We start from the raw sequence: 57,671 nt of genomic DNA on the forward strand, positions 1-57,671 counted from the left end.
TATCTGTTTGCAAAATTTTTCATTGGACGAAATGAATCATATATTTATCGGTGGAAGAATAGAAGGTGGAAAAACATCATTATTACAAACACTTCTTTTCACTACTACATACCAATACTCTCCAGAAAAGGTTGAGCTATACTTAGTAGACCTTGGTGAAAGACCTACTGGCATATTAGCTCTTGGAGATTTACCTCATGTGAAGAAGAAAGTTACAAATGATATGCAATTAAAAGAAATGTTAGATGAATTGTTAGAGCTAATAAATAATAGAGAAGCAGTAGTACCTTCTATAGATCCAAACGTAACAGTGGAGTTTCCATATAAGAAAATAATCATTGCAATTGATGATATTGATCAAATGTTAACTGTATTATCTATTGATTATGAGGCGAAAAATAAAATGGAACTAATAGTTCAAAATTGTAAGAATAAAGGGATTCATTTTTTAACGGCGGCTACAACATCTAGTGTAAATAACTTTTCTCATGAAAAATGGTTTGCGGAAATTAGAAAGAGAAGTATTGGTTATTTATTAGGAACGACTCACAATAACGATGTGTATTTCTTTAATATGAAACTTCCACATGCTGAAATGGATCAAGAATTATTAAGTGGGGATGGATATTGCATACGTAGAAAGCCAATAAAAATAAAATGTGCATATACACCGTTACATTTACTTCGCACGATGATAGACAAAATTAGTGTGAAATGGTCTGAATTAAAAGTGAAATAATATTAAAATAGGGTTAAATTACTATAAAATAGAATTTTTTTGCAATTTAACTCTTTTAAAATTGTATGAATATAGTTTATAATCTAATTGTTGTATCATTTATGATTTGAAAGGGGAAATTAATACAATGACAGAAATTAAAATTAGACCAGAAGACCTTGAAAGAATTGCTAATAACTTTAATAACGCAGCTGCGGAAGCGCAAAGTCAAGTTAATAGACTTGAAGGCGATATTAAAAGTTTAGATGGTCAATGGGCTGGGTCAACACAAGCGAAATTCAGAGGGGAATTTGAAAATTCTAAACAAAAAATGCAACAATATATTCCTATTTTAGAAGGAATTTCGAGAGACCTAAAACGTATTGCTGAGAAATTCCGTAGTACAGATAACACATACTAAGAATAGAACAATTGCAAAAGACCAGGAGCTATTGTTCCTGGTCTTTTTTTGAAAAATTGTTATACGAGAGTAAGGGGATAAAATGGGATTCCGACCAGAAGTAGGAGAAAAAATTAATCTTAATAAAGATGTTTATCGTTTTGAGAAACACCCAGCTGTAATTGGTATTGAGATGCCCTATGGTCAAGAGGGAAGACAAGGAACAGTTTATCAATTACAACAGGAAAATGGTGTAGAACGAATTGCATTAAAAGTTTTTAAGGAACGCTATCGTGAGGAAAAACATCAACTAGCATTTTTGAAACCACTTTCTTCCTTAGTGGGTCTGAAAGTATGTTCACGCTATATTGTTACTAAAGAAGAACATACATCTGCTATCGAAAAATCAGAAGATCTTGCTAATAGTATTGTAATGCCTTGGATTGAAGGTCCAACTTGGGCTGATATTTTACAAGAACAACGAATGTTATCAAAAGAACAATGTTTCTTTATTGCAGAAGCATTTCTTACAACACTTAAAATGATGGAAGAAAATGAAGTTGCTCATAATGATTTATCGTCTAGCAACGTACTTGTACCTTTCTTAAGTGAAAATGCAATTGAAGGCCAACACAATATAGAACTTGTTGATGTTGAGCAAATGTATGGCCCAGAAACGAAAAGACCTTCATTATTGCCAGCAGGTTCAGCGGGTTACGCACCAAAGTATTTGACAAGTGGAGTATGGCAAAAAGAAGCCGATCGATTTGCTGGGGCTATTTTATTAGGAGAAATATTAAGTTGGTGTAGTGAAGAGGTTCGAAATAAAAAATGGACGGATGCAAGTTACTTTAAAACGGAAGAAATGCAGACAGAATGTGAAAGATATACGTTACTTCAGCAAGTATTACATAATCAATGGAACGGGGAAATTGCAAAATTATTTAAGCAGGCATGGAGTAGTAATTCTTTCGCAGAATGCCCAAGCTTTGCACAGTGGTACGATGTATTTAATAGCGTGAGAGAAAGAATAAAAATTGATGCGGAAAGGCAGTCAGCAGAAGAACACTCTCTTTTTGTATCAAAATGTTTGGAAATTGCAAGATTATTAGAAGAGAGAGGATTTAAACAAGCGGCATTATATGAATATAAAATAATTTTCAATTCACTCAATCCATCAACAGCTCTGCAAAAAGAACTCGCATATATCATTCAAACTATGGAGAGTCAAGAGCCTGAAATAAATAATAAAATGGTCCTACAACATTATTTGGAATTAGCTACTGAATTGGAACGAGAAAACAATGCAGCATTTGCTTGTTTCGTCTATTCACGAATCGTACAATTTCCAAACATTGATCAGGCGTTAAAACAGGAAATTGAAAGCATTATTGAAGAGATAAAAGAAGGCGAAGGAACAGAGTCGCAGCAAGAAGTAGCAGCTACAATTACAGTTCCAAATAGCATTCTACAGAGCCGGAAACAAACGAAAAAACAAGTGGAATATGATATAGATGATGAGATTTTAAATGCAAAAGCATCAAATCAACCACTTACAATAGCGCATGAACAAAGTGAACCATCGGCTTTTTCTACATGGTGGAAAAAGAATAAAAAACGGATTTTGATTATTAGCTCAACTGTAGTTGTTGTAATAGGTGGTTCGACGTTGTTTTATTTCTACACAACAAACGCGAAATATCAAAAGTTTATGGAACAAGCACGACAAGCTTATGATGATAAAAAATATACAAAAGCAGAAGAAGCTGTTGGACAGGCAATTGCTGTGAAGAGTAAAGACGAGGCTTATCTCCAATTAGCAACGATTTACGTTGCTGAAGGAAAAAATAAAATTGCAATCGATTATATTACAAAACTAATAAAAGATAGAGAAATAGATAAAGAAAATAATGAAGCTGCTTATCTATTAGCCTCAGCAAATTTCCGAATTGGGAAATATCAAGAAGCAGTGCAAAATTTTGAACAAGCGCTAGCGAATAATGCAAAGGGAATTGAACCATACAAAAAAGATGCAATGCGAGATTTAGCTGTAAGTCATATGAAAATGAAAGAATTTGAAAAAGCGGAAGATGTTATTGTCAAAATGAGTACGAAAACAAATGAGGATAAGGCAATTGTTTCATATTTAAAAGGTCAACTATCAACCGCAACAGTACAGTTAGACAAAGCAGAATCTTTCTTTAAAGAAGCTATCATGCAAGATTCAAAGAATGCCATATATACAATTGAACTTTCAAATTTATATGTGCTTTGGAATAAAACAAACTTAATTGATAGTGCGAAGAAAGAAATGAATTATCAACAAGCATCTCACATTTTACAAGTAGCAATTCAAAAAGATATGAAAAATATTGAGTTGTTAAATCAACTTGGAATTGTGTATTACGAAGCGGGTCAATTTTATGAAACGCGAGATGGTGCAAAGAGTACTGCTGCATATCAGCAAGCGTTAGAAGCTTACAATAGAGTTGTCAGCAGTGGAACACGCGACATAAATACGCTTGTAAATATAGGGATTTTATACGATAAAGTGGGACAAGGGAATGAAGCAGAGAAGCTTTTCACAGAAGCATACGCACAAAACGATGAAAATCCGCATGTGAATTTTGCATTCGGGATGTTTAAAATTAAACAGAAAAAATACGAGGAAGCAAGTCGTTTCTTAAGAAAAACAGTGCAAGCAAATGAAAATGAATCTGAAGTAAAAGCCGCGCAAGAAAAGCTAACAGAAATGAAAACAAACGGTTGGATTCAATAAAGATAGGAAAAGGGGAAAAGGACATGGAGGAAAACAATAATAACTTAGGGAAAAAAGTCGCTATATCAGTAATGTCGGTAGCATTACTAGGAACATCAGGATATCTTGTGTATGACAAAGGCTTTAAAACAGCAGGAAAAGAACCAGTAAAACTAGCAAGTAATACAGAAGAGAAAAAAGATGATCGTATTACAGGGGGCGATTTACAGTCTATGTTCCCAAATTTAGTCGCTGATCCTGCAAAAAAAGATGAAAAACCCGGCGAAAAACCAACTATTAATTTAGCAGACTTAATTGGAAATAATAAATCACCAATTACACCGGTAACGTATAAACCAGATGAAGTATCGGTGGAAAAGAAAGATCCACAAATCAAATTATCGGATGCACCAACTCCACAAAAACTAGATTTACCAACTAATGTGGTTGGACCTGTGGCGGAACCAAGTAAAAATAATGATAATGCTCAAATACCTACATCTACTGTAGAACCGCCAAAAACTAACACCGAAACAGGAGGAACTGGAACAGGAGGAACTGGAACAGAAGGAACTGGAACAGGAGGAACTGGAACAGAAGGAACTGGAACAGGAGGAACTGGAACAGAAGGAACTGGAACAGAAGGGACTGGAACAGGAGGGACTGGAACAGGAGGGACTGGAACAGGAGGGACTGGAACAGGAGGAACTGAAACAGAAGGGACTGAAACAGGAGGAACTGGAACAGGAGGAACTGGAACAGGAGGAACTGAAACAGAAAAACCAAAACCAGAACCAAAACCAGAACCAGAACAAAAACCGGATCCAACACCAACACACCCAACAATTACAGTATCACCAAAAACGGGTGACATTTTAGTTGAGTGGTACGCTGGAAATGGAAAATATTACTCATCTGTTTTCTTTAATGATTTTTATACGAGTCAAAAAGAACTAGATGAAAATGCATTAAATAATTTAACGAACTACTATAGTAAAAAAGAAGACTGGACGCTCGTTAGCCAATTGAATACACCATCAAAATCAAAATCAATAGCTGAACATAAGTTAGCATTAGATAATGTAGAACAAATTCTTACAAGTGGTGAATATTCAAATGAGAGAGCGCTATTCTATTTACGTAATCAAATGAACGTACTGAATGAATCGGTTACCACTCAAGAAGAGCTACAAAGATATTTAAGTGAAAATAAGAAGGATTATATTAAATCTGTAGCAGAAAAAGTTTATCAAACAGCAACAAAAGAAAAAAGAGAGTGGTCAAATACAGGGGATGTAGCATCTTTAGAACAAGCATTAAGTAAATTTTATTTAGTTACATCAGTATTTGAAAGTGTAGACCCTGCATTAGTAGAAAAAGCGAATCAAGATGTAGAAGAGATTTTCAACAAGTTATTACAAGAAGAATTACAGAACCTTAATATCCAAACATCAGTAGTGCAGTCTACAACTAAAACAAAAGAAAATGCAAGCACGGTAAAAGAAAATACTAGTAGTAATGAAGAAAAAGTAGTTACAGAAGAAAATGAGGCAACAAGTACACTAGCTGAGAAAAACCAAAAAGATGCAAAGACTGAAGGTGCCAAAAATAACGAGAAAACAAGTAATATCGATTCAAGTACTCAAAAAGCACAAGTAAAATCTGAACCATTTAGTCAAGAAATCAATCAAATAGAAACATATTTAAATCCAGCGAATCCACAATATGAAAATGCTTTACTATTAGCAAATCAGTATGTTGATGGGGCAACAGGAGAACAAAAAGAAAAATTAGAGCAGCAATTTAGTGCGGCTGTAGAGGGACTTCGTGGACAAATTAAAGATTCTAATTTCAAAGTCGAAGATGCTATAAATAAAGCGAATTTATTAGCAAATACGGCAAGAGTAGAAAAATCTGTTCAAGATGAATCTCGTAAATTATTAATGCCGCTAATGTTTGAAAGAAAAGCAAACGATGCTGCAAATAATGGGGAATATTATACAGCGGTATTAAATATTGCAAATGCAATTCGTACAAAGCACCCATTGGAACGTTCAAGAGAAGAAATGGTGAATTATGCGAATAAATTATGGACAGATACAGAAAATGAATGGAATAAAATAAATGGAACGACAGGATGGAAAAGTGAAGTAAGTAAAAACTTATTACCATCATACACATTACTTGCACAGTTAAAGGATATTGATAAAACGATTGGCCAAATTAGTGGTATGTATATGATTGATAATGCATCCAAAAAAATGGAGGGAATCCAACTTATTCAATTAGCGAGTGATGAAGAGAATAAAAAAGGACAAACAAACCTTTATAATGCCTTGCATTATTATGGTCAAGCAGCTTCTCGTGGTGTTGTTGACAAAACAGGATTTTCTAATGTTGCTAGTCTTGTAATTAAAGAAGCAAAACAGTTAGAAAAAACGCAATATAAATCAGCGTTAAACAACTATCAAATTTTATATAAAACACCAGGTATCGAAGAATTAGGAATTAAAGATGGGGTAAAAGCGGCAATTGAGTATTTGAGTACATTTGAAGCTGCAAAGGTAAGTGGAAATAAAGATACGATTGAAGATTTAGCTTCAGCAATTGAATTAACTTATCGTTCTATGGAATTAGGATATCCAGAAGCAGATGCAAAAGAATGGATGAATACGGTAGCTCTAAAAATGTTGAATAAAGGTGCAGGATATATGTCCGCAACTGACACGAATAATGCATATAAATGTTTTGAATTTTTAAGTCGTGATAAATATGTAAATGCTATTAATGGAGAAATAACGAAACAAGCAAAAGAGAATGTAGATACAATTAAATCTATGAACGTTAAAAAATAATTTGCTTTAACATTCGCCATCTTACATTGCGTAAGATGGCGAAATTATTTCGCATAAGGAGTGAAGTTCAATGAGTTTACTAGAAATTTGTCCATTAGATGAGGCGTTAGTGGAAGCTTTACAGAATGAAGAAAAAAGAGTTCGTTTTTATGAGATATTACAGAAATCAAATTTGTACGTTGTTGCTTCTGTAGAGGGAGATACAACTGTAGATGAAGAAGGGAATTTGATTTCAACTGATAATACACAATTGCAAATTCATTATTTTGAAATGGAAGAAGGATTAATGTTACCACTGTATTCTGATTTGAAACATTTAGAAATGGTTATTCCAGAAGAATGTCCATATGTCTCTATGAATGCAGTTGAATTATTAAAGACGATAGATTTAGAGGCAAATGTAATATTAAATCCAGGAACAAAATTTCAAAAATTATTTGTAAAGGAAGAAATTGAAGCGATTTGTGATAATAGTATTTTTGATGTTTTTTCTAAAGGGGATAAGTAAAAATTGATGCAGTTCTATTTCTTTTTGGTATAAAATAGAGGAAGGTGGGAGAAGGTTTGGAAATTAAGGTCAAACCTGAACAACTCGAACAAATTGCCAAAAACATATCAGAGATGCAAACACACAGCCAGAACATACAACAAAATCTCACTCAATCTATGTTTAGTATTCAATTGCAATGGCAAGGAGCAACGAGTCAGCATTTTTATGGGGAATATATGAGATCAATGAGACTCATGGAATCTTACATACGTAACTTACAAGTTACAGAAAAAGAATTACGGCGTATCGCTCAAAAGTTTCGTCAAGCAGATGAAGAATATCAAAAGAAACAAAATGAAAAATTGAAAGAAGCCCATAAAAAAGAAAAGAAACATGAAAAATCATGGTGGGAAAAGGGAATAGAAGGAGCAGCTGAATTCATCGGAGTAAATGATGCAATTCGTGCAGTTACTGGTAAAGACCCTATTACAGGAAAAGAATTATCATCAAAAGAAAGACTCATCGCCGCAGGATGGACGCTCCTAAACTTTGTTCCTGTTGGAAAAGTGGCAAGTCTTGCTGGAAAAGGAATAAAGTATGTCGCTTCTAGCTTTGGGAAGACGATTGTAAAAGCAGGAAAAAAACTAGGCGAAGGCGTAACAATGGTAGCCGGAAAAGCTGGAAAAGCAGCTGTCGATGGCATAAAAACAGCCAGCCACAAAGTAAAAGAGGGTGTAAACTTTGTAGCCTCCACAGCAAAAGGATTTGCTGACAAAATCGGAAGCCTATGGAACAAAGGTGCCACAACCGTAAAAACAACTTTCTTGCAGGGGAATGAAAAGATCCAGCACGCAGTAAAAACATTACTGGAATACAAATGGATCCCAGGCGAGGGAAAAGGCTTCGCCATGGCTGGAGTAGGAAAGGTCTCAGGAGGAGGACAGTATTCTCTGAAAGAGGCTTATCAGTATATGGAGAGTAAGGTTGTTAAGGGTACGGGTGATGTTGGTGATAAAGCCAGTGGAGCTAATATAAAGAAATTAGATGATTTTTCAGGCCCTTTAGAAAATGGTCCATATATTAAAAACGGAAAGCCTAGGGGTAGACCACAATTATCTGGGGAAAAGAAACTTGGATTTGAAAAAGATGTTTTCAATAAACAGATAGACCCAGATGGAATTTTACGAGACCCTAACACTAGTGAGACAATTGACTGGAAACCTGGACGACCACGAAAAGGTAAAGTAGATTTTGGGCATACAGAAGGAAATTCGTATAAGAAAATGTTTGAGAAGTATAAACATGGTGAGATTACTCTTGAAGAATTAAAGGAATTTCAGTTTAACCCAGATAATTTCAGATTAGAAACGCCTTCTGCAAATAGGAGTCATAAATATGAGTAGTTAGGAAGAGGATGTAATGAAAATATTAAATATTTTTGATGCGGTTAGAGAAGGAACTTATGAAGATTTTAAACGATTTTATGATGGTGATATTAATCAAATTGATAGTGATTTAGATATCAATTTATTGTGTATGGCAATGATTAATGATAAAAATTCTAGTGAAAAACTTAAGATTATAAAATTTTTGCTAGAAGAGGATATTGATATTAATTACACTACAGCTAAAAATAAAAGGAATGCATTGCATATGTTTTATTTTTGTGTTTTACGTCCAACAATAGAATATGAATTAGAGATAACAAGGTTACTTATTGATAATGAGATTAATATCAATGCTTTAGATAAATATAATGCTATCCCCTTGAAATATGCTATTACGATAAATAAATTGTCTACAAAAGATAATAAAGAGATGTATAAACTACTTATTAGTAGTGGCTCAAAGTATAATTTGAAAGATGAATTTGGAAAATCATGTGTGGATTATGCCAAAGAGTATTCTTGGAGAAATGATTTATTAACTATTATTGAGGAGTGTGAATATGAAAGTTAATAATTCTGACTTTGGAGGTTTTATTGTTTCTAAGAATGTTGTAGCCGGAAAACCAATACGTTATACATTTAGAGAAAAATCAGAAGTTCCTCAATTAAATGGGTGGACTATTTACTCTTTAGAAGATGATGATGAATATGTAAATGATTCTAGTAATTTTCAAGTTTTAGGAGCAAGCTCTATATTAGAAATAGCACCAGTTATGTTAGAAATTTTTGATGCTCCCTATGGAACAGACCTATGTTGGTTGTATAAAGAAGGAGTTCATGTAGGATTTTATGATTTAATAAGTGAAGATGAGAAAGATATTGGTCAAATTGTAAAAGGAAATTGATGCTATTTTGTGAGTTCCATGGGCACTGACAAAAATGCATTTCCAATAAGAAAAGTCAACAGCGACGTTAGGAGAACGTAGTGGTCTGTTGACTTTTTTTATAGTGTTATTTCATGACAAGAGTTATTTATCATCTTTGTTTAAGTTAATGATTTTATTATTTTTACCAACAATTCGTAGATTATTTAATTTGTTTTTACGAACTTCAAGGATAGCTTTTCCCATGTCTCGTTCGATTCGTTGCTTGTAAAGAAATTCTGTAAATGCTCTAAAGCATTCATTCCCGTTTCCAACATGTACTCGAATCAATCAATCTAAATAAAAAAGCTCGTCTTTTCCATCCCTATTTTCTCAATAAAAACCGACATTCGCTTGCAAATCCTCAATAATATTAATATCATCGGTCATACCATTGATATTATAGTTTGTTCGCTTGATATTTTAGGATTCCCAATGTTTAAAGGGAATGATGTTAAGCATACGTTGGAAACAAAAGAAGTAGGGGTAAAAAATACGTAGTTGACTCATATGCACAAAATAAGGGAATAGTATCGAGAAAATTCACTCAACTTAGTGAAGTGCAAGAAAAAACAGCTAAGAGTTATTTAAATGAAATTACAAAAAAATATCCTTCAGTTTCTAAAATATCAAATGGTCCTTTTAATCCTAACGCTCTCAAAGGGGGGCGACTTAAAGGTGAGTTAATATTAGAAGTACCAGTTCAAAATAAACCAATTTCGCAAACGATTCTTGATGAAGCAACAAAAAATAGGATTATTATTAGGGATATTAAAGGGAAGGTGTATAATTGACTATGAAAATATATTATTGTGACGAATGGTCGGAAATTAAAAAGAAGTCTTGGAATATTCTAGATGATCGTGATGCATACACATACCATCAAAAACATGAACCATATACGGCGGTATTAACTGAAGATGAAAACCTTAAGTATATTGTAAATGTTACAAATGAATGGGTTTCGGTGGGATTTTATGATGACTTTATTCGTAAGTATTTAAATTATGATTTTGAAGTTATGAGTGAGAGTAAGATATTTTTAAGAACAGCTACGTATTGGGAATATGATGATGAAACTGATACAGAAGTAAGTAGCTTAATTTGGGGATTCCGAGAAAATGGCTATATAGCAATGGAAAAAAGGGATTTAAAGACCGGCTTAGTCGAGGAGCGTGAGATTAGCGATACCCTTGAAAGAAACTGGGATGTATTTCCTGAATTTGGTCATTATATTCATTTGTGTAGAGAGGAAAGATAATGTTTTTAGGAGCACTCTATAGTGCCAAAGCTATCTATAAGAAAGGTATTATATATCATTAACACATAAGGCAAGCGAACTAAAGATAATTAAAATATTGAATTAGAAAAAAGAAAAATGATATATTTGAAAATAGAGACTCCATGAAGGTAATACCATCATGGAGTACTATTACTATGTGCAATGATAGAATAAAAAAGAAGTACGAGCTTAGGTGCGATGACATTTTACTAGGCGATGAATATAAACACATGGATTGTATATGAAACTAATGAACTCGTATAAACTCGTGAGTTTTAAAATAGTAGTTTTTATGATATACAAAAGGTATCACATTTTTTACTGCAAGATTTACAAATTTATAGTACTTAAAAACATATGAACATAAAGCACTTGATTGTCTATGAGAGACAACAAGTGTTTTTTCATTTTAGGATAGAAAAGAGGAGAGTATAATAAATGATAAGTACATGTATTGTTTCAGCAAATAGTATAAGAAAATAGATTCTAAAGAGCAGCTGAATTCATCGGAGTAAATGATGCAATTCGTGCAGTTACCGGTAAAGACCCTATTACAGGAAAAGAATTATCATCAAAAGAAAGACTCATCGCCGCAGGATGGACGCTCCTAAACTTTGTTCCTGTTGGAAAAGTGGCAAGTCTTGCTGGAAAAGGAATAAAGTATGTCGCTTCTAGCTTTGGGAAGACGATTGTAAAAGCAGGAAAAAAACTAGGCGAAGGCGTAACAATGGTAGCCGGAAAAGCTGGAAAAGCAGCTGTCGATGGCATAAAAACAGCCAGCCACAAAGTAAAAGAGGGTGTAAACTTTGTAGCCTCCACAGCAAAAGGATTTGCCGACAAAATCGGAAATCTATGGAACAAAGGTGCCACAACCGTAAAACAACTTTCTTGCAGGGGAATGAAAAGATCCAGCACGCAGTAAAAACATTAATGGAGTACAAATGGATCCCAGGTGAGGGAAAAGGCTTCGCCATGGCTGGAGTAGGAAATGTCTCAGGAGGAGGACAGTATTCTCTGAAAGAGGCTTATCAGTATATGGCGAGTAAGGTTGTTAAGGGTACGGGTGAAGCTATAGGGAAAATAAATATTCCTTCTATTAGGAATGGAGAGTTCAATAAATGGTTTGACGAGTTATCTTCAAAAGAGTTTAATAAAATGTGGGAGAACCCTAAGTTAAGAAAAAGGATTGAAGATAGAATTCGAAGACCGGGAGGATATCATGAGTGGCATTTGGTGGCAAGAACTCCAAAGTTTAAAGAGTGGGGAATATCAATGAATGATATAAAAGAAATGAGAACTTTAACAAAAGATGTAAAATTTGTTAATCCACCTGGTGTTCATGGTGGCGAAGGTTCTACAGTAGCTCATAATCAAATTCTAAGAATTATAGATACATCAAAAGATTATGAAACCTTTGTAAAAAGATTAAATAATTGGGCAGAAGATAGATTGGAAAGCGGAAAGATGGGATTACCAATTGAATTAAGGAGGTAGTAAAATTATGAATGACCATGTATCAATATGGATTGGGAATTTTGAGAATGAGGAAGAGTTAATGAATTATACAAATATTGAGTATACAGAAGATGGAGACAGTATTTCTTCAACTTTCGAAAAAGACTTTAACTTAGATTATTATGATCGCGATTTAATTGAAAAGAAATGGATTAGTAAATCGACAAACAGTGTGAAGGATTTATTAGATGGATTTTCTTACTCCGATCAATTTTTAGAACAGTTTGATACTATAAGATATAGTGAAGAATTTAATACTGCTATTCTAATTTACAATTTGGAATATGATGCTCAAAAAACAAAAGGTAAATTTAAAAATAGTGATTTGAAGTTTATCGGTGTGGCACAATATACAATTACTGTAGATGATAGATGGTAATTTTTTAACTTTATGAAAGTATATGAGTTAAATTAAGCGTATTAAAAACCTTGAGTGGCTGATTGCCTTTCAAGGTTTTTTTACTTTAGTTTAAATTAAATAAGCTAATATTTGAGTGGGACAATTTGTTAATCCAATAGGTAAACATGGTGATATAGGTTCTACTACAACACATAATGAGTTGTTAAAAATTATTGATAGTTCTTTAGATTATAGTACATTTAAAAGAAGATTAAAAAATTGGGCACATTTTAGATTGAAAGGTGGAATAAATTCATTACCTGAAGGCTTAAGATAAGTGATGTTACTATAATTTATATATAGGGGGATTCATTATGGAAAAACCGGGCGTAATGTCTTTATGGATAGGTAATTTTAGAACTAAGCAAAGTCTAAAAGAATATGTTGAAATTAAGTTTGATGAAGTTGGGGACAGAATTCAATCTAAATTCATGAGAGACTTTAATATTGATTTTATTGATTATAACCAAGATTTATTAGAGAGTATCTTGATAGAGGGCTCCACTACATCGTTGACTACCCTTTTAAGTGGTTCCTCTTACGAAGCGGAAATTTTATCACAATTTGTGGAACATTATGGGGAAGAATTGCCAGAAACCTATGATTCTGTTATTAGATTATATGATTTTGAGTACGATGGAGATATAGATGAAGTTAAATTTAAAAGTGGAAATTTAATTTATATGGGGTCAGTTGTATATGAGGAATGGGATGAATAGTTTGTGATTTAGTGAAGGAAACCAATACAATTAGCTATAGTAACTGCCTAAGTATTTATTACAGGACTTATAGGTTATATACTAGAGTGATAAAGCATGTGGTACTAAAATTGTATACACAGTCAGGTAAGGCATGAGAACGAAAAAGAATAGGCTGTTAAAAAGTAAAGACCTCATGATGGTTGTACCATCATAGAGTGTTATGTGCAATGATAGAATAGAAAATAAAGTACGAGCTTAGGCGAGATGACATTTTACCGGGCGATAAATATAAACACATGGAATGTATATTAAACTAACGAACTCGTACAAACTCGTAAGTTTTAACGTAGTAGTTGTCACGACATATAAAAGGTGTCATACTGTTACTACAAAACTTACAAATTTACGCGACTTAAAAACATATGAACTTAAAGCACTTGATTGTCAATTAAAGGCAACAAGTGCTTTTTTGCGTTTTAGCGTAAAAATTTAAAAGAGCATTATAATTTTATAAGTGCATTAAGTGTTAAATTTTTATTGTTGTTTTATAGATTGTAATGGCTATGTACAGTGTACGACGATAGTAGAGGGAAAAATAAAGGGGTGTGTTATTTTTTGAATTCATCGTAAAGTACGTTTTAACGGATGGACGTTATGCACACGTTATCCGCAAAAAACGGGTAAACGTTACAGGAACTTTAATTGCTGTAACGGGAGAGGAATCAATATGGAAGAGAAAGTAGTTGGTTATGTACGAGTTTCAACAGAAGGACAAGTGCGTGAAGGTTATAGCTTAACGTATCAAGTAGAAGAAATCGAACGGTACTGCGCTGGAAATAAATTACAACTTATTCACATATACGAAGATAAGGGAATTAGCGGAGCGACAGTAGATGAAGATGGATTAACAGTTGAACGTGAAGGTTTACAAGGATTATTGTCAGATATGGCGTATCATCAAGTGAGCAAAGTTATTGTACTCAATACATCTCGGTTATGGCGCTCTGATATGGCAAAAGTGTTAATACAACGAGAGCTAAAGAAATACAAGGTAGATGTGAAAGCAATTGAACAACCAAATTATAGTATATACACGCATGACCCAAATGACTTTTTAGTAAATGGCATGTTAGAACTACTAGATCAATATCAACGTCTTGAGATTGCATTAAAGCTAAGTCGAGGTAGAAAAAAGAAAGCGGAAAAAGGGGGATATGCAGGTGGCGGTGTGATGTTTGGTTATAGAGTAAAGAAAGGACAAAAAGTGTTAGAAGTAGATGTGGAGAAAGCAGTAGTTGTACGGAGACTATTTGAATTAAGACACTTTTTTAAACATTGGTCGCTAACTCAATTGGCAGAAAGACTGAATAGGGATGGTTATCGTACAGAGAAAGGAAAGCTGTTTACGAAAGTACAAGTGAAACGTATGTTAGACCGAGAGAACTTTTATCGAGGGGTGTATACATACGGACAAATACAAACAAATGGGAAACATCCAGCAATTATTTTATAAATTCACTTAAAAAATTAGCTCATTTTACTATATGTACTTATGAAATTATGAAAATGGATAGGCTTGCGTACCTATGCGCATCGGAAGATGAACGCTCGAACTAAGGTTGCCGACATTTTTATATATGACTAAATCATTGAATAGAGGGATGAGTTATGCATAATAGACAGAACTATTTGTATGTAGGAGTAGATTTACATAAGGAGCATCATACGGCTGTTATTATTAATTGTTGGCAAGAGAAACTAAGAGAAATACAATTTGATAATAAACCATCTGCATTTTCGAAGTTCTTATTAGAAGTAGAGACATATGTGAGTGATGGTTTATCAGTTGTATTTGGTTTAGAAGATGTTGGTGGTTACGGAAGAGCATTAGCGAAATATTTAGTAGATCATGAACGAGTGGTGAAAGAAGTAAATCCAGCTTTATCATTTTTAGAACGAAAGAGCCAAGTGATGATACAAAAAAATGATAGTTGGGATGCGGAATGTGTGGCACGCATATTGGTAAACAAATTTAATCAATTACCAGATGCAAAACCAAACGATTTATTTTGATCGATACAACAACTAGTTTCAAGAAGGAATGCATTAGTAAAAGCACAAAGTGCATTAAAGAATCAATTACATATTCAATTAATCCACCATTATCCAAGTTATAAAAAGTTTTTCTCAGAGTTAGATGGAAAAACAGCATTAGCGTTTTGGCAGCAATATCCGTCACCCTCTTGTTTAGAGGGGGCAAATATAAAGCAATTAACAGCTTTTTTATTAGATGTTAGCAACAATACATGTTCAGTAAAGAAAGCAAGCGACATATTAAACCTTGTAAAAGAAGATGGACATACAATGAAGGAATATCAAGAAACACGAGACTTTTTAGTAAGAAGTATTGTACGGGATATTGAGTTTAAAAAGACAGAAATGAAATACATCGAGAGAGAATTAAAACAGCTAGTAAAACTACTAGATTATCAATTAGATACAATGCCGGGAATAGAACTTGTGACTGCATCAGCATTAATTGCAGAAATTGGAGATGTAAGGCGATTTCCAAATGCCAACAAATTAGCACGATTTGCGGGGATTGCGCCTGTTTACTTTGGTTCTGGTGGGAAAGGTAAGACACACAAAAGCAAACAAGGAAACAGGGCGCTACACGCTTTATTTTATAATTTAGCTGTACAACAAGTGCAAGTAGCGAAAGGAAGTAAGATACCACGGAATCCAGTGTTTCATGCGTACTACCAAAAGAAATTAAAAGAGGGAAAAACAAAAGGACAGGCTTTGGTGTGTATTATGAGAAGGCTTGTAAATATTGTATATGGCATGATGAAACATAAAACGGCATATGAATTGCCGGTAGTAGAAGAAAAAGAAGTAGTTTAATAAGGTGTACATGGTTTGCTTTTTTATTGTGAGGGTTTAAGATTACAACATAGGGTACGGGTAATAATTCTTCGAGTAAGGATGTTTATGGACCTTATTATGATGAGGCAAAAAAATTACACGAAACTAACCCTGATTGGTATCCTAATCCTGATGAATCTACAATAGTAAAGGGGAAATAACTAAAGGAAGCAAGAGCAGACTATCAAGCGTTGGTTAGAAGAGGGGAACTTGAAAAAGGTCACCATGTACAAGGTTTATCTTTTGGGAGAGAGAATGTAAGTTCAAATATAAAGAATACAGGAGAATCGACTATTCGTCGAGAGAAAATTGATGATTTGAATTTGGATTTTTATCATGAAATGGGTTATGGTAAAGAAAATGCTAAGGTACTAAAAATACATGAGAATGAAAATGGGATTATTGTATTTGGTAATAATCCACAACATACTGAGGTTACTGTTTTTCAAAATAAAGTTCTGAAATGGCAACGAGAAAATGGAAAGAGATAATTTAATGAAAGTAGGTGTATTTATGGGAGAAACGAGAAATCTTATGAATAGTATATGGTTTGGAGAAAAAACAATTTTAGCTAAATCGGAAATAAAAGAAAAAATTTTAAAATCTTTAACAGAAACGGAAGTTTTATTTAACTTAATAGAATTATTTAAAACGGGGGATTTTACTCAAAAACCACTATTAGTTCAATTAATGAATCAGACTAAAGATGAAGCGGTTCTGAATTTATGTATTAGAGTATTTTTATCTGTCGCAACACATGAAGACTTAAGGGATTCAAATAATCTCCGTTTTCTTAGTGAGGTAACTGAAGAAACAGTAGACACTTTTGCATCAGCAGCCACAACCTCACTTTCTCTTGAGGTAATTCCATATTTATTGGCTTTACTTGAAGAGTGGGAGGAATTCAGTGATACAGCTACTATTATAAGAGACTCTATTGATTCCTTTATTAATTTTGAAGATCAAATTGGTGAAGATGCAACTATAGATGAAATTGGAAATTTTTATTTTAAGTATTGTCAGGAGAAGGATACAAATAGTTATTATTTTCAACAGAATTTAGCTTTTCCTGGAGACTTAGCTAAAAAATTGATTCAGCGGGTTATGATTGCTGCTAATAATGAGGAGCAATTAAAAATGGAATTAATACCATCTTTATTATCAATTTGGACTGGTAAAAGAGTACCTGCGGATTACAACACTATTATTAGTGCAAGTAATTATAAAGATTTTATTGACTATATAAACGAACTTTCAAGTGAAAACTGGGAAAAGGGACAAAAATATTTTTACGGATATAAGCTTTAACTATAATCTATGGAAAACAAAATATATGTGAAGTGGATAGGAAAAAATAATAGTGTGTTTGAAAATACATACTTCATGATGGTTGTACCATCATAGAGTATTATGTGCAATGATAGAATAGGAAAAGAAGTACGAGCTTAGGCGAGATAACATTTTACTGGGCGATGAATATAAACACATGAACTGTATATGAAACTAATGAACTCGTACAAACTCGTAAGTTAAAACGTAGTAGTTTTTATGACATACAAAAGGTATCATATTTTTACTGCAAGATTTACAAATTTATGCTACTTAAAAACATATGAATTTAAAGCACTTGATTGTCAATTAAAGGGAACAAGTGCTTTTTTGTGTTTTAGCGTAGAAATAAGTTGGTACACGTATAATTTTATAAGTGTATTAAGTGTTAAATTTTATAGACTGTAATGGATTTGTACAGTGTATGACGATAGTAGAGGAAAAACTAAAGGGTTGTATTATTTCTTGAAATCATCGTAAAGTACGTTTTAACGGGTGATGTAAGAATACATATAATAAGAGGTGGAGTTATGTCTACTACAACGGTAAATAACGCTATTCAAAAAAGGGAGTCATCACAACAACAAGATGACGATGATCAAGAAGAAGGTACTGATGACGAAGGATAATGAAAAATAAAAAAGGATTTCTCATTAAATTTTAATAGATACCTTGACAGTTACAAATATAACCGATATACTTCATATTAATTTCAAAAGAAAATATATTCTAAATATTAAAATGTGTTGAATAGGAGTAGTAAGGTCGTATATTTGTACAGAGAGCTATGGGTTGGTGTGACATAGTCAAATGACATCCTGAACTCGCCTAGGAGCAGTAAGGTGGAACGGAATCACATTCTTAGTAAATCTTAACGGTTAACCTTCGATATTAGGTTTGTAATCAAACGATTACTACTAAGGTGGATTCATAATGGAATCAATAAGAGTGGTACCGCGTTAAGCAAATGGCTTAGCGTCTCTTTATATAGAGACGTTGGGCCATTTTTTATTTTATAGAAATAGAAATGGAGGGTTTATTTGAATTGGTCTATAAAATTTGTTTATTTATATAAAAAGATTTAATTAGGAGGAAAATGAAATGAAACAAACGGAGCAATGGACTTCGAAATTAGGTTTTATAATGGCAGCAGCAGGATCAGCAATTGGACTAGGTGCAATATGGAAGTTTCCTTATATCGCTGGCAAGAGCGGGGGAGGAGCGTTCTTTTTAATTTTTATATTATTTACAGTATTAATTGGACTACCACTACTTATAGCTGAATTTATGATTGGACGCAGTACACAGAAACAAGCGGTTGGAGCATTTAAAAGTATTGCACCAAATACAGGGTGGCACTGGATTGGACGCCTTGGCGTCGGAACGTGTTTTATATTACTTTCGTTTTATAGTGTTGTAGGTGGATGGGTGTTAATTTATTTATTCAGGGGAGTAACGGGACAACTTATTACTCCGGGACAAAATTACGGAGCATTATTTACTGAAACAATTGGAAATCCGACTTGGGCGATTATGGGACATTTCGCTTTTATGTTCATTACGATATGGGTTGTATCAAAGGGGGTACAAAACGGAATTGAAAAAGCAAGTAAATATATGTTGCCAGCATTGTTCGTTTTATTTGTCGCTCTTATTATTCGTTCGTTAACACTTGATGATGCAATGAAAGGTGTGAAGTTTTTCTTACAACCGGACTTCTCAAAGGTTACTTCGGAAAGTATTTTGTTCGCAATGGGGCAATCATTCTTTGCGATTAGTATCGGGATTTCAATTATGGTTACGTATAGTTCCTATTTAAATAAAAAAGAAAGTTTACCAAAATCAGCAATAACAATTGTTGGATTGAATTTATTTGTTTCATTATTTGCAGGACTTGCAATTTTTCCGGCCGTATTTTCATTAGGAATGGAGCCAACAGAAGGGCCTGGATTACTATTTATCGTATTACCATCAGTATTTAGTCAAATTCCATTTGGTGCGGTTTTCTTAACAGTATTTCTTGCACTATTTACATTTGCGACATTAACATCAGCATTTTCACTATTAGAGACAGTTGTTTCAGCAGTGACAAATGGTGAACAAGAAAGAAGAACGAAATTATCATGGATGATCGGTTTCGGCATTTTCTTAGTAGGCATACCATCAGCGTTATCATTTGGAGTATGGAGTGATATTACGATTTTCGGAAAGAATATTTTTGATGCAGTAGACTTTTTATCTAGTAATATATTAATGCCACTTGGTGCACTATTTATTAGTATTTTCGTTTCATTCAAAATGGAGAAGAAGGTGCTAGAAGCAGAGTTTTTTGTGGGTGGTAATTATGGAAAGAAAGTATTTACTTGTTGGGCGTTTTTACTTCGATTTGTAGCACCACTGGCAATTATCATCGTCTTTTTAAATGTAATAGGAATTATTTAACAATGGATGTTATAATATTCAGTAAAAAAGAAGGTGATGATCATAAAGGCGAATTTGATAGAAGCAGGGAAATACATGCATATTAGAGGCAAAAAGCTATACGTTGAAACGCATGGAAACCCTAAAAATAAACCAGTTCTATACTTACATGGTGGACCGGGAGAAAGTTGTTATGATTTTTCATTTCATCAAGCGGAACGTTTAAAAGATTCTTTATATGTAATTATGATAGATCAAAGAGGTGTTTGTCGCTCAGAAGAAATTACTGAGGACGAAGCTTTTGGATTAAAAGATTTAATTGAAGACTGTGAGGAACTAAAAAAAGTATTGCAAATTGAGAAGTGGTCTGTCATTGGACATTCTTTCGGTGGATATGTAGCATTGTTATATGCATCGATATATCCAAGTTCAATAGAGAAAATCATATTCGAAGGACCAACTTTCGATTTCGCGTTAACAAGTAAGGCCTTGTTACAAAAGACAGGGCGTTTATTAAAAAAGTATGGAAAAGAAGAAGTAGCAGAAGAGTCTCTTGTTTATTCATCTAGCAATGCTAGTTCAGAAGAGTTGTTAGAAGCTTATATAAGACTAAGTGACGAACTAGAAGAAAATAGAATGGAGATTTACAATAATAAGGAAGATGTGACAGACGAGAGTTTGTATAGTGATGAAGAGTGGGAAGTATTTTCAAATCGCTCCAAGATTCATTTTGATAAATTAAAATTAGAAGGAGCATTCCATACTTCATTATTACCTAAGATAAAAGATATAACAAACCCAATGTTATTAATTGTAGGAAAACATGATGTAGTAACCTGTGAAAAACAAATTGAAACGTTTAATAAAGAAGCTCGAAACGGTAAGTATATCGCATTTGAAGAGAGCGGTCATTCACCTCATTATGAGGAAGCAGATAGATTCGCAGACACAGTCATACATTTTTTGAAATGAAGAACAGGGTGCTTCTATAAATGAGAAGCACCCTTTCTAAATTTCTGGATATGTAATTGTGACGTTAGGCCACTTACTTTGCCAATTCTTTTTAATAACTCTGTTCTTGTACATATGTATACGCTCTTTCGATTCCAGAAAATGAGCTGTTGGTCTCACTTGTAAGGAAAGAACATCTTCAATGCCGCACGGAGCTGTTAATATAACTTTGTTTTTTTCGTCTAATGTAACACCTAAAGCCGTTGCTGTTTCAGGGAATTTAGAAATAGCATTAACAGAAGAAGAGTACGGTGGCATATTATTCACTACATGCATACGAGCTTGATTTTTTACAGACCAAGGGATAGAGGCATCCAAATTTATCAGTTTCTTTTCTAATAATTGTTCGTATATCTCATCTTTACGAAAAGGATCAAAATAAATGACATCAACGTCTGGTGTAGTTGTTCTTATTTCGTAGTTATGTAAAGTATCCCAAATTTTAGAACGAACAAAGCCGGCGCAAATCCACCAATCAGGTAGCTCTAGTGATTTTGCTAATTGTAATACGTTTATCATCCATTCGTCGTTTTCTATTAAGCGGACTATATCTTGCTCTGTTTGTATTTTCATTTGTTATCTCACCTTCTTTTTTAGAGAGTGCATTAATTCATAAGCTTTATAATCCATGTAATCCAGTAAGCACCTGGTATGAATAACAGTTGAGCTAGTAATGTACCAAAAAGTCTAGAAATCATTAGCCAAGCATACATTTTACTCATTGTTTCAGCACCTTCTTCTGATTGAAGAGCACGCTCTGTTAAAAGAGCAATACGTGGATCTAATAGCACTGTTAATAAAATAGTAGCAAAACCATTAATAAGACCAGAAGCTGTAGTGGCTTTTGTTGCGAAAGCTGGAATTAAAAAAGAAGCATATAATGCGGAAAGAACCCCCGCTGTATAAATAGCAGTAGCAAACATGTTAATAAGCATAATACGTTTTGGAATACCACCGATACGTAGCCTATGAATCATTTCGAATTTTGGAAAGCGTATATATTTTTTGGTGTACTTTAATTTTTGGATGTTATTCGTTTTCATCATTCGAATGAATGAACCATCTGTTTCAAAATTTTGAATGACGTATCCAAATAGTTTTGTCAAAGTTGGATATAGTATAATCGCAAGCAACGTACCAACAGAAGCCGATAATAGAACGAGTCGCATAATATTCTCTAAATCAATAGAAGAATCTAGTTTTGCTTCATCGACAATCCCGCCAAGTAAAAAGGCTTGTAGTAAGTTTGACGTTCTTGAAATGAGTAATACGATTCCTACGACAGATAATGCAACAGCAATCTTCTTTAAACGAACTCCTGCTAATCGAATACTATAAGAGCTTGTTTCAACTGCGTGGATTACAATCGTGAAAGCCATTATAAAGATTAACGTAATTGACATTTGTTTCACCAGTTTCTATTAGAATAATTGTAACTTTTTTACTTTATCATATCTATTACATTTTGTAACTGAAAGTATGTGACATAGGAAAAGTAATTTTTCAGAAAAAAGATAGTGATAGTATTATAATAGAAGGGAAAGAGGGGAAATCTGTTATAGGTTACTTATAAAGTAAAATGAGTGGGGGATTGAAACGTGTACACAACATTTTTATTTGATTTAGATGGAACATTGACGGATCCGAAAGAAGGCATTGTAAATTCAGTTTTATATGCATTAAAAAAGCTTGGAATTGAAGAATTACATATAAACGATTTACATTCATTTATCGGTCCGCCCATCCAGCAATCATTCGTAGAGAGATATAATATGAATGAAGGAGAAGTTGAACGAGCTGTTTTTTATTTCAGAGAGTATGTAAAGCAACGAGGATTGTTGGAGAATAATGTTTACGAGGGTATTCCAAATCTTTTAAAACAATTAAAAGATACAGGCAATCGTTTGTTTATAGCTACTTCAAAACCTACTGTATTTGCAAAACAAGTACTAGATCATTTTCAACTAACGGATTATTTTGAAGGTATCATTGGAAGTAATTTAGATGGTACAAGAATAAAGAAAGAAGAAATTATTGCTCATATTTTACAAACAAATGAAGAACTTAATAAAGAAGAAATTGTTATGATTGGAGATAGAAAGCACGATATAATTGGTGCGAATCAGAATGGAATTGCATCAATCGGCGTTTTATATGGCTATGGTAGTGAAACAGAATTGACCGAAGTTGGTGCGACTCATATAGTAAATGATGTAAAAGAATTACATTATTTTTGTGTAGAAAATAGTTTGGTAAAGAAGTAAATATAGAGACTAAAAATCCCTCTATAACAGATGACGATGAATTCGTTTATGTTTAAAGGGATTTTTCATATGTAATCGAATACTTATAATTAGACATTTTTAGCATGAAAAATTTGTATGAATTAGAGGAGGGATGTCAGAAATAAAAGATTAGAATAAATTTATCAATAAAATTTAGAATTTTCAGTTTAATGGAGGGGTATACTTGGAGCTAGTTATTATATTATTAGCACTTAGTTTATTAATGTTTGTAGCGTATAAAGGATTTTCTGTTATTTTATTTGCACCGATATTTGCATTATTTGCGGTATTTTTGACAGAGCCTAGTTTTGTATTACCTTTCTTTTCGAATATTTTTATGGAGAAAATGGTAGGTTTTATTAAACTATATTTTCCTGTATTTTTACTCGGGGCAATATTTGGGAAAGTAGTAGAAATGTCAGGGATTGCGGACTCAATTGCAAAGACAATTATAGAGTTAGTTGGTGAAAAACGTACAATATTAGCGATTGTATTAATGGGTGCTATTTTAACGTATAGTGGTGTTAGTGTGTATGTAGTAGTGTTTGCTGTATATCCGTTCGCAGCTAAGTTGTTTCGACAAGCGAATATTCCAAAACGTTTAATTCCTGGAACGATTGTTCTTGGAGCGGTCACGTTTACGATGGATGCGCTACCTGGATCACCACAAATTCAAAACGTAATACCTACAACTTTTTTCAAAACGGACATTTATGCTGCGCCGATACTTGGTATTGTAGGGGCAATTTTTGTACTTACGTTAGGTTTACTATATTTAGAGAGTAGACGTAAGAAGGCAAAGGCAGCTGGAGAGGGATATTTTGGTTTTAACGATGGGAATACGGAAATGGCAGCTTCTTTACAAGCAGAACAAAAAGATATGCAGCTGGTTAAAAATATTGAAATTACAAGAGCGCAGCAAGTAATTGCTTTTATACCACTTATTTTAGTAGGTGTAATGAATAAAGTTTTTACTATTATGATACCGAAGTGGTATCCGAATGGTTTTGATTTTTCTGCAATTGGTATGAAAGCATTTGGAAAAGTAGAATTAAGTGCAGTAGTTGGAATCTGGTCAGTAGAATTAGCACTTATCATAGGTATAGTAACAACGTTATTATTATATTGGAAACGAGTCGTAACAGGATTCCAAGCTGGATTGAATACAAGCATTGGTGGAGCGCTACTTGCAACAATGAATACAGGAGCTGAGTTTGGATTCGGTGGTGTTATCGCAGCACTTCCAGGTTTTGCGATTATGAGAGATGGCATTTCTGCCACGTTTACAAATCCACTAGTGAACGGAGCAGTCACGACGAATATTTTAGCTGGCATTACAGGTTCTGCATCAGGAGGAATGGGAATCGTTTTAAGTGCAATGGGTGATAAGTTTATTGCAGCAGCTAATCAATTTGATATTCCGTTAGAAGTAATGCATCGTATCGTATCAATGGCATCAGGAGGAATGGATACATTACCACATAACGGAGCTATCATTACTATTCTTACAGTCACTGGGTTAACACATAAACAATCTTATAAAGATATATTTGCTATTACAGTTTTGAAAACGCTTGCTGTTTTTTTAGTTATCGCGTTCTATACTTTAACAGGAATTTATTAAATAGATATTTTATAGACGAAAATATTAATTAGGGAAAGAAGAGGTGGAGTACTTGCAAGAAGTTGCTGAATTTCGTATGCCGAAGTCTGTATTATATGGAAGAAATTCGCTTGAAAAACTGGGGGAACAATCCAAGAAGTTTGGAAAAAGAGCTTTTATAGTAACCGATACAATTATGGAGAATTTAGGATATGTTGAGAGTTGTATACAACAATTAAATACAAAAGGTATTACCGTTATTACATATAATAAAGTAAATGCTGAGCCTACAAATATACACGTGTTAGAGGCGTTAACTATTTGTAAAGAGGAAAAGTGTGATTTTATTATCGGTCTTGGTGGTGGAAGTTGTATCGATGCAGCAAAAGCAGTTGCGGTGTTATATACAAATGGCGGAGAAGTAGAAGATTATGTCCAAAAGGATATGGAAATAGACAATGATCCGCTACCGCTCATTGCAATTCCAACAACTTCGGGTACTGGGTCAGAAGTAACAAGTGTAGCAGTAATTACGAATAAACGAACAGATGTAAAAATGATGATGAAGCATCCGAGTTTTACCCCGCAAGTAGCGATTATTGATCCGATTTTAACACGTTCTGTACCACCTCATATTACAGCAGCAACAGGGATAGATGCATTATGTCATGCAGTCGAAGCATATATTTCTAAAGTTTCACAATCACTTACAGATGTACTCGCTCTTTCCGCTATTGAAAGTATTATGAAATATTTACGTATTGCATATGAAGATGGAGACAATATGGAGGCAAGAGAAGCGATGATGATTGCTTCCTTACAAGCTGGAATTGCATTTTCAAACGCATCTGTTACATTAGTTCATGGAATGTCAAGACCAGTAGGAGCGTTATTTCATGTACCACATGGTATATCAAATGCAATATTATTACCTACAGTTTTAGAATATACAAAAGGTAGTGCGGTAAAAAGATTAGCGGAAATTGGCCGCTGTTTAAATAAAGATATGTATTCTTATTGTGATGAAGAAGTAGCCGACTACACGCTGATGGAAATAAAAAAACTTTGTTTTGATCTTCGTATTCCAAATTTAAAAGAATACGGAATTGGTGAGGTTGAATTTGAAAAAGCTGTTTCTAAAATGGCGTCAGATGCAATTGAAAGTGGAAGTCCAGCAAATAACCCACGTGTGCCATCATATGATGAAATTAAACAGTTGTATCGAGAATGTTTTCATTATCGATATGAAGATTCTATAAAAACATTAGGTGGTTAATTTCAGAATATTCTTATAAAATTTCCTTGGAAATAGTTAAAGCAAGACTTTATATTTCAAACGTAAAGTCTTGTTTTATTGTGTATAATATACATAATAAAATGTCGTAATTATCTTGAATAAATAGTATAAGGTGGGTGTGGGTTTAATGAAAACGATAGGTCTTATTGGTGGTATGAGTTGGGAATCAACTGCTGAATATTATCGAATCATAAATGAAGAAATAAAAAGTAGATTAGGTGGGTTACATTCAGCTAAATGTTTAATTAATAGTGTAGACTTTGAAGAGATTGAAGGATTCCAGTCTAGCGGTGATTGGGATAGTGCAGGAGAAATTCTAGGGAATGCAGCATATTCATTACAAATGGGAGGCGCAGACTTTATTATTATTTGCACAAATACAATGCATAAAGTAATTGAGAAAATAAAGGAGAATATTCATATTCCAGTTTTACATATCGCAGATGCAACTGCGAAAGAAATGAAAAGAAAAGGTATTCAAACTGTTGGTTTACTTGGAACAAAATATACAATGGAGCAAGATTTCTATAAATCACGTATTAAAGAGAATGATATAAAAGTCATAGTGCCATTAGAAAAAAATAGAGAAAAAATAAACGAAGTCATATATACAGAATTATGTTTAGGAAAAATCGTATCTCAATCCAGAGAGTATTATAAAACAGTTATAGAAGATTTAGTGCAAAAAGGCGCACAGGGTATCATTTTAGGATGTACAGAAATAGGATTATTAATTAAGCAGGAAGATGTATCCATTTCGATATTCGACACAACCCATATACATGCAGTTGAAGCAGTTCATTTCGCTTTACAAAATAGATTATAATTATATTATGTAACCTAGTTCGCATGTGTGGAAAACATTCAGAAAATATTTTATAATGTAAGTGGTTACATTGTAGGGGGAATGCGTATGTTTTTAGTTCAACCAATCGCATTTGTACATAATGAAAGAAAGCAAATAAAAGATGATCAGTGGGGAGAAGTAAGATCCTATATTACTTTAACTGAAATGTATACAGAGGAAAGTATACAAGGGATTGAAGATTTTTCTCATATTGAAGTAGTTTTTTATTTTCATAAAGTAACTGATGAACAAATTCAATATGTTGTTAGACACCCTAGAAATAATAATGATTATCCTAAAGTAGGCATTTTTGCACAGCGCGGGAAAAATCGTCCGAATCGCATAGGAGCAACCATTGTAAAGGTAATGAAAAGAGAAGGTAAATCAATTATTGTTGAGGGGTTAGATGCTATTGATGGCACCCCTATATTGGATATAAAGCCAATAATGAAAGAGTTTATGCCGAAAGAAGAAATTGTACAGCCTAAATGGGCAACGGATATAATGAGACAGTATTGGAAGGGGAATGGAGTAAAATGAGAATATATGAGGCAACAATTGCAGATTTAGATGGACTAGCATCAGTTTTTAATAACTATCGTATGTTTTATAGACAAGATTCCGATCTAGAAGGAGCAAAAGTATTTTTACGAAATCGAATGGAGAGAAAAGAATCTGTTATCTTCGTAGCAGTTGAAGACGGTGAATATATTGGATTCACGCAATTATATCCATCATTTTCTTCTATTTCGATGAAAGAATTATGGATTTTAAATGATTTATTTGTACAAGCTGCTAAGCGCGGGGCAGGAACAGGGAAAAAATTATTAGAAGCTGCGAAAGGATTCGCCTTAGAAAATGGTGCGAAAGGTGTAAAATTACAAACAGAGATTGATAATTTATCAGCACAGCGATTATACGCTGAAAATGGATATTTGAGAGATAATCGTTATTTCCATTATGAGTTAACGTTTTAAATAATATTAGATGAAAAGAGGCGCTTTCATTTTGAAGGCGTCTCTTTTCATTTGCATTATAGTTGACTTAAAAGCCAATTTGTCGCATCTTCAAAGTTTTCTGCAATGTAGTTTGGTTCAATATGTGCCCACTTGTCTCGGTACGTATGTAAAGCGTCGTATCCAGCGCCTGTTCGTACTAAAATCGTTGACGCATTCACTTTTGCTCCTGCAACGATATCAGTCCAGCGATCACCAATTACAGCACATTGTGTTAAATCAAGCCCGTGTTTTTCGGCTGCTTGTAGCAGCATGCCTGTATTTGGTTTACGACATTCGCAACCATCACCGTGTTTATGAGGACATACATAAATATCATCAAAACCGAAGCCTTCTAATTCTTGTACAAAATCGGCTACAGTTGCTATCCCATCCGCGATACCTGGCTGGTTTGTAAAAGAGAAAATTTTTATATGATTAGCTTTTAGTTTTTGTAGAGCTACTTTTGTAAAAGGGAATAATGTAAAGGATCCTGGGTAATGTATGGTAGTATCGCCACCAATTGTACCGTCACGATCAATGAAAATTGCTTGAATGTTTGTCATAGTTATAGTCCTTTCAATTAATAAGTAGTTTAAAAATGTTTTACAAATCGATATCCATTCACTTCATATCCTAATTTTTTGTAAAAAGGATGAGCTTCTACTCTTTTTATTCCACTAACTAGCCATGTGCCAATGCAATTATGCTTCTTTGCTAATTGCTCAGCATAATCCATTAATACTTGCCCAATGCCTTTCCGTCGTATTGTAGAATCAACGCTAATAATTGAAATTTCCCCATAACGAGTTACATCTTCTAAATTTTCACGTATACGAAACCCAAGTAATCCAAATATAGTTTCTTCTTCCTCATAAACATATAAAAAATCAAAAGGACTCATTTGTACGAATTGCAATCGGTTGTTCATATCTTCATAGGAAATAGAGGAACCTTTTAATTCTTTCGTCAAAGAGCAAAGCGCATCTATATCGTCTATCGTAGCTTCACGAATTTGAAAAGACATATTATCCACTCCAATTAAATGTAATCAAACATTAAGTATTCTGTTAAAAAATATTTATTCCTGCTAGGAAAATAAATATTTTATAATGATATATAGATAGTTATATGTTATTCTTTTCCTAGTTTGTATTGGAAATGGAAAGAAGGGGAATGTATGTTAGAAGTAAATATCCGTTCTGCTGGATATGAAATAGGTGAAAAAACAATTCATGATATTGCCTTTTCGATTGAGCAAGGCGAATTAGTTGCTCTTATTGGCGCAAATGGTGCCGGGAAAAGTACGACGATTAAAACGATGCTCGGGTTACTTGTAAATGTGGATGGTGAAATATCATTTGGCGAGAAGAAAAATCCGTATGCATATGTGCCAGAACACCCGACATATTATGATTATTTGACGCTTTGGGAACATATTGAATTATTAATGGCAGCTCGCGAGAACGAAGCCGGAAGCTGGGAACGGAAAGCTGAAGAGTTATTACATATGTTTCGAATGGATAAGCATAAACATGAGTATTTATCAAAGTTTTCTAAAGGTATGAAACAAAAATCCATGCTTATATTAGCGTTTTTAACAGAACCAGATTTTTATATCATTGACGAACCTTTTATCGGACTAGATCCAGTAGCTACGAAAGAGTTTTTAAGTTATTTATATAAAGAAAAAGAACGCGGGGCAGGAATTTTACTTTGTACGCACGTATTAGATACAGCTGAAAGAATTTGCGAAAGATTTTTACTCATCTCTCAAGGTACATTAGTCGCAGATGGCCATTTAGAGGCAATTCAAACGTTAGCAGAAATGCCAGGAAGTTCATTATTAGATTGTTTTGATGTAATCGTAAGGCGTGAACAGCATGATTAAAAAACAATTTTATAAAAGATTACGCCATGAACTGGGGCGCAAATGGAAGTCCATACGTTCTATAACTGATTGGACGGTTGCGCTATATATTATTATTCCGGCACTTATATTTATGGGAATTTATTATCGTTCACTATGGATGGAAGAACTAGCGATAGGAGAGACGGTTTATTTCGGATTAGGCCTACTCGCATTTTATGTGATTACATATGCAAGAGGAGTTCGGTCATTTTTTGAGCAAGCGGATAGTTTATTTTTAATTTCGTATCCTGTTCACATGAAAAAGTTAATCCAGTATGGCATGACATATACGTTTATTCGAATAGCAATAACGAATGTAGTAGTTGTTGTTGCGATGTTACCAGTGTTGATGAAAAGTATTGGAGTGACGAAGATACAAGTCGTATTATTTTGGCTATTCTTTACTGTATTTCGATTTTTGTTGGCGTTATTAACGAGATTTATTCATGTACGTGTGGGGAAACGATGGCTACTATGGATTATAAAAAATGTAATATTTTCTATAAGTCTATCCTTTTTTGGATTGAGTTTGTTTCTTATTTATAAAAATCCATTGTATTCTATACTAAGTATCGGTCTAGCAGTGTTTCTAATTATCATATTGATAAAAGAAAAATTAAATTATAAAAATTGCTTTTTTAAAGAAGTTGAGAGAGAAAAAGAAGAAAGTATGCGCTGGACGAGTGGGATTATGCAAGTTGGTGGTCATACAGCTAAACCGAGTAGTTCGAATAAAAAGCCGTGGATGTTTCCACGTTCTAAAAAGTTTTTAGGGAAGAAAACTGATAATCGTATTGTTGAATCCTTTTTGAAAGAATTTTTCCGTACAAGTAGTGCACGAATATTTTATATTCAAATTGTATGTATAAGCGCGATAAGTATTGTTATGAGTCCTAGGTGGATTGCAGCTATTATTCTTGCATTTGCTTTATTTGCAATTTCCCGCTATGCACGCGATTATTGGGTTGAATTTGCGAAAAAAATGTTTCTTCATTTATATTGTGATGAAGGCAAATTACTCTTGTTAAGATGGAAGGCAGATCGCTATTTATTACTTCCAGTAATACTTTTGTATGGAATAGTTATACTTTCTCATTTTTATTTATTGCCAGCTGTAATTGCCGGGATTATTTTTATAGTATTAATTGGTTGGATAGTATTCTTACCATAGAAAAAAGAGCCGAAAAATGGCTCTTTTTTCTAATCCGTAACACATTGATAAATAAAATATACTAAAACGAGTATGCTTGCGGCGGAATACATGACATCTAAAGTCATCGGATCTCCTCCTCATTATTGTTGTATTTTTATTGTATGAAATCTTACAATTTCATATTCAAGTGAAAAATATGTGAACGTTAACAAAATTGTAAAGTGCAAAAATTACAATCATTTTGTATAATAGAGAAAACAACCGTTATATAAAATATAATGAGTGAAAGGGGAGGAAACATACATGCCAAATTGGTTTAGAAAAACCTTAGTCGCATTAATTACCGTATTTACATTTGGTTTAGTGACGCCTCCTTCCATATTGCTTGATAATGCCAAAGCTGCGGACAAGCCTACAAGCACAGCTGGGCAACAAAATTTGGAGAGTACGTCCTATACATATGAAGAAACGAATGACAGGTTAACCACCGATACTTTTATTACTTACGCAATGCAAGAAGCAGAGAAGCAGTCGATGCAAAAGTTTGGCACTAAAATTGGTCCAGTAATTGAAGATGAGTTTAAGGATGTAATACTACCAAAAATTGAAGAGGCAATTGCTGAACTAGCAAATGATGTGCCAGAAGAATCGCTACAATCATTAGCGATTTCTCAAAAACCAGCTGGTGGAAATAATGAAAAGATTTTTCACGTTTACGATACGAAAACAGGAAATGACTTATTGCGTTTCCACGTAAGAAGAGATCATCCACCGCAAGATGGGTATTATTTTAATTTCCACTACCACCGTTTTGATGATGGATACTCTGGACACCATGAGTTAGGGAATATTTATTGGAATACGAATGTACCGCCAAAGTGGCTTTCTTAAAAAGAACAAGAGAAAATCTTGTTCTTTTTTATGTTTATAGAAGGGTAAGACGACTATGTTGTTGAATAAGATAGGTTTAGAAAAAGAGGCAAAGGGAGTATGGGAATGCAAAAATATATTGTTTTTGACTTTGATGGCACATTAGTAGATTCACAAAATATATTTGTACCGATTTATAATCAACTTGCTGAAAAACATGGGTATAAAGCAGTAAAGGAAGACGAAATTGAACATTTACGTAAATTAACGATGCCAGAGAGATGTAAACAACTTAATGTACCACTGTATAAACTACCGATATTAGCGTTGGAATTTTATAAATTATATCAGCCTGCTATAAAAAATTTCGTTTTGTTCCATGGGATGAAAGAAGTATTAGATGAACTACATAAAAAAGGCTACGGAATTGCAGTCATCTCATCGAACTTAGAAGAGCACATTCGGGCATTTTTACACAATAATGATATAGAAAATATACAAGAAGTGTATTGTTCTAAAAATTTATTTGGTAAAGATAAAATGATAAAAAGGTTTTTAAAATCGAAAAAAATAACAGAGAAAGATATGTTATACGTCGGTGACGAACAACGAGACGTAGCAGCGTGTAAAAAGGCTGGGGTGAATGTAATATGGGTATCTTGGGGGTATGATGTTATTGAAACAGTGAAAAAAGATGCACCAGATTATATGGTGAATACACCGATGGAAATTGTGCAAGTAGTACAAGGGGCGTATTCTTAATATGAATGCACTTCGAGCAGGTATTCATCATATTGAATTTTGGGTAGCGAATTTAGAGGAGTCCATTTCTTTTTATGATATGTTATTTTCTATAATTGGCTGGAGAAAGTTAAATGAAGTAGCATATAGCACAGGAGAAAGTGAAATATATTTTAAAGAAGTAGATGAAGAAATCGTAAGAACTTTAGGACCAAGACATATTTGTTACCAAGCTATTAATAGAAAAGTAGTTGATGAGGTAGCAGAATTTCTTTCTAGCACGAAAATAAAGATAATACGTGGTCCGATGGAAATGAATCATTATTCGGAAGGGTACTATACGATTGATTTTTATGATCCGAATGGGTTTATTATAGAAGTGGCTTACACACCAAATGTAGAAATGTAAGGAGGAATATACATGAAAACAATTGCAACATGGCAAAACAATATACAAATAGTAAAAGATGCAGCGAATATTGAAGAAATTTCTAAAGGTTTCTCACCTGATAGGAAATATATAGTTACGACAATTAATAATGAAAAATATATGGTACGGATTGGCGATGTACAAGAGTATGAAAGAAGGAAAATAGAGTTTCAAATTTTAAATGAAATGGTAAAACGTAACGTAAAGGCGCAAAGGCCGATTGAAATAGGTATATTGGAAGAAGAAGGTGTATATAGTATTTTCTCATATATAGAGGGGGAAGATGCGAAAAAGTTGTTGCCTACATATACGCCAAAAGAACAATATGAGATTGGTATAGAGGCAGGGAAAGATTTAGCAAAAATGCATACATATGAAGCTCCTGAGGATATTCTTCCATGGTATGAAAGAGCAATGAAAAAACATCAAAAATATGTAGAGGCATATAAAACGTGCGGAATAAAAATAAAAAATGATGATAAAATCATTAAGTTTATCGATGAAAATGAAATATACTTAAAGAATCGCCCAAATCGATTTCAACACGATGATTTTCATTTAGAAAATATAATTGTAAGGGATGGGAAATATGTAGGTGTTGTTGATTTTAATGGTTATGATTGGGGCGATCCACTTCATGATTTCGTAAAAATTGCACTATTTGCAAGAGACATTAGTATTCCGTATTCAATCGGACAAATAGAAGGATACTTTAATGGTATAATACCAAAGGAGTTTTGGAAATTATATGCGGTGTACGTAGGTATGACAGTTTTCTCATCAGTTGTCTGGTCATTACGAGCAGCACCGCATATGTTAGATGATACGTTAGAACGCCTTACTATCGTTTTAGAAGATCATAAAAACTTTGAGTTATTAAAGCCAATTTGGTTTCAACCAGAAAAGATTGATATGAAATAGAAAAGGTAGGTGTGATTCACACCTACCTATTATTTTTTACCATTCTTCGTTTTGAAGTAGTTGTAATGCTAACTTTACATCTATATCTTCTTGTATATGTTCCGGAGTCCACGGAATATGTATATGTGGTTGTATACCAATTCCGGACATTCCTTCGCCTTTATCTATAATAGAAAGTCGTGAAGTAGGATAATAAAGAGCGAATGTATCAGCCCATTCCATTACTGCTAAATTAGAATAATCATTTACACCAGCAGTAGGACGACCTATTACTTTTACTTTCAATGGTTTTTTTGCAACTTCTACAAAAGAATCGCCAGAACTCCCACATGTAACATCTGTTAATATGACTACTTTACTAGGTGATTTTCGTCCATGTATTTTTAATGATTGAAGTTCTTTTGGTAAACTAGAAGTATTAAATGTAACGAATCCTTTTTTATAATTCTTTTTTAAATCTTGAATAAACATATTAGTGAATAATTTGGAAAGTTCGTCTAAAGAATCATAATCTTCCATTTCCATTTTCATGTCTTTCATACGTAAATGAAAGTTTCGTTCTGTATGATTTAATTGCATTGTTTCTGAAGAATAGAAAAGAGAAATTTCTTTGTCTTCAAATAAGTAAGGAAGTAGGTTGAAAAATGCATCATCACTTCCGCCACGATTTAATCGCACATCTATAATTAAATTCGGAAAAGCATTAAGCTCATCTTTGTGTGAGTCTAATAATGTATTGATAGCTTCAGCATTTGCGAAGTCTGTCAAAGTAATTAAGAGTGTATTTTTATTACATTTTTCTATTGAATATATAGGTGTATATTTGCTCTGTTTATATTTTTGTAAAGTAATTGTTTGGGGCAATCCATTTTCATCTATAAGTGTACAATTTGAAAACTTTGATAAAACATATCCCCATTTTTCACGTTCATATGAATTCTCATTTAAATACTTTTTATATTTTATTAATAAATCAGGAATCTTCATATTGTCTAATGCAAGGATAGCTTGTCCTTTTTTTACTCTTTTTTCTTCTAAAGTAGATGTAATATATAAGCGATCTTCGTATCTTTTCACTTGGAAGCCCACGTTGTTAAGAGGTTGATCGCTAGTGCTAATTTTGAAAAACATATGATTGTCTTTATAGTCTAGTAAGTAGTCATTTACAATTTCAGTAAAGCGTACTGGTGTTAGTTCTCCTTGTTTCTCTAGTTTCTCGATTGAATGTAAATAAGTAGTGGGATCGTCCCATCCTTTCTTATCTATACAGCCTGAATAATCGTGATGAGTAATCGAAACAACTTCTTTAAAAATTTCTGTGTACATAGCTTTTCCTCCAGATAATTTAATTAGATAAATAATAGAATTCGGTATCCTTTATGTATTATCCTTTTTGCATAGAGAAAAGGGGAATAGAGGGAAGAGTTATCGTCCCTCTATTAAAATATTTATTTTGTTTTCTTAAATACAAGTGGCTGAGTACTAAGTGTAGCTGGCACATGTAACTGAAGGGATGGAAATTCACCACTCACACTCATTTCATAAGCGAATAATAAACTCATTTTCATTTGGAATAAGTCAACTTTTGCAGAGAAGATGTCGTAATGATGATGTGTTAATTGAATGTCCATTTCCATGAATTGCACAAATAATGAATCATCACGCTTGTATACTTGTAATGTTCCGTATGCAGGATGTTCGAAAGTACCAGTATAATCCTCTAATTTGTGAGAAGGTGTAGTCCCTTTAATTTGTTCTGGAATGGATTCAGTTGCTTCTTTCATCATTTCCTTCATTTTTTCAGTATCTTCTACAGCACGTTTATGCCAATCAATGGATTCTAATTCAAGTAGTTCGTCATAAATTTGATTAGCTAGATAAGTAGGCAGTAATGTGCCTCCAGCATTCGTTAAAATGACAAGGCCGATGTTTTCTGTTGGTATGAAAGAAACAAGCGCTGAAAATCCATCAATATTACCACCATGATGAATCACCTTATTACCACGATAAGCGCTTATAAACCAACCAAGGCCGTAACTATTTAATGGAGATTCAGGAAGTGATAAAACTGGTTGATCTGGAATTGAATTGTGTGGTGTATACATTTGTTGTAATAATTCAGAGGAGATTAATTCGTGATCTCCAAATTTTCCATTGTTTAAGTGAAGAAGTACCCAATTTGCCATATCTTCAATTGTAGAATTAATACATCCAGCAGCACCGACTGTATCGATGTTGCGGAATGGAACTTCTTTTATTTCACCATCATTTTCAATGTAAGGTAAAGCATAGTCTTCTGTCGTTTGTGAATCGGTAACAGAGAAGTTTGTATGTCTCATATTTAAAGGTTCTAAAATATGTTCTGTAGCGTATTGCTCCCACGTTTGATTTGTGATGTTTTCTACAATATAGCTAATTGTCGCATACATTAAGTTGTTATATAGAAATGAAGTCCGAAACGGTGCATCAAGTGGTAAATGCTTTATTTTTTCAACGAGATCTTTTCGAGATAAGGAAGAGCTATACCAAAGAGCCTCATGGCGGCTTACGCCAGTTCGATGAGAAGCTAAATCTCGTCCGGTAACTTGTGAGCTAGCAAGTAGTTCAGATAAAGAGAAGTTTTGTATATAAGACTGGACAGGAGCATCCCAATTAAACTTTTTTTGCTGCGCTAATAAGCTTAATGAAAGTGTGCCAAAAGCTTTCGTTGAGGAACCGATTGCAAACAAAGTACGCGGTGTAACAGGGGCTTTTGTCTCTAAATTACGATAGCCGAAACCTTCTGAAATAATCATTTCACCGTCTTTTATAATAGCTACAGCAGCTCCCGGAACATTTAAATCCTTCATCATTTTTTCAACCGTTGTTTGTAAAGAAGTCATAACAGGAGTTTCAATTTTAGACATACTTTTAACCTCCAAATATAATTTTTGTTCTACCGCACTATACTTTCGGTAATAGAAAATGAAAACCTTTTTAATTATGGAAAGTTAATAATTTTGTAAGGATGAATAAAGTTATTATTTATTTAGAATTTTATTTTTATTATAATTAATTTAAATTAAGATTTAGAAAAGATGGTGAAGAAGTGTGCTAACAATAAAAAAATTGCTCTGTGATAATAAAAATAATCCGATAGGTATAGATTCGAAAGTTGTTAAAATTAGTTGGCAACTCGAGTCGAGTAACCGAAATGCAAAACAACTTGCGTATCAATTGCAGGTTGCGAAGGATAGAGAGTTTCAAACTATAGTATTTGATTCGCAGAAGGTAGAGACAGATCAAAGTTTATATATACCAATCAATTCGTTTTCATATAGTACGGAAACACGCTATTTTTACCGAGTGAAGGCATGGGATAATCATGAAGAAGAGTCAGCTTGGTCAGAAGTAGCATTTTGGGAGACTGGATTACAAGGGCAAGATAATTGGAGCGGGAACTGGATTGCTGCGAAAAAAGAGCGCACACAGGTAATGTCTTTTAATAAAAGCTTTTCTATTAAAAAATTAGTTAAAAAAGCACGTTTATATATTACTAGTTTAGGATTATACGAGGCTTCTATAAATGGAGAGCGTATTGGAGATTGTTATTTTACCCCTGGATGGACAAGTTATGATAAAAGGATATTGTATCAAACATATGATATAACGCATGTATTAAAGATTGGGTATAATGATATTTCTACTCTGGTAGGTAACGGCTGGTATAAAGGGCCGATTACTATGCAGCATGTACGTAATTATTACGGGAAAAGACGTGCGATAATTGCTCAAATACATATAACATATGAAGATGGAACGAAAGAAAAAATTGTAACAGATGAATCATGGAAAGTAACTCCAAGCCCTATTTTGTATTCGGAAATTTATGAAGGAGAAGTTTATGACGCTAGGCTAGAAGAAAGTGAACAAGTGCTAGAAGATGTTGAAGTAATTGTGCATTCTAAACAAATAATTGTTGCACAAGAAAATGAAGCAATTCGTAAAATGAAAATTATAAAACCAATCGCTATTTCAAAACTACCAAATCATGAATGGCTTATTGATATGGGGCAAAATATGGTAGGTTGGGTTCGGTTTAAAGTCCGTCATGTTTATACTGGACAAAAGATAGAATTGCATCATGCTGAAATATTAAATAAAGACGGTAGCTTTTATACTGGGAATCTTCGAAAGGCAAAACAAAAAATAGTGTATATAGCAAAAGGAGAGGAAGAGGAAACGTTTGAACCTCATTTTACCTATCAAGGCTTTAGGTATGTGAAAATAAGTGGATTAACCCAGCCCCCTCAAATAGCAGATTTTGAAGGGGGTGTATTACATACAGATATGGAAAAAGCGACTGAATTTAAAACGTCTAATCCATTAATCAATCAACTGCATCAAAATGTGGAATGGTCTCAAAGAGGGAACTTTTTTGATGTGCCAACAGATTGTCCGCAGCGAGATGATCGACTTGGATGGACAGGAGATGCACAAATGTTCATTGGGGCGGCTACACAAATTATGAATGTACAATTGTTCTTTAAAAAATGGCTCCAAGATTTATCATTAGATCAAAATGTGAATGGAGCTGTGCCCTTAGTTATTCCAGATGCATTTGGGAAAAGAGCGGATTTTGATTTACATACTTCTGGCGGTTGGGGCGATGCAGCAATTATTTGTCCATGGGTTCAGTATTTACATTACGGAGATGTATCCATTTTAAAAGAGCAATATGACAGTATGAAGAAGTATATAGATTACATACGTTCACGAGGTGAAAATGAGTATTTATGGGATACAGGCTATCATTTAGGGGATTGGCTCGCATTAGATACGAAACCAGATGTATTTGAAGGCGGAACAGACAAGCACTTTATTGCGACGGCTTTTTATGCATATTCTACATCGATTTTACGAAGAATTGCTGAAATTTTAGGTAAAAATACAGATGCTAAGTATTATGCAGATTTACATAGAAATATTGTTCAAGCGTTTCAAAATGAATTTGTTACACCGAATGGTAGGTTAATTTCAAATACCCAAACAGCCCACATATTAGTACTTCTTTTTGAACTAGTGAAAGATAATGTGAAGGAGAAAGTATTTAATCGATTAATTGAGCTTTTAAAAGCAAATAAAAATCATTTAACAACAGGTTTTATAGGAACACCGTATTTAAATTTAATATTAAGCAAGTTTAACCGTCATGACCTTGCTTGTAAGCTTCTATTTCATGAAGATTATCCATCATGGTTATACCAAGTGAAACAAGGTGCCACAACGATTTGGGAACATTGGGATGGCGTGAAAGAGGATGGGACACTTTGGAATGATAGTATGAATTCTTACAATCATTATGCATATGGCTCTATCGTTGAGTGGATATACCGTTATATTGTTGGATTAGAAGTGGATGAAGCCAAACCTGCATATAAACATTTTTATGTACAACCACATTTTGATTCAAATTTAGAATGGATTAAAGTGAAACGTGAAACAGCTTATGGAGAAATTAAGATTGAGTGGCGTTTAGAAATGGAACGAGCATCTTTACATGTATATGTACCACCTAATACGAGTGCTACATTACGGATAGACGAAATGAATTGGAAAGCAGAGCATAATATTGAAAGAGATTTAGGGTCAGGTGATTATAAATTTACATTTTGTAAAAATATAAAGCAGTAGAATTCTGTTAATATAGAAATATTTTTTATTGATTATGATGATTAAATTTACTGTTTTTCATGGTATGATAAATTCCATATAAGATTGAAAGAAGGTTTTTCTACATATGAAACATGCTGAAAATGAATACTTAAATTTATGCCGCCATGTAATGGAGCATGGTACGAAGAAAGAAGACCGTACAGGGACAGGCACTGTATCTGTATTTGGATATCAAATGCGTTTTGATTTAAGTAAAGGTTTTCCTTTATTAACGACAAAGAGAGTGCCGTTTCGCCTTGTAGCAAGTGAATTGCTTTGGTTTATGAAAGGTGATACAAATATTCGTTATTTATTGCAGCATAATAATAACATTTGGAATGAATGGGCATTTAAGAGTTGGGTAGAAAGTGACGAGTATACGGGTCCTGACATGACTGATTTCGGTCTTCGCTCACAACAAGATGAGGAATTTAAGATTCAGTACGATGAGCAAATGGAATTGTTTAAAAAGAACGTTTTAGAGGATGATGATTTCTCAAATAAATATGGTTATTTAGGAGACGTATACGGTAAGCAGTGGCGTGCATGGAAAACGACAGCTGGTGAGACGCTTGACCAATTAAAAGATGTAATTGAAATGATTAAAAAAACACCAGATTCGCGTCGCCTAATTGTTTCTGCTTGGAATCCTGAAGATGTACCAAGTATGGCATTACCGCCTTGTCATACGTTATTCCAATTTTATGTAGCAGATGGCAAACTTTCTTGTCAGCTATATCAAAGAAGTGGTGACATATTCCTTGGAATTCCATTTAACATTGCAAGTTACTCACTGCTGACACATTTAATTGCACATGAATGCGGACTTGAAGTGGGAGAATTTGTTCATACAATTGGAGATGCACACATTTATACGAATCATTTTGAGCAAGTAGAAAAGCAATTGGCACGTGAACCACGTCCATTCCCGAAACTTACATTAAATCCAGATGTGAAATCTGTGTTTGATTTTGAAATGGAAGACTTAACGATTGAAGGATATGATCCACACCCAGCAATTAAAGCACCGGTTGCAGTGTAATTGTAGAGGAGATGAAAAGATGATAGTTTCATTTATGGTCGCAATGGACGAAAATCGAGTAATTGGTAAAGATAATAATTTGCCTTGGCGTTTACCGAGTGAATTACAATATGTAAAGAAAACAACGATGGGTCATTCGCTTATTATGGGAAGAAAAAACTATGAAGCGATTGGTAGACCACTGCCTGGAAGACGTAATATTATTGTAACTCGTAATGAAGGGTATCATGTTGAAGGCTGTGAAGTAGCACATTCTGTAGAAGAAGTGTTTGAGCTATGCAAAAATGAAGAAGAGATTTTTATTTTTGGCGGAGCGCAAATTTATGATCTCTTTTTACCTTATGTAGATAAGTTATATATAACAAAAATCCATCATGCATTTGAAGGAGATACATTCTTTCCAGAAATGGATATGACAAATTGGAAAGAAATTTTTGTTGAAAAAGGTTTAACGGATGAAAAAAATCCGTATACGTACTATTATCATGTATATGAAAAGCAACAATAATAAAAAGATTGATGTGAATATTCGCATCAATCTTTTTATTTGTATCCATTAATATAGGTTTATAGATGAGATTCGATAGTGCTATAATGAATGGTAGCATGTAAAAATGCTAAAATTTTCAAGAGTATTAAGATAGAAAGAGGAGGAGAATCGATTGAGAAAAATATGGGGGATTCTTTTTCTTTGCTTAACATTCATGTTAGTCGGATGTGGTAAAGAAGAAAAACCACAAGAAGCATTTGATACATATGCAAAAGCATGGAATAAACAAAAATTTGCAGAAATGTATGACCAATTATCAGAAAAGGCAAAAAAAGATATTTCAAAGAAAGAATTCACTGAGAAATATGAAAAAATTTATTCTGGCATTGAAGTGAAAGATTTAAAAGTAGAAACAGGGGAAGTAAAAGAAGATAAAAAAGATGAAGGCCCTGTTCCTTTTAAAGTAAGTATGGATACAGTTGGCGGTAAAATCACTTTTGGTCATGAAGCAAAAATGGTGAAAGAAAAAGATGGAGATAAAGAATCTTGGAAAGTAGATTGGACTCCTGATTTTATATTCCCAGGTATGACGAAAGATAGTAAAGTGCGTATGCAAACGACGCAGCCGAAGCGCGGAGAAATATATGACCGTAACGGTAAATATCTTGCGGTAAATGGTAAAGCTTCTGAAATCGGATTGATTCCTGAAAAATTAGGGGATACAGCTCCGCAAACGAAAGAAACGGTAGCAAAGTTGCTAAATATGTCTGTCGAAGAAATTGATCAAAAACTAGCAGCGAAATGGGTAAAACCAAATTACCTTGTACCAATGGGAATATTGCCTGAAGGAGCAACTCAAAATACGTACATAGATTTACCAGGTGTTGCAACAAAGCCAGTCAATGTTCGTTCATATCCATTAGGAGAAGAAGCAGCACATCTTACTGGCTATATTGGAAAAGTGAATGCTGAAGATTTAAAAACGCTACAAAAGAAAGGCTATCAAGCAGATGATCCAGTAGGTAAAGCTGGTTTAGAGCAAGTACTGGAAGAAAAGTTACGCGGTAAAAAAGGCGGTCGTGTCTTCATAGAAGATGCACAAGGAAAAGAAATTAAAAATTTAGCAAAAACAGATGCTGTTGATGGAGAAAATGTAACTTTAACGATTGACAGTGCAGTTCAAAGCGAAATTTATAATGAAATGAAAAATGAGGTAGGATCAAGTGCAGCAATTAATCCAAAGACTGGAGAAACACTTGCACTTGTGAGCACACCAGCTTATAACCCAAATACCCTTACAAGAGGGGCGTCAAAAGCGCAACGTGATGCGGTAAATAATGATCCGAAAAAACCGATGACAAATCGATTTACACAATTATCAGTTCCAGGATCTGTATTTAAGCCGATTACAGCTGCAATCGGTCTTGAAACGAAAACAATTGATCCAAAAGAAGAGTTAAAAATTGAAGGATTAAAATGGACAAAAGATTCTTCTTGGGGTAATTATTATGTAACTCGTGTAAAAGATGCAAATCCGATTGATTTTGATAAGGCGATGAAATACTCGGATAATATTTATTTCGCACAAGAAGCTTTGAAAATCGGAAAAGACAAATTTATGAGTGAAGCGAAAAAATTTGGATTCGATGAGAAATTACCAATTGAATATGGATTCCCAGCTTCTAAAATCGCAAATGATAGTATTAAAAATGATATTCAAATGGCAGACACAGGTTATGGACAAGGCCAAGTATTAATGACACCACTCCATCTAGCATTAACGTACGCACCAATTGTTAATGATGGAAACATACCTTCTCCATACATTATTAAAACAGATAAGCAGCCAAAAGTTTGGAAAGAGAATGTCATTTCAAAAGGCAATCAGGATATACTAAAAACTGCGATGACAAAAGTAATTAACGATCCAGATGGTACTGGGAAAATTGCTAAAATTGATGGTATGACGCTTGCTGGAAAAACAGGTACAGCGGAATTAAAAGTATCAAAAGAGGCTGAAGGAAAAGAACTAGGCTGGTTCGCTGCATTTGATTTAAATTCACCAGATATGGTTATTACTATGATGATTGAAGATGTAAAAGGTAGAGGCGGAAGTAATATTCCAGCTGAAAAAGTAAAACATGTATTTCAAAAATAATATGTAATAAAAGGTTAGCTCTATAATTTGTAGAGCTAACCTTTTTCTATGAAAGAATTCTTAATATCTATATACTGAATTTTAAGGAAACAAAATAAATCATTAACTTACGAAAAAAAAGTAGCTATTTTTTATTGACATCGAATGAAACTTTTTGTATTATACTTACATAAGGTAAGTTATTTACTTTAAAATTATAAATCTCAAATTAAAGATAAAATGTAGAAAAGGGAGAGAATACAATGACAAAAGTACTATTTATTACAGCAAATCCAAATTCAGCAGAAGGTTCTTTCGGAATGGCAGTAGGGGAAGCATTCATCGAAGCTTATAAAAACGAACATCCACAAGATGAAGTTGTAACAATTGATTTATTCAATACTACAGTACCAGCAATCGATGCAGATGTATTCGCTGCTTGGGGTAAATTTGCAGCAGGTGAAGGATTTGAAGCTTTAACTGAAGCTCAACAACAAAAAGTTGCAGCAATGAACACAAACTTAGAAACATTTATGAATGCAGATCGTTATGTATTTGTAACTCCAATGTGGAACTTTAGCTACCCACCAGTAGTAAAAGCATACTTAGACAACGTAGCAATCGCAGGTAAAACATTCAAATATACTGAAAATGGTCCAGTTGGCTTGTTAGAAGGTAAAAAAGCACTTCACATTCAAGCAACAGGTGGCGTATATTCTGAAGGAGCATACGCAGCTGTAGACTTCGGACGCAATCACTTAAAAACTGTATTAGGATTTGTCGGTGTAAATGATACTGAATATATTGCAGTTGAAGGTATGAATGCAAACCCTGAAAAAGCACAAGAAATTAAAGAAGCAGCAATTGCTAATGCTCGTGAATTAGCAAAACGTTTCTAATATATCATACTTAAAAATGTCCAAACACTTGTTGTTTGGACATTTTTTCTTCTTTTTCCTTCGTTTGTCTAGTATAATGAAGGTCGGAATGATAATAGGTGGGGGTTCTGTATGATTCAAACGTTTTTTAAAATCTTTTATTTAATTTTAATCGTAATTGCGATTACACCGAGAATGTGGCGTCTTAAAAGACAAGTAAATACGATGTCGCCACAAGAAAAAGATAATGCTGTGTACAAAACGACAAATTGGTTTGGTAAGAAAATGGTACGTGTAGCTGGAGGAACAGTAGAAGTTAAAGGACTTGAAAATGTTCCGAAAGATAAGCCGGTACTAGTTGTAAGTAATCACCAGAGTAATATGGATATCCCTGTTTTACTAGGTTATTTAAATAAACCAATTGGCTTCGTTTCAAAGGCAGAGATTAAAAAGTTCCCAGTTGTACCAACTTGGATGGAACTTATGAATTGTGTATTTATGGATCGTAGCGATCGTCGCCAGTCACTTCAAGCGATTAAAGATGGGATTGAACTATTGAAGAATGGACATTCTATCGTAATTTTCCCTGAAGGAACGAGAAGTAAGGGTGGCGAAATTGGAGAGTTTAAGGCTGGGAGTTTTCATCTTGCTGTAAAATCTGGTGTAGCAATCTTACCTGTAACATTAGATGGGACATATAAAATGTTTGAAGCAAATGGAAATCGTATGAAGCGAGCTCGTGCAACAGTAACAATTTCTAAGCCGATTACACCTGAAGAGTATGCGACTATGGATATTAAAGAGTTAACGAAGTATACACAGGATGTTATCGCATCACAATTACATAAGTAATAAAAAAGGTTTCAGCTTACATTAAGCTGAAACCTTTTTTATTATGCTGTAGGTAAGACGTAAAAGAGTACGCAGAAGAACATCATCGCACTACCACCTAATACGAAAAGATGCCAAATGGCATGGTTGAAAGGTAACTTTTCCCAAAGGAAGAATATAGCTCCTACAGAATATAAAATTCCGCCTGCTAAAAGTAGTGAAAAACCATGTCCAGTTAGATTTTCATAAAGTGGTTTAATAGCAACGATTATGAGCCATCCCATTATGATATAACATAGCGTCGATGCCTTAATAAAGCGACGTACAAAGAAAATTTTGAAGATGATACCCCCGATTGCTAGTGTCCATATAATTGCGAGTAACGTCCAACCTAATGGTCCACGAAGCGTAATAAGTAAAAAAGGAGTATATGTGCCAGCGATTAATAAATAAATGGCTGAGTGATCTAGTATAGTAAATAATTTTTCTACTTTTGGATGGTGAATGCTATGTAACAATGTCGAAAACAAGTACAGTAAGAACATGCTTACACCGTAAACCGTAAATGCAACAACAGCAGATGCGGTACCATGTTTAGAGGCATGAATAATCAATATGATTAAGGCAGGGATGCTTAAAATGGCACCGATACCATGTGTAATTGCATTTGCAATTTCTTCTTTCACAAATTGTGTCATTCGTGTCATTTTTTCAGTCATAATGGTAATCCTTTCTACTATTATAAAGTGAAACTTTAATCAGTGGGGGGCATCCCCCCACTGATTATTAGTTGAATCAATCGGGCTTTTACGGGCAGCCCACCCCCCACGTAACTTCTTTGCTTGCACTGAATTTTAAGGTGATGGTTCTTACTACCCGTTAAAGCGGGATAAAATAATATGTCTTTTCACTTACCATATCATACACAAGAGCAATAGAAAATGAAATTTGTATAATTGATTATATTTTTGAATTTTTTTGACAAAAGGTAATGGTTTTGTTGACGTTTTCAAACTTTTTTGACAAAATAAAATTATGCAATAGTAGGACAAGGAATCTACTAATAAAGGGGATGGAGAAATGTTTTCAAATATTGGCTTTCCAGGATTAATTTTAATTTTAGTAGCTGTACTTATTTTATTTGGGCCGAAAAAATTGCCGGAAATCGGAAAGGCTTTAGGGGAAACGTTAAAAGAATTTAAAAAATCAACGAAAGAATTGACTGATGATGCATTTCAAGAGAAGGAAAAGAAAGAAAAAATGTAATGAATTTTCTTCGAAATGGATAAATAAAGTGTGGTGAACGAGATGGAAGATCGGGAAATGAGTGTAGTAGAACATATAGTTGAGCTTCGCAAACGAGTAATATATACCGTGTTATCCTTTGTACTATTTTTAATTGTTGGGTTTACTTTTACGAAGGATATTTATTTTTGGCTTGTAAAAGACTTACCAATGAAATTAACTGTTCTCGGTCCAAGTGATGTATTGTGGATTTTTTTCTCGATTGCTACAGTATTTGCTATCGTTTGCACAATTCCTTTTGCTGCTATACAAATTTGGTTATTTGTAAAACCGGGTTTACATCCAAATGAACAAAAGATGACGTTAATGTATATACCGGTATTGTCTATATTATTTATTGCAGGTTTATGCTTTGGATATTTCGTTGTAATGCCGTTTTTATTTCATTTTTTAACTACGATAGGTAATGAAATGTTTAATACGATGTTTACGACAGAAAAGTATTTTCATTTTGTTCTTAATTTAACAGTTCCATTTGCTGTAATTTTTGAATTGCCAGTAGTAGTAATGTTTTTAACGAGTATTGGACTATTGACGGCGGAATTTCTAATAAAAATAAGAAGGTATGCTTACGTAGCATTGATTATCATTGCATCGTGTATATCACCGCCAGATTTTTTATCACATAGTTTAGTTGCGGTACCGCTTATTTGTATTTATGAAATTAGTATCGCTTTATCAAAGATTGTTAGTAAGCGAAAAAAGAAAAGAGAAGAAGAAATTCAGTCGAAAAGTGCCTCGTTATAAAGGCACTTTTTTTATTTATTTGTTATACTCTAGTTATAAACGTATACAATATAGAGAAGAAAAAAATTATAGAATCTCCAAAATTTAGACAAACTTTGCGCTTTTATAAGTTTATACTGAATATATTAAGCAATATACGGATAACGAGTCCTTATCTTATTAGGAATTTAGGGTGGGGGATGGATTAGGTGAAGATGAATAGAGTATAAATCTTCTAACCATAAGGACTACAGAGATTGTCTAAGGATACTTTTGTATTCATAGGAGTCGCCACTTTAAACAACGTGTTACAGCGTAAAGTAGAAGAAGTTCAAAAATCCAATGAAAAAGAGGATTGATATTGTGATTACGAAAAGTTTTTATTTCACTCATTCAACAGGGGAGTGTATTAAAATATTTGAAATCCCTGTCCTACAAGCGCAGCATCCATTATCGTTTCTAATACAGTCTCGTCTTCAATTATTTATTGCAAAAATTCAAAAACAAAAGCACCCAAGATTTTCGTATTCTTTCCGTGAATATTTACAAAATTGTTTGAAGTGGAATGATTATTTAAATGTATATAAAACAAATACTCTTGAAAAAAATGCATAATATAGAGTGGGGACAGGGTTAAGAGCTCTGTCTTTTTCATTTTAGATATAAAAATATAATTAATTTAATGAAATTTCGTTTCAAATTGTTGAAAGCAATGGGAATACTAGTATAATAACAAGGAGAGCGTATTGGAAAGGGAAGAATATAATATGCAAAAAATTAAAATTGTAACAGATTCAACGGCAGATTTATCACAAGAGGTAATTGAGAAGTATGACATCCATGTTCTACCATTATCAATCTCTGTAAATGGACAAACATATTTAGATCGCGTTGATCTACAACCAGATGAATTTATTGAAGAAATGATTAAATCAGAGGAACTACCAAAAACATCACAACCAGCAATGGGTACATTTGTAGAAATGTATGACAAGTTAGGGGAAGATGGAAGTGAAGTACTTTCCATTCATATGACAAGTGGAATGAGTGGTACTGTGGCAACTGCAAATAGTGCTGCATCAATGACCGACACAAAAGTAACAGTTGTTGATTCGCAATTTATTACACATGCTTTAGCATATCAAGTAGTTGAAGCTGCGAAAATGGCAAATGAAGGACGCTCACTAGAAGAAATTTTAAAACGTGTAGATGAAGTAAGGAAGAATACTCGATTATATGTAGTAGTAGATACATTAGAAAACTTAGTGAAGGGTGGGCGTATCGGTAAAGGAAAAGCGTTTATCGGTTCGCTACTTAATATAAAGCCAATTGCTAGCCTTGAAGAGGGTGTTTATAACCCTGTAACGAAAGTGCGTAGCCAAGGTCAAATTGTAAAAACGTTAGCTAAGTTATTTGAGGAAGATACAGCTGGAAAAGTTGTAAAAGCTGTGGCAATTCCGCATGCGAAAGCAATTCCTTTAGCTGAAAATGTAAAAGCGGCTGTTGAAAAAGTAAGTGGATTTGCTAAATCAGAAATTTTCTTTACAACGCCTATTATTAGTACTCATACAGGTCCGGGTGCAATCGGATTTATGTATTTAGCAGAATAATAAAAAAGCTACTTGAAATTTATTTCAAGTAGCTTTTTTATGTGAATAGAAAGTAAGAAATAAGAAGGGCTATACAGGCACTCCCGCTAATGATATAGCGAGTCTGTAAATATTCATTCATAAAAAACACCCTTTATGATTTTCTATATTATATGTTGAATATAGAAAATCAGTAGTTACGTTATACATGTAACGTTTCAATTTTTTCATTCACTTTCTTATAATGTGTTTCGCTATTATAAATGAAAGTTTGACCTAAAAAGAGTACATGCAGTTGTTCCCACGGTAACATACGTAAATTCCAATTATTTCGAAGCCTTGTTATTGCCTCGCGAGGTGTTTCATCAGCGAGTGCAAAAGCTCCGTAATGCATTGGTATAAAGTGTGTAGCATTTAAATCTAAATAAGCTTGCACTGCTTCTTCAGGTGAAACGTGAGATATTTTCATAAACCATTCTGGTTCATAAGCTCCAATTGGCATAAGGGCAATATCAATCGAAAAGCGTTTGCCAATTTCTTTGAAACCTTGGAAATAGCCACTGTCTCCACAAAAATAAATGGTTTCCTCCACATTGTCATTTTTAATAATCCATCCACCCCAGTGAGATGTGTTCATATCAAATAATGATCTTCTCGTCCAGTGCTGAGCAGGTACGAAGTGAAAGGAAACATCATCAATAGTCGTACTTTCCCACCATTTATACTCTTCTACATTGTTGAATTTTTTACGAGTAAATAATTTTTTTAGCCCAATGGGTACTAAGTATAATACGTCATCATTAAGTTGGCGAAGTGTTGAAAAATCTAAATGATCATAATGACCATGTGAAATGAGGACAATATCAATTTTAGGTAGTTCTTGTATAGAAAGACCAGGTTCAGTAAGTCTTGAGACTAGCTTCAATTTATTGGCCCATACTGGATCCGTTAATATATTAAGTCCATTCGTTTGGATAAGAAAAGTAGAATGCCCAATCCATGTGACAGTCGTTTTTTCAATATTACTTTGCAAAAATGCACTTTGTTTAACGGGTGATTGTTCTACTAAGAAAGAAAAATCTTTTTTGTTTTGCTTTCGTTCTTTACGCCAGCGTATAAAAGAGCGAATTGATTTTTTTGTACTCACATTATCCATATTTTCATAGCGCTTTGCCATGAACATCACCTCATTTAAAATCGTTGTAATTGTATTGTACCGAAATGTTGTTAAGGAATACAGTGTATAACATGGATGAATGTTTAAATAATTGTAAAAAAACAGGAAGATGCATTTACAAAAATAACAATAAAATTAGTTTTGCGACGATTATTTAGAGAAATAATAGTAAAAAAATTATTTTGTCTAGTAATTCGCTTGAAATAAAGAAGTAACATACGTAAATTCGTACGATTTCGTGAACAAATGTAGTAAACAATTTTCTCGTAGTGTTAACTTTTGTTATGATAAACATAACCTATTTAAATTTAGGATAGAGAAAAGAGGTTTATAAATGAAGCGTTATCAAAAAGTAATTGGTCTTATGGTTGTATTTTGTCTCTTTGTACTTGCTGGATGTAGTGGATCAGGTTCAAAGCTTCGTAAACCATTGAATTGGGATTTAGAAACTTTCCAATTTACGAATCAAGATGGAAAGCCATTTGGTACAAAAGATTTAAAAGGGAAAGTTTGGGTTGCAGATTTTATGTTCACAAACTGTCAAACAGTTTGTCCGCCAATGACTGCTAATATGGCGAAATTACAGAAAATGGCAAAGGAAGAGAAATTAGATGTTCAGTTTGTATCATTTAGCGTAGATCCTGACCTTGATAAGCCAGAAAACTTGAAAGCTTTCATTCAAAAGTTTACAGAAGATACAAGTAACTGGAACCTGTTAACAGGTTATTCGTTAGAAGATATTACAAAGTTTTCAAAAGATAATTTCCAATCACTTGTAGATAAACCTGAAAATGGTCAAGTGATACATGGTACGTCATTTTATTTAATTGATCAAAACGGAAAAGTAATGAAAAAGTACAGTGGTATTAGTAATACGCCGTATGAGGACATTATACGTGATATGAAGCGATTAGCAGAATAAAAAGAAGGGTGCAGATTAAAGCACCCTTCTTTTTTACATTAATCTATGGATAAAATGTCATGTTGCTGTGGAAGTTTTGGAGCCCGAATTTCTAACACGCCATTTTGATACGAAGCTTTTGCTGCTTTTTTATTAATGGAGTACGGTAATTTAATTAATCTGGATGCTTCTGAAATAGAACGTTCTCGGCGATAATAGTTATGGGATGTTTGCTCTTCTTCTTCCAGTATCTCTTCTTTTACAGAGACTTTTAAGTATTCATTTTGTATTTCAATTTGAATTTGTTCTTTTTGTATACCTGGTAGTTCAGCTGTAACAACGAGTTCTTCACCAACTTCATATAAATCTACAGGGAATGTTAATAAACGATTTCCTTTTTGGAAAAAATGATTTAAATCAGCAATTACATTGCGAAGTGGTGTTTGCTCGAAGAAATCATCAATTTGCTTTAAATAATTGCGAACCGGTGGGCGAGAAGAGTCTTTTTTTTCTTCACTCATGGTATTCCCTCCTAGAAATCAATTTGCAATATCATATGACAAAAGCGGAGAAAGGTGATTGCCTAATTTTCATGTTTTCATAAAAAATTGTTAAAAATGTGAAATGGAGTGATTTTTTTATAGTTTTTGGTCGCCATATTCAGTTGATTATGCTAGTATAAATAGGGTTGATATAGTAGTATAGAAACAGAATGAAAACTGAAAGAGGGTAAGAAGTATGTGTGGTTTTGTAGGATGTTTATGTGAAAACCCTAGAGAGTTTTCAGAAACAGAAAAACATCAATTTGAAAATATGAACACGATGATTTTCCACCGTGGTCCAGATGACGAAGGATATTTTCGTGATGAGCATGTACAATTTGGCTTCCGCCGTTTAAGTATCATTGACTTAGAGGCAGGACATCAGCCGCTAACTTATGAAAATGATCGATATGTAATTATTTTTAATGGTGAAATTTACAACTATGTAGAATTACGTGAAATGTTACTTGAAAAAGGTGCAACGTTTGCAACGCAATCTGATACAGAAGTTATCATTGCATTGTATGCACATATGAAAGAAAAATGTGTAGACTACCTTCGTGGTATGTTTGCATTTATGATTTGGGATCGTGAAGAAAAGAAACTTTTCGGTGCACGTGACCACTTCGGTATTAAACCTTTATACATCGCACAACAAGGTGATACTACATTCTTCGCATCTGAGAAGAAAAGTATTATGCATGTGATGGAAGATAAAGGCGTTAACCCAACGTCATTACAACATTACTTTACGTACCAATATGGTCCAGAGCCAGAAACATTAACAATTGATGTTAATAAAATCGAACCTGGTCATTATTTCGTAAAAGAAATCGGTAAAGAGATGGAAATCCATCGCTACTGGAAACCTTATTTCAATGCTTCAAGTGCAACGAAAGAGGAGCATATCCAAGCAATTCGTGATGTGTTATATGATTCAGTAAAAGTGCATATGCGCAGTGATGTACCAGTAGGTTCATTCTTATCTGGTGGTATCGATTCATCTATCATCGCTTCTATCGCAAGAGAAATGAATCCAAATCTTTTAACATTCTCTGTTGGTTTTGAGCAACGTGGTTTCAGTGAAGTTGATGTTGCGAAAGAAACTGCTGAGAAATTAGGCGTTAAAAACCATAACGTATTCATTTCAGCGAAAGAGTTTATGGATGAGTTCCCAAAAATCATTTGGCATATGGATGATCCTTTAGCAGATCCAGCAGCTGTACCGTTGTACTTCGTTGCTAAAGAAGCACGTAAGCATGTAACAGTTGTTCTTTCAGGCGAAGGTGCAGACGAGCTATTTGGTGGTTATAACATTTATCGTGAGCCAAACTCACTGAAAATGTTCTCTTACATTCCTAGCCCAGGTAAGAGCGTTCTAAAAGCACTAAGTGGTGCTCTTAAAGAAGGCTTTAAAGGAAAGAGTTTCCTAGAGCGTGGATGTACGCCAATTGAAGAGCGTTACTATGGAAACGCGAAAATCTTCCGTGAAGAAGAGAAAGCTGAATTAATGAAGTATTACAATGAAAGTGTTAACTATATGGATATCACGAAACCATTGTATAACGAAATTAAAGATTATGATGATGTAAGCAAAATGCAGTACATTGACATGTTCACATGGTTACGCGGTGACATTTTATTAAAAGCTGATAAAATGACAATGGCAAACTCATTAGAACTTCGTGTACCGTTCTTAGATAAAGAAGTATTCGATGTTGCATCTAAAATTCCAACTGAATTTAAGATTGCTAACGGAACTACGAAAGCTATTTTACGTGAAGCAGCACGCGGAATCGTTCCAGATCACGTATTAGATCGTAAAAAACTTGGATTCCCAGTACCAATTCGTCACTGGTTAAAAGACGAAATGCATGATTGGGCTATCAATATTATAAACGAGAGTAAGACAGAGCATTTAATCGACAAACAGTATGTATTAAACTTACTGGAAGCACATTGTGCAGATAAAGGCGATTATAGCCGTAAAATTTGGACTGTACTTGCGTTTATGGTATGGCATCAAATTTATGTTGAGCATAAATACGATACGAATAAGTTCCACGAAGAAACGAAACGTGCGTATAGCTTAGTTTAATTAGAAAAACCTTAAGATCGCATACGGTCTTAAGGTTTTTTTCATAAATAGGACGTATTATTGATACAATAATAGTAAAAGGATGGACAACATATGATTACGTTTGAAAAAGTAACTGTAGAAAATGAAAACGTTGTGAAAGAAATGTTTCGCTCACATAGTTTAACTGAGAATCAAGTACAGTATTGTGTGAAGGTTGATGATACATATATCGGTGTAATAGACTATAATGTACAAGAGGAGACTGCGATTTTATCTCAGTTAATTATTCACTTTGACTATCAAAGTTACGGTTATGGTACAAATACGTATTTCACATTTGAAATGATGATGAAAGAAAGAAATGTGAAAGAGATAAAGGTATTACAAACGGAATTAACAGAACAAGCGAAATCTTTCATAGAGAGCTTTGGATTTAATGTGGAAGACGGAATATATGTGAAGAAAATATAGCGATGAGTAGTTATGCGGGATAAATATAAGGCAGGTGGATGTATGACGATGACTTCTGGTCTTGTATTAATTGGAGGGTGTTTTTTAGTAGCGGAGCTAAGCCATATGTTTATTCGAAAAAGAATGAATAAGAAGAGAAAGCCGTATGAATTACAATATGCTCCAGTGTTTTTCCTTTTGTTTTGTATGCTACTTACATTACAAAATATAACGAACTTTCCACCGCTTTTAAATATTTTTTTAAAGTTCGGTTTGCTGTATAGTACCACTGGAATAACCCTTTTATTTCTTTTATTTTGCATACGTTATATTCACTATCAATCGTATATATTTATATTAAATTGGTTAAAGCAAAATGATAGTAACCGCCTTACTTAAGGGCGGTTTTTTTATTTGTAATTAGAGTGATTTTGTATATAAAGCCCAAAAATCATTGGAAATCTATAAAAATGATTGGATGTTTTAACATATTATCTATTATTAGTATGTGGTACTATATGTTCTTAACATGTAAAGTAAGTAGGTGTATAAATTTGAAATGTTAATCAACTAGTTTATCCCACTTTAATGGGCAGTAAGAACCCCACCTCAAAATTCAGCGAAAGCAAAGAAGTTAAATGGGGATCGGGCTACCCATTAAAGTCCGATTGGTTAGGGCTAATAATCAGTGGGGGATGAAGAAAACCCCCACTGATTAAAGTTTCACTTTATATGAAGTGCTGAAAAATAGCAGAATTAAATTTTAGCGAGGTATCGTGTTTGTATGTTTAATATTGATATGTTATTTCTTGAATGGATGATCAGTCTGGAGGGAAGTGTACTTACAGCATTTTTTAAACTTGTATCTATTATTGCAAATGAAACATTATATTTAATTGTTATTTCAATTTCGTATTGGTGCGTTTCTAAAAGAAAAGCATTTCATATGATTGTTATGCTTTGTTTCTCTGGATATATAGGGATAGTGATAAAAGAATTTATGAAAATTCCGCGACCGTATACATACGACGGAATTCAATCTTTATATGAAAAATCAGCTGCAAGTTATTCTTTCCCAAGTACACACGTGCAGTTAGCAACAACGTTTTGGGGTTCATTCATGATTTTATGTAAAAAGAGAATCATTTGGATCATTGGTATTGTTTTTATTATATTAGTTGCTATTTCTCGTCTATATTTACGTGTACATTGGCTCAGTGATATAATAGGTGCCGTTTTATTTAGTGTCATAGTTGTTTATTTATATACGAAGGTAACAATGGGATTAAGTGATAGGAAATTTATATTGTTACAACGAATTATATTGGCTGTTTCACTCATTATGTATGTTATGACAAGCCAAGTAGATAATCTTAAATTACTAGGAGTTTTGACAGGTTCTACGATTGGTATCATGTTAGAGAATCATTTTATTAATATGAATGAAAGTAATGATTTTAAAATGCAAGTGGTAAAAACAGTATTGGGCCTAAGTATCATGCTAATAATGCAGTTTATACTAAAAAAAGTAATACCTGATATGTATTATTTACGTTATGCAGTGACTGGAATTACAATTACTTTCTTATGTCCATTTATTTTTCGTATGTTACGATTAAAAAAAATTTGAGTAGCAAATAGGCACAAAAATATTTTGAATAAAAATGAGGGTGTAATTATATATATTGAAAAATTTTTCTGATATATCTATTGACAATGTATGAGATATACATTAACCTTTAAGTGTAAATGATAATCAATTTCATCTAGGAGGGCTTATGACACGCACTAAAAATATTTTTATACTTTGCGTTATGTTACTAATGGTCGTAATCGCAGGGTGCGGTAAAGAAGAAGAGAAGAAAGATAAAGATACATTAGTAAAGGCAAAAGATTCTTATAGTATAAAGCATGCAATGGGAGAAACGACAGTAAATGGTACGCCAAAAAGAGTTGTGGTTTTAACAAATGAGGGCGCTGAGGCACTTTTATCTGTTGGAGTAACGCCGGTTGGAACGACGAAACCACGAGCTGGTGATGAATGGTATCCTCATTTAGCGAAAGAGTTAAAAAATACGAAAGTAGTAGGAACTGAGCGTGACATTAATTTAGAAGCAGTAATGAAGCTTCAGCCGGATTTAATTATCGGAAATAAAATGCGTCACGAAAAAATATACGAGCAATTAAAAGAAATCGCGCCAACAGTATATGCTGAAACATTACGCGGTGATTGGAAAGAAAACTTTACACTTTATACGAAAGCTGTAAATAAAGAAAAAGAAGGGCAAAATGCTCTTAATGATTATAAAAAGCGTATTGCAGGAATAAAAGAAAAATTAGGTGATAAAGTTAACTCTAAAGTTTCTATTATTCGTTTCGTCCCTGGTGACGTTCGTATTTATCAAAAAAATTCATTCTCAGGTGTTGTATTAAATGATATTGGATTTAAAAGACCACCATTACAAGATAAAGATGAATTTGCAATTAAAGGAATTACAAAAGAGCAAATTCCAAATATGGACGGGGATTATTTATTCTATTTCACATCTGATAAAGACGCGGATAAGAATAATGAAGGAAATACATTAGCAAAAGAATGGACAGAAGATCCACTATTTAAACAACTGCAGGCTTCTAAAGATAATAAAGTATTCCAAGTAGATGAAGTGATTTGGAATACAGCAGGTGGTATTGTAGCTGCAAATCTTATGTTAGATGATATTGAAAAATATTTTCTGAAGTAAATAAAAAGTGCATCACTTTAAATAGGTGATGCACTTTTTATTTTGTTAAAATACAGAAAATTCCTTCTTTTGATCGTGCATAAGTTGTACAATTAAAACAATCATGTAATAAAGGAGTGGGAATAAATGAAAGCTACTCATAAAGATTGGATTTTATTTAACGGAAGAATTGTAAATACGAAGGAAGAACAGCCAATGATTCCATTAGAGGAGAGAGGCTTTCAATTTGGTGATGGTATATACGAGGTATTCAGACTATATGATGGGAAGCCACATTTATTAGATTTACATTTAGAACGATTCTTTCATTCTATGGAAGAAATAAAATTAATTCCACCGTTTACTAAGGAAGAGTTAGTGGAAGAGTTATATCAAATGATTGAAAAAAATAAATTTCAAGAAGATGGGAATGTATATTTGCAAATATCAAGAGGGGCTCAAGCGCGTAATCATGTATATGAGTCAAATATGCAACCAACATATTTTGCAAACATTGTTTCTTTTCCACGACCAATTGCTTCTATGGAACGAGGAATAAAAGTTACTGTAGAAGAGGATATACGCTGGAAGTTCTGTCATATAAAATCCTTAAACCTGCTACCTAATATTATGATTAAAAATAAAATAAACGAACAAGGCTATCAAGAAGCGATATTAGTACGAGATGGAATTGTAACGGAAGGGTGTCATTCAAATTTCTTTATGGTGAAAAATAATAAATTGATTACACATCCGGCTGACAATTTCATTCTACACGGCATTACACGCCACTACGTTATTACATTAGCGAAAGAGTTACATATTGAAGTAGAAGAAAGAGAATTTCCACTTCAAGAAGTGTATGAGGCCGATGAATGCTTCTTCACAGCGACGCCACTTGAAATATTCCCAGTCGTTCAAATTGGTGACGAGCAG

Annotated in this window: 57 protein-coding genes, 3 pseudogenes and 1 other annotated feature (2 of these 61 cut by a window edge); of the genes and pseudogenes, 51 read left to right on the plus strand and 9 right to left on the minus strand. The window is 33.6% G+C overall.

All coding sequences use genetic code 11. From position 1 onward, the window contains the following. From essC to MR070_RS13280, 22 genes and pseudogenes are all read left to right on the plus strand, one after another. A protein-coding gene (gene essC / locus MR070_RS13185; protein WP_044792561.1) for a type VII secretion protein EssC crosses the window boundary here: on the plus strand, positions 1-739 show its final stretch. 3,269 nt of this gene lie to the left of the window's left edge; 739 of the gene's 4,008 nt are visible here — the last part of the coding sequence; the start codon falls outside the window, past its left edge; it ends in the stop codon at positions 737-739. A 127-nt stretch (positions 740-866) separates the two neighbouring features. Continuing rightward, entirely contained in the window at positions 867-1,139 is a 273-nt protein-coding gene (locus tag MR070_RS13190) for a WXG100 family type VII secretion target (protein WP_000136046.1), read from the plus strand. 82 nt (positions 1,140-1,221) lie between these two features. Next, entirely contained in the window at positions 1,222-3,897 is a 2,676-nt protein-coding gene (locus MR070_RS13195) for a tetratricopeptide repeat protein (RefSeq protein WP_044792559.1), read from the plus strand. Positions 3,898-3,920: 23 nt separating this feature from the next. Beyond that, positions 3,921-6,731 carry a hypothetical protein gene (locus MR070_RS13200; protein ID WP_242261454.1) on the plus strand — a complete coding sequence of 937 codons (2,811 nt, stop codon included), beginning with the start codon at positions 3,921-3,923 and terminating at the stop codon, positions 6,729-6,731. Between the two features lie 70 nt (positions 6,732-6,801). Then, positions 6,802-7,239, plus strand: coding sequence for an SseB family protein (locus MR070_RS13205; protein ID WP_098254023.1), 438 nt, complete (start codon positions 6,802-6,804; stop codon positions 7,237-7,239). Positions 7,240-7,295: 56 nt separating this feature from the next. Further along, the gene (locus tag MR070_RS13210) at positions 7,296-8,624 is read left to right on the plus strand and encodes a WXG100 family type VII secretion target (protein WP_242261455.1); all 1,329 of its coding nucleotides are present in this window, start codon (positions 7,296-7,298) and stop codon (positions 8,622-8,624) included. 16 nt (positions 8,625-8,640) lie between these two features. Further along, positions 8,641-9,180, plus strand: a complete 540-nt coding sequence (locus tag MR070_RS13215) for an ankyrin repeat domain-containing protein (RefSeq protein ID WP_000698515.1) — start codon at positions 8,641-8,643, stop codon at positions 9,178-9,180. Continuing rightward, entirely contained in the window at positions 9,170-9,514 is a 345-nt protein-coding gene (locus MR070_RS13220; protein ID WP_000867689.1) for a DUF2185 domain-containing protein, read from the plus strand. The genes MR070_RS13215 and MR070_RS13220 overlap by 11 nt, the downstream gene beginning before the upstream one ends. 578 nt (positions 9,515-10,092) lie before the next feature. Next, positions 10,093-10,326 carry a hypothetical protein gene (locus MR070_RS13225; RefSeq protein ID WP_002022919.1) on the plus strand — a complete coding sequence of 78 codons (234 nt, stop codon included), beginning with the start codon at positions 10,093-10,095 and terminating at the stop codon, positions 10,324-10,326. 2 nt (positions 10,327-10,328) lie between these two features. Beyond that, complete coding sequence (locus tag MR070_RS13230; protein ID WP_242261456.1) at positions 10,329-10,793, plus strand: hypothetical protein; 465 nt, start codon at positions 10,329-10,331, stop codon at positions 10,791-10,793. A 514-nt stretch (positions 10,794-11,307) separates the two neighbouring features. Beyond that, a pseudogene (locus MR070_RS27220) lies at positions 11,308-11,912 on the plus strand (pre-toxin TG domain-containing protein); the annotation flags it as partial. After that, the gene (locus MR070_RS27225) at positions 11,910-12,308 is read left to right on the plus strand and encodes a hypothetical protein (RefSeq protein WP_396021589.1); all 399 of its coding nucleotides are present in this window, start codon (positions 11,910-11,912) and stop codon (positions 12,306-12,308) included. The pseudogene MR070_RS27220 and the gene MR070_RS27225, both read left to right, overlap by 3 nt. Positions 12,309-12,315: 7 nt before the next feature. Beyond that, positions 12,316-12,708 (plus strand): immunity 22 family protein, encoded by a 393-nt coding sequence (locus MR070_RS13240; RefSeq protein ID WP_000997786.1) that lies wholly within the window; start codon positions 12,316-12,318, stop codon positions 12,706-12,708. A 335-nt stretch (positions 12,709-13,043) separates the two neighbouring features. Next, positions 13,044-13,448, plus strand: a complete 405-nt coding sequence (locus MR070_RS13245; RefSeq protein WP_000414658.1) for an immunity 22 family protein — start codon at positions 13,044-13,046, stop codon at positions 13,446-13,448. Between the two features lie 587 nt (positions 13,449-14,035). Continuing rightward, the gene (locus tag MR070_RS13250; protein WP_080449845.1) at positions 14,036-14,173 is read left to right on the plus strand and encodes a hypothetical protein; all 138 of its coding nucleotides are present in this window, start codon (positions 14,036-14,038) and stop codon (positions 14,171-14,173) included. Further along, a complete protein-coding gene (locus tag MR070_RS13255) occupies positions 14,158-14,943 on the plus strand; it encodes a recombinase family protein (protein ID WP_242261457.1) in 786 nt (261 codons plus the stop codon). The genes MR070_RS13250 and MR070_RS13255 overlap by 16 nt, the downstream gene beginning before the upstream one ends. Positions 14,944-15,098: 155 nt before the next feature. Continuing rightward, a pseudogene (locus MR070_RS13260) lies at positions 15,099-16,334 on the plus strand (IS110 family RNA-guided transposase). Positions 16,335-16,546: 212 nt separating this feature from the next. After that, on the plus strand, positions 16,547-16,846 hold the full coding sequence (locus MR070_RS13265) for a hypothetical protein (protein ID WP_139895506.1): 300 nt from the start codon (positions 16,547-16,549) through the stop codon (positions 16,844-16,846). Between the two features lie 4 nt (positions 16,847-16,850). Beyond that, on the plus strand, positions 16,851-17,663 hold the full coding sequence (imm47, locus tag MR070_RS13270; protein WP_139895505.1) for an Imm47 family immunity protein: 813 nt from the start codon (positions 16,851-16,853) through the stop codon (positions 17,661-17,663). A gap of 509 nt (positions 17,664-18,172) precedes the next feature. Beyond that, positions 18,173-18,313 (plus strand): annotated as a pseudogene (locus MR070_RS27315) (PepSY domain-containing protein); the annotation flags it as partial. 108 nt (positions 18,314-18,421) lie between these two features. Further along, positions 18,422-18,670, plus strand: a binding site (T-box leader). Positions 18,671-18,785: 115 nt separating this feature from the next. Continuing rightward, positions 18,786-20,126: a sodium-dependent transporter gene (locus MR070_RS13275; protein ID WP_242261458.1), complete on the plus strand. Its 1,341-nt coding sequence runs from the start codon at positions 18,786-18,788 to the stop codon at positions 20,124-20,126. 36 nt (positions 20,127-20,162) lie between these two features. After that, positions 20,163-21,077, plus strand: coding sequence for an alpha/beta fold hydrolase (locus tag MR070_RS13280; protein ID WP_080776495.1), 915 nt, complete (start codon positions 20,163-20,165; stop codon positions 21,075-21,077). Positions 21,078-21,113: 36 nt separating this feature from the next. Here MR070_RS13280 and MR070_RS13285 read toward each other — a convergent pair whose 3' ends face one another. Together MR070_RS13285 and MR070_RS13290 are read right to left on the minus strand one after the other, a co-directional pair. Further along, a complete protein-coding gene (locus MR070_RS13285; RefSeq protein WP_097852385.1) occupies positions 21,114-21,689 on the minus strand; it encodes a nucleotidyltransferase family protein in 576 nt (191 codons plus the stop codon). A 32-nt stretch (positions 21,690-21,721) separates the two neighbouring features. After that, a complete protein-coding gene (locus MR070_RS13290; RefSeq protein ID WP_139895590.1) occupies positions 21,722-22,519 on the minus strand; it encodes a lipid II flippase Amj family protein in 798 nt (265 codons plus the stop codon). A gap of 195 nt (positions 22,520-22,714) precedes the next feature. Here MR070_RS13290 and MR070_RS13295 point away from each other — a divergent pair, with 195 nt between their 5' ends. The 6 genes from MR070_RS13295 (at position 22,715) to MR070_RS13320 (ending at position 28,125) form a co-directional block, all read left to right on the plus strand. Continuing rightward, complete coding sequence (locus MR070_RS13295; RefSeq protein ID WP_139895502.1) at positions 22,715-23,380, plus strand: HAD family hydrolase; 666 nt, start codon at positions 22,715-22,717, stop codon at positions 23,378-23,380. 205 nt (positions 23,381-23,585) lie between these two features. Further along, positions 23,586-25,025 (plus strand): GntP family permease, encoded by a 1,440-nt coding sequence (locus MR070_RS13300; protein WP_070805909.1) that lies wholly within the window; start codon positions 23,586-23,588, stop codon positions 25,023-25,025. A gap of 52 nt (positions 25,026-25,077) precedes the next feature. Then, positions 25,078-26,280 carry an alcohol dehydrogenase EutG gene (gene eutG / locus MR070_RS13305; RefSeq protein ID WP_001158500.1) on the plus strand — a complete coding sequence of 401 codons (1,203 nt, stop codon included), beginning with the start codon at positions 25,078-25,080 and terminating at the stop codon, positions 26,278-26,280. Between the two features lie 148 nt (positions 26,281-26,428). Further along, the gene (locus tag MR070_RS13310; RefSeq protein WP_242261459.1) at positions 26,429-27,127 is read left to right on the plus strand and encodes an aspartate/glutamate racemase family protein; all 699 of its coding nucleotides are present in this window, start codon (positions 26,429-26,431) and stop codon (positions 27,125-27,127) included. Positions 27,128-27,214: 87 nt separating this feature from the next. Next, on the plus strand, positions 27,215-27,688 hold the full coding sequence (gene tsaA, locus MR070_RS13315; protein WP_242261460.1) for a tRNA (N6-threonylcarbamoyladenosine(37)-N6)-methyltransferase TrmO: 474 nt from the start codon (positions 27,215-27,217) through the stop codon (positions 27,686-27,688). After that, positions 27,685-28,125, plus strand: coding sequence for a GNAT family N-acetyltransferase (locus tag MR070_RS13320; protein WP_001223874.1), 441 nt, complete (start codon positions 27,685-27,687; stop codon positions 28,123-28,125). The genes tsaA and MR070_RS13320 overlap by 4 nt, the downstream gene beginning before the upstream one ends. A 56-nt stretch (positions 28,126-28,181) precedes the next feature. Here MR070_RS13320 and MR070_RS13325 read toward each other — a convergent pair whose 3' ends face one another. After that, entirely contained in the window at positions 28,182-28,709 is a 528-nt protein-coding gene (locus tag MR070_RS13325; RefSeq protein ID WP_000181892.1) for an HAD-IIIA family hydrolase, read from the minus strand. A 29-nt stretch (positions 28,710-28,738) separates the two neighbouring features. Then, positions 28,739-29,170: a GNAT family N-acetyltransferase gene (locus MR070_RS13330; RefSeq protein ID WP_000009781.1), complete on the minus strand. Its 432-nt coding sequence runs from the start codon at positions 29,168-29,170 to the stop codon at positions 28,739-28,741. Positions 29,171-29,323: 153 nt separating this feature from the next. Here MR070_RS13330 and MR070_RS13335 point away from each other — a divergent pair, with 153 nt between their 5' ends. The 6 genes from MR070_RS13335 to MR070_RS13360 all read left to right on the plus strand — a co-directional run bounded on the left by MR070_RS13335 (position 29,324) and on the right by MR070_RS13360 (position 34,170). Further along, a complete protein-coding gene (locus tag MR070_RS13335) occupies positions 29,324-30,034 on the plus strand; it encodes an ABC transporter ATP-binding protein (RefSeq protein WP_000895245.1) in 711 nt (236 codons plus the stop codon). Beyond that, the gene (locus MR070_RS13340) at positions 30,027-31,226 is read left to right on the plus strand and encodes an ABC transporter permease (protein ID WP_242261461.1); all 1,200 of its coding nucleotides are present in this window, start codon (positions 30,027-30,029) and stop codon (positions 31,224-31,226) included. Before MR070_RS13335 ends, MR070_RS13340 begins: the two co-directional genes overlap by 8 nt. Positions 31,227-31,511: 285 nt before the next feature. Then, positions 31,512-32,099, plus strand: coding sequence for a YpjP family protein (locus MR070_RS13345; RefSeq protein ID WP_001134414.1), 588 nt, complete (start codon positions 31,512-31,514; stop codon positions 32,097-32,099). Positions 32,100-32,204: 105 nt separating this feature from the next. Continuing rightward, positions 32,205-32,840 (plus strand): HAD family hydrolase, encoded by a 636-nt coding sequence (locus MR070_RS13350; RefSeq protein WP_041184213.1) that lies wholly within the window; start codon positions 32,205-32,207, stop codon positions 32,838-32,840. A 1-nt stretch (position 32,841) separates the two neighbouring features. Next, positions 32,842-33,228, plus strand: coding sequence for a VOC family protein (locus MR070_RS13355; RefSeq protein ID WP_242261462.1), 387 nt, complete (start codon positions 32,842-32,844; stop codon positions 33,226-33,228). Between the two features lie 12 nt (positions 33,229-33,240). After that, on the plus strand, positions 33,241-34,170 hold the full coding sequence (locus MR070_RS13360; protein ID WP_000848234.1) for an aminoglycoside phosphotransferase family protein: 930 nt from the start codon (positions 33,241-33,243) through the stop codon (positions 34,168-34,170). A gap of 36 nt (positions 34,171-34,206) precedes the next feature. On the opposite strand, the gene MR070_RS13365 is transcribed toward MR070_RS13360, so the two are convergent. Further along, positions 34,207-35,496, minus strand: a complete 1,290-nt coding sequence (locus MR070_RS13365; RefSeq protein ID WP_242261463.1) for a S41 family peptidase — start codon at positions 35,494-35,496, stop codon at positions 34,207-34,209. 122 nt (positions 35,497-35,618) lie between these two features. Then, positions 35,619-37,076 (minus strand): serine hydrolase, encoded by a 1,458-nt coding sequence (locus tag MR070_RS13370; RefSeq protein ID WP_139895498.1) that lies wholly within the window; start codon positions 37,074-37,076, stop codon positions 35,619-35,621. Positions 37,077-37,260: 184 nt separating this feature from the next. On the opposite strand from MR070_RS13370, the gene MR070_RS13375 reads away from it, so the two are divergent. From MR070_RS13375 to MR070_RS13400, 6 genes are all read left to right on the plus strand, one after another. Further along, positions 37,261-39,843: an alpha-L-rhamnosidase gene (locus tag MR070_RS13375; RefSeq protein WP_242261464.1), complete on the plus strand. Its 2,583-nt coding sequence runs from the start codon at positions 37,261-37,263 to the stop codon at positions 39,841-39,843. Positions 39,844-39,949: 106 nt separating this feature from the next. Then, positions 39,950-40,906, plus strand: coding sequence for a thymidylate synthase (locus tag MR070_RS13380; protein WP_044792536.1), 957 nt, complete (start codon positions 39,950-39,952; stop codon positions 40,904-40,906). 19 nt (positions 40,907-40,925) lie between these two features. Then, complete coding sequence (locus tag MR070_RS13385) at positions 40,926-41,414, plus strand: dihydrofolate reductase (protein ID WP_014893782.1); 489 nt, start codon at positions 40,926-40,928, stop codon at positions 41,412-41,414. Between the two features lie 154 nt (positions 41,415-41,568). After that, on the plus strand, positions 41,569-43,554 hold the full coding sequence (gene pbpC / locus MR070_RS13390; RefSeq protein ID WP_070805916.1) for a penicillin-binding protein 3: 1,986 nt from the start codon (positions 41,569-41,571) through the stop codon (positions 43,552-43,554). A 242-nt stretch (positions 43,555-43,796) separates the two neighbouring features. Continuing rightward, a complete protein-coding gene (locus tag MR070_RS13395; RefSeq protein WP_000170021.1) occupies positions 43,797-44,432 on the plus strand; it encodes an FMN-dependent NADH-azoreductase in 636 nt (211 codons plus the stop codon). Positions 44,433-44,543: 111 nt separating this feature from the next. Next, positions 44,544-45,263, plus strand: coding sequence for a lysophospholipid acyltransferase family protein (locus MR070_RS13400; RefSeq protein WP_000616585.1), 720 nt, complete (start codon positions 44,544-44,546; stop codon positions 45,261-45,263). A gap of 41 nt (positions 45,264-45,304) precedes the next feature. Here the strand turns inward: MR070_RS13400 and trhA are convergent, their stop codons facing one another. Then, positions 45,305-45,961, minus strand: coding sequence for a PAQR family membrane homeostasis protein TrhA (gene trhA, locus MR070_RS13405; RefSeq protein WP_000136894.1), 657 nt, complete (start codon positions 45,959-45,961; stop codon positions 45,305-45,307). 361 nt (positions 45,962-46,322) lie between these two features. On the opposite strand from trhA, the gene MR070_RS13410 reads away from it, so the two are divergent. The 4 genes from MR070_RS13410 to MR070_RS13425 all read left to right on the plus strand — a co-directional run bounded on the left by MR070_RS13410 (position 46,323) and on the right by MR070_RS13425 (position 48,883). Continuing rightward, the gene (locus MR070_RS13410) at positions 46,323-46,508 is read left to right on the plus strand and encodes a twin-arginine translocase TatA/TatE family subunit (RefSeq protein WP_000492443.1); all 186 of its coding nucleotides are present in this window, start codon (positions 46,323-46,325) and stop codon (positions 46,506-46,508) included. A gap of 42 nt (positions 46,509-46,550) precedes the next feature. Continuing rightward, positions 46,551-47,294, plus strand: coding sequence for a twin-arginine translocase subunit TatC (tatC, locus tag MR070_RS13415; RefSeq protein WP_000390139.1), 744 nt, complete (start codon positions 46,551-46,553; stop codon positions 47,292-47,294). 342 nt (positions 47,295-47,636) lie between these two features. Beyond that, positions 47,637-47,888: a DUF2535 family protein gene (locus MR070_RS13420; RefSeq protein ID WP_000629015.1), complete on the plus strand. Its 252-nt coding sequence runs from the start codon at positions 47,637-47,639 to the stop codon at positions 47,886-47,888. A 152-nt stretch (positions 47,889-48,040) separates the two neighbouring features. Continuing rightward, positions 48,041-48,883, plus strand: a complete 843-nt coding sequence (locus MR070_RS13425) for a DegV family protein (protein ID WP_041184214.1) — start codon at positions 48,041-48,043, stop codon at positions 48,881-48,883. Between the two features lie 181 nt (positions 48,884-49,064). Here MR070_RS13425 and MR070_RS13430 read toward each other — a convergent pair whose 3' ends face one another. Beyond that, positions 49,065-50,039, minus strand: a complete 975-nt coding sequence (locus MR070_RS13430; protein ID WP_046197521.1) for an MBL fold metallo-hydrolase — start codon at positions 50,037-50,039, stop codon at positions 49,065-49,067. 334 nt (positions 50,040-50,373) lie between these two features. Here MR070_RS13430 and MR070_RS13435 point away from each other — a divergent pair, with 334 nt between their 5' ends. After that, positions 50,374-50,961, plus strand: coding sequence for an SCO family protein (locus MR070_RS13435; RefSeq protein ID WP_000833353.1), 588 nt, complete (start codon positions 50,374-50,376; stop codon positions 50,959-50,961). 38 nt (positions 50,962-50,999) lie between these two features. On the opposite strand, the gene MR070_RS13440 is transcribed toward MR070_RS13435, so the two are convergent. Further along, on the minus strand, positions 51,000-51,461 hold the full coding sequence (locus MR070_RS13440; protein WP_001288082.1) for an Hsp20/alpha crystallin family protein: 462 nt from the start codon (positions 51,459-51,461) through the stop codon (positions 51,000-51,002). Between the two features lie 217 nt (positions 51,462-51,678). Here MR070_RS13440 and asnB point away from each other — a divergent pair, with 217 nt between their 5' ends. From asnB to dat, 6 genes are all read left to right on the plus strand, one after another. Continuing rightward, positions 51,679-53,580: an asparagine synthase (glutamine-hydrolyzing) gene (gene asnB / locus MR070_RS13445; RefSeq protein WP_000333816.1), complete on the plus strand. Its 1,902-nt coding sequence runs from the start codon at positions 51,679-51,681 to the stop codon at positions 53,578-53,580. Between the two features lie 93 nt (positions 53,581-53,673). Beyond that, complete coding sequence (locus tag MR070_RS13450; RefSeq protein WP_044790704.1) at positions 53,674-54,033, plus strand: GNAT family N-acetyltransferase; 360 nt, start codon at positions 53,674-53,676, stop codon at positions 54,031-54,033. A gap of 48 nt (positions 54,034-54,081) precedes the next feature. Beyond that, a complete protein-coding gene (locus MR070_RS13455; RefSeq protein WP_242261489.1) occupies positions 54,082-54,411 on the plus strand; it encodes a hypothetical protein in 330 nt (109 codons plus the stop codon). A gap of 385 nt (positions 54,412-54,796) precedes the next feature. Next, positions 54,797-55,642, plus strand: coding sequence for a phosphatase PAP2 family protein (locus MR070_RS13460; protein ID WP_242261465.1), 846 nt, complete (start codon positions 54,797-54,799; stop codon positions 55,640-55,642). A 148-nt stretch (positions 55,643-55,790) separates the two neighbouring features. Further along, positions 55,791-56,756: an ABC transporter substrate-binding protein gene (locus MR070_RS13465; protein ID WP_242261466.1), complete on the plus strand. Its 966-nt coding sequence runs from the start codon at positions 55,791-55,793 to the stop codon at positions 56,754-56,756. A 126-nt stretch (positions 56,757-56,882) separates the two neighbouring features. Next, positions 56,883-57,671, plus strand: the 5' portion of a protein-coding gene (dat, locus tag MR070_RS13470; protein WP_000648366.1) for a D-amino-acid transaminase. It continues 87 nt past the right edge of the window; the window shows 789 of its 876 coding nt (coding positions 1-789); the start codon lies at positions 56,883-56,885; the stop codon falls past the right edge of the window.

Source organism: Bacillus cereus group sp. BfR-BA-01453, assembly GCF_022662915.1.
GTDB lineage: Bacteria > Bacillota > Bacilli > Bacillales > Bacillaceae_G > Bacillus_A > Bacillus_A paranthracis.

Coding starts and splice junctions, on each gene's coding strand:
- MR070_RS13190 (WP_000136046.1), top strand. CDS start 867: ATGACAGAAATTAAAATTAGACCAGAAGACCTTGAAAGAATTGCTAAT.
- MR070_RS13195 (WP_044792559.1), top strand. CDS start 1,222: ATGGGATTCCGACCAGAAGTAGGAGAAAAAATTAATCTTAATAAAGAT.
- MR070_RS13200 (WP_242261454.1), top strand. CDS start 3,921: ATGGAGGAAAACAATAATAACTTAGGGAAAAAAGTCGCTATATCAGTA.
- MR070_RS13205 (WP_098254023.1), top strand. CDS start 6,802: ATGAGTTTACTAGAAATTTGTCCATTAGATGAGGCGTTAGTGGAAGCT.
- MR070_RS13215 (WP_000698515.1), top strand. CDS start 8,641: ATGAAAATATTAAATATTTTTGATGCGGTTAGAGAAGGAACTTATGAA.
- MR070_RS13220 (WP_000867689.1), top strand. CDS start 9,170: ATGAAAGTTAATAATTCTGACTTTGGAGGTTTTATTGTTTCTAAGAAT.
- MR070_RS13230 (WP_242261456.1), top strand. CDS start 10,329: ATGAAAATATATTATTGTGACGAATGGTCGGAAATTAAAAAGAAGTCT.
- MR070_RS13240 (WP_000997786.1), top strand. CDS start 12,316: ATGAATGACCATGTATCAATATGGATTGGGAATTTTGAGAATGAGGAA.
- MR070_RS13245 (WP_000414658.1), top strand. CDS start 13,044: ATGGAAAAACCGGGCGTAATGTCTTTATGGATAGGTAATTTTAGAACT.
- MR070_RS13255 (WP_242261457.1), top strand. CDS start 14,158: ATGGAAGAGAAAGTAGTTGGTTATGTACGAGTTTCAACAGAAGGACAA.
- imm47 (WP_139895505.1), top strand. CDS start 16,851: ATGAAAGTAGGTGTATTTATGGGAGAAACGAGAAATCTTATGAATAGT.
- MR070_RS13275 (WP_242261458.1), top strand. CDS start 18,786: ATGAAACAAACGGAGCAATGGACTTCGAAATTAGGTTTTATAATGGCA.
- MR070_RS13280 (WP_080776495.1), top strand. CDS start 20,163: ATGATCATAAAGGCGAATTTGATAGAAGCAGGGAAATACATGCATATT.
- MR070_RS13285 (WP_097852385.1), bottom strand. CDS start 21,689: ATGAAAATACAAACAGAGCAAGATATAGTCCGCTTAATAGAAAACGAC.
- MR070_RS13290 (WP_139895590.1), bottom strand. CDS start 22,519: ATGTCAATTACGTTAATCTTTATAATGGCTTTCACGATTGTAATCCAC.
- MR070_RS13310 (WP_242261459.1), top strand. CDS start 26,429: ATGAAAACGATAGGTCTTATTGGTGGTATGAGTTGGGAATCAACTGCT.
- tsaA (WP_242261460.1), top strand. CDS start 27,215: ATGTTTTTAGTTCAACCAATCGCATTTGTACATAATGAAAGAAAGCAA.
- MR070_RS13320 (WP_001223874.1), top strand. CDS start 27,685: ATGAGAATATATGAGGCAACAATTGCAGATTTAGATGGACTAGCATCA.
- MR070_RS13325 (WP_000181892.1), bottom strand. CDS start 28,709: ATGACAAACATTCAAGCAATTTTCATTGATCGTGACGGTACAATTGGT.
- MR070_RS13330 (WP_000009781.1), bottom strand. CDS start 29,170: ATGTCTTTTCAAATTCGTGAAGCTACGATAGACGATATAGATGCGCTT.
- MR070_RS13335 (WP_000895245.1), top strand. CDS start 29,324: ATGTTAGAAGTAAATATCCGTTCTGCTGGATATGAAATAGGTGAAAAA.
- MR070_RS13340 (WP_242261461.1), top strand. CDS start 30,027: ATGATTAAAAAACAATTTTATAAAAGATTACGCCATGAACTGGGGCGC.
- MR070_RS13345 (WP_001134414.1), top strand. CDS start 31,512: ATGCCAAATTGGTTTAGAAAAACCTTAGTCGCATTAATTACCGTATTT.
- MR070_RS13350 (WP_041184213.1), top strand. CDS start 32,205: ATGCAAAAATATATTGTTTTTGACTTTGATGGCACATTAGTAGATTCA.
- MR070_RS13355 (WP_242261462.1), top strand. CDS start 32,842: ATGAATGCACTTCGAGCAGGTATTCATCATATTGAATTTTGGGTAGCG.
- MR070_RS13360 (WP_000848234.1), top strand. CDS start 33,241: ATGAAAACAATTGCAACATGGCAAAACAATATACAAATAGTAAAAGAT.
- MR070_RS13365 (WP_242261463.1), bottom strand. CDS start 35,496: ATGTACACAGAAATTTTTAAAGAAGTTGTTTCGATTACTCATCACGAT.
- MR070_RS13370 (WP_139895498.1), bottom strand. CDS start 37,076: ATGTCTAAAATTGAAACTCCTGTTATGACTTCTTTACAAACAACGGTT.
- MR070_RS13380 (WP_044792536.1), top strand. CDS start 39,950: ATGAAACATGCTGAAAATGAATACTTAAATTTATGCCGCCATGTAATG.
- MR070_RS13385 (WP_014893782.1), top strand. CDS start 40,926: ATGATAGTTTCATTTATGGTCGCAATGGACGAAAATCGAGTAATTGGT.
- MR070_RS13395 (WP_000170021.1), top strand. CDS start 43,797: ATGACAAAAGTACTATTTATTACAGCAAATCCAAATTCAGCAGAAGGT.
- MR070_RS13400 (WP_000616585.1), top strand. CDS start 44,544: ATGATTCAAACGTTTTTTAAAATCTTTTATTTAATTTTAATCGTAATT.
- trhA (WP_000136894.1), bottom strand. CDS start 45,961: ATGACTGAAAAAATGACACGAATGACACAATTTGTGAAAGAAGAAATT.
- MR070_RS13410 (WP_000492443.1), top strand. CDS start 46,323: ATGTTTTCAAATATTGGCTTTCCAGGATTAATTTTAATTTTAGTAGCT.
- tatC (WP_000390139.1), top strand. CDS start 46,551: ATGGAAGATCGGGAAATGAGTGTAGTAGAACATATAGTTGAGCTTCGC.
- MR070_RS13425 (WP_041184214.1), top strand. CDS start 48,041: ATGCAAAAAATTAAAATTGTAACAGATTCAACGGCAGATTTATCACAA.
- MR070_RS13430 (WP_046197521.1), bottom strand. CDS start 50,039: ATGGCAAAGCGCTATGAAAATATGGATAATGTGAGTACAAAAAAATCA.
- MR070_RS13435 (WP_000833353.1), top strand. CDS start 50,374: ATGAAGCGTTATCAAAAAGTAATTGGTCTTATGGTTGTATTTTGTCTC.
- MR070_RS13440 (WP_001288082.1), bottom strand. CDS start 51,461: ATGAGTGAAGAAAAAAAAGACTCTTCTCGCCCACCGGTTCGCAATTAT.
- asnB (WP_000333816.1), top strand. CDS start 51,679: ATGTGTGGTTTTGTAGGATGTTTATGTGAAAACCCTAGAGAGTTTTCA.
- MR070_RS13450 (WP_044790704.1), top strand. CDS start 53,674: ATGATTACGTTTGAAAAAGTAACTGTAGAAAATGAAAACGTTGTGAAA.
- MR070_RS13455 (WP_242261489.1), top strand. CDS start 54,082: ATGACTTCTGGTCTTGTATTAATTGGAGGGTGTTTTTTAGTAGCGGAG.
- MR070_RS13460 (WP_242261465.1), top strand. CDS start 54,797: ATGTTTAATATTGATATGTTATTTCTTGAATGGATGATCAGTCTGGAG.
- MR070_RS13465 (WP_242261466.1), top strand. CDS start 55,791: ATGACACGCACTAAAAATATTTTTATACTTTGCGTTATGTTACTAATG.